Annotated in this window: 48 protein-coding genes (1 of these 48 cut by a window edge); 26 read left to right on the plus strand and 22 right to left on the minus strand. The window is 72.5% G+C overall.

What is annotated here, in order from left to right; genetic code table 11:
* The 5 genes from hemE to ACYSUO_RS23000 form a co-directional block, all read left to right on the plus strand.
* On the plus strand, positions 1 to 445 hold the 3' portion of the coding sequence (gene hemE, locus ACYSUO_RS22980; protein ID WP_461778099.1) for a uroporphyrinogen decarboxylase. It extends 644 nt beyond the left edge of the window; only the last 445 of its 1,089 coding nucleotides appear in the window; its start codon lies beyond the left edge, outside the window; it ends in the stop codon at positions 443 to 445.
* Between the two features lie 134 nt (positions 446 to 579).
* Positions 580 to 1,950, plus strand: a complete 1,371-nt coding sequence (locus ACYSUO_RS22985) for an MFS transporter (protein WP_461778100.1) — start codon at positions 580 to 582, stop codon at positions 1,948 to 1,950.
* A complete protein-coding gene (locus ACYSUO_RS22990; RefSeq protein ID WP_461778101.1) occupies positions 1,947 to 3,161 on the plus strand; it encodes a CaiB/BaiF CoA transferase family protein in 1,215 nt (404 codons plus the stop codon). The genes ACYSUO_RS22985 and ACYSUO_RS22990 overlap by 4 nt, the downstream gene beginning before the upstream one ends.
* A 120-nt stretch (positions 3,162 to 3,281) precedes the next feature.
* Positions 3,282 to 4,499: an acyl-CoA dehydrogenase family protein gene (locus ACYSUO_RS22995; protein WP_461778102.1), complete on the plus strand. Its 1,218-nt coding sequence runs from the start codon at positions 3,282 to 3,284 to the stop codon at positions 4,497 to 4,499.
* 46 nt (positions 4,500 to 4,545) lie between these two features.
* Positions 4,546 to 5,517 (plus strand): LysR family transcriptional regulator, encoded by a 972-nt coding sequence (locus ACYSUO_RS23000; protein ID WP_461778103.1) that lies wholly within the window; start codon positions 4,546 to 4,548, stop codon positions 5,515 to 5,517.
* Between the two features lie 46 nt (positions 5,518 to 5,563).
* Here ACYSUO_RS23000 and ACYSUO_RS23005 read toward each other — a convergent pair whose 3' ends face one another.
* Together ACYSUO_RS23005 and ACYSUO_RS23010 are read right to left on the minus strand one after the other, a co-directional pair.
* A complete protein-coding gene (locus ACYSUO_RS23005; protein WP_461778104.1) occupies positions 5,564 to 6,949 on the minus strand; it encodes an FAD-dependent oxidoreductase in 1,386 nt (461 codons plus the stop codon).
* 55 nt (positions 6,950 to 7,004) lie between these two features.
* Complete coding sequence (locus tag ACYSUO_RS23010; RefSeq protein ID WP_461778105.1) at positions 7,005 to 7,928, minus strand: DUF4349 domain-containing protein; 924 nt, start codon at positions 7,926 to 7,928, stop codon at positions 7,005 to 7,007.
* Between the two features lie 151 nt (positions 7,929 to 8,079).
* Between ACYSUO_RS23010 and hemG the strand changes: the two genes are divergently transcribed.
* Together hemG and hemQ are read left to right on the plus strand one after the other, a co-directional pair.
* Positions 8,080 to 9,573 carry a protoporphyrinogen oxidase gene (hemG, locus tag ACYSUO_RS23015; RefSeq protein WP_461778106.1) on the plus strand — a complete coding sequence of 498 codons (1,494 nt, stop codon included), beginning with the start codon at positions 8,080 to 8,082 and terminating at the stop codon, positions 9,571 to 9,573.
* A 4-nt stretch (positions 9,574 to 9,577) separates the two neighbouring features.
* Positions 9,578 to 10,309, plus strand: a complete 732-nt coding sequence (gene hemQ, locus ACYSUO_RS23020) for a hydrogen peroxide-dependent heme synthase (RefSeq protein ID WP_461778107.1) — start codon at positions 9,578 to 9,580, stop codon at positions 10,307 to 10,309.
* Positions 10,310 to 10,381: 72 nt separating this feature from the next.
* Here hemQ and ACYSUO_RS23025 read toward each other — a convergent pair whose 3' ends face one another.
* From ACYSUO_RS23025 to ACYSUO_RS23040, 4 genes are all read right to left on the minus strand, one after another.
* Positions 10,382 to 11,974: an alpha/beta hydrolase gene (locus tag ACYSUO_RS23025; RefSeq protein WP_461778108.1), complete on the minus strand. Its 1,593-nt coding sequence runs from the start codon at positions 11,972 to 11,974 to the stop codon at positions 10,382 to 10,384.
* Positions 11,975 to 12,158: 184 nt separating this feature from the next.
* A complete protein-coding gene (locus ACYSUO_RS23030; RefSeq protein WP_461778109.1) occupies positions 12,159 to 12,950 on the minus strand; it encodes a TIGR04222 domain-containing membrane protein in 792 nt (263 codons plus the stop codon).
* A 62-nt stretch (positions 12,951 to 13,012) separates the two neighbouring features.
* The gene (locus ACYSUO_RS23035) at positions 13,013 to 13,846 is read right to left on the minus strand and encodes a DUF4142 domain-containing protein (protein WP_461778110.1); all 834 of its coding nucleotides are present in this window, start codon (positions 13,844 to 13,846) and stop codon (positions 13,013 to 13,015) included.
* 167 nt (positions 13,847 to 14,013) lie between these two features.
* Positions 14,014 to 15,321 (minus strand): multinuclear nonheme iron-dependent oxidase, encoded by a 1,308-nt coding sequence (locus ACYSUO_RS23040; RefSeq protein ID WP_461778111.1) that lies wholly within the window; start codon positions 15,319 to 15,321, stop codon positions 14,014 to 14,016.
* 130 nt (positions 15,322 to 15,451) lie between these two features.
* Here ACYSUO_RS23040 and ACYSUO_RS23045 point away from each other — a divergent pair, with 130 nt between their 5' ends.
* Positions 15,452 to 15,991 (plus strand): hypothetical protein, encoded by a 540-nt coding sequence (locus ACYSUO_RS23045; RefSeq protein ID WP_461778112.1) that lies wholly within the window; start codon positions 15,452 to 15,454, stop codon positions 15,989 to 15,991.
* Positions 15,992 to 15,997: 6 nt separating this feature from the next.
* Here ACYSUO_RS23045 and ACYSUO_RS23050 read toward each other — a convergent pair whose 3' ends face one another.
* Positions 15,998 to 16,618 (minus strand): LysE family translocator, encoded by a 621-nt coding sequence (locus ACYSUO_RS23050; protein WP_461778113.1) that lies wholly within the window; start codon positions 16,616 to 16,618, stop codon positions 15,998 to 16,000.
* A 154-nt stretch (positions 16,619 to 16,772) separates the two neighbouring features.
* A complete protein-coding gene (locus ACYSUO_RS23055) occupies positions 16,773 to 17,483 on the minus strand; it encodes a peptidyl-tRNA hydrolase (RefSeq protein WP_461778114.1) in 711 nt (236 codons plus the stop codon).
* Between the two features lie 323 nt (positions 17,484 to 17,806).
* On the opposite strand from ACYSUO_RS23055, the gene ACYSUO_RS23060 reads away from it, so the two are divergent.
* Positions 17,807 to 18,643, plus strand: coding sequence for an ATP-binding cassette domain-containing protein (locus tag ACYSUO_RS23060; RefSeq protein WP_461778115.1), 837 nt, complete (start codon positions 17,807 to 17,809; stop codon positions 18,641 to 18,643).
* A complete protein-coding gene (locus ACYSUO_RS23065) occupies positions 18,640 to 19,308 on the plus strand; it encodes an ABC transporter (RefSeq protein ID WP_461778116.1) in 669 nt (222 codons plus the stop codon). Before ACYSUO_RS23060 ends, ACYSUO_RS23065 begins: the two co-directional genes overlap by 4 nt.
* Before the next feature lie 7 nt (positions 19,309 to 19,315).
* Here the strand turns inward: ACYSUO_RS23065 and ACYSUO_RS23070 are convergent, their stop codons facing one another.
* Together ACYSUO_RS23070 and ACYSUO_RS23075 are read right to left on the minus strand one after the other, a co-directional pair.
* Positions 19,316 to 19,498: a hypothetical protein gene (locus ACYSUO_RS23070; protein ID WP_461778117.1), complete on the minus strand. Its 183-nt coding sequence runs from the start codon at positions 19,496 to 19,498 to the stop codon at positions 19,316 to 19,318.
* A 59-nt stretch (positions 19,499 to 19,557) separates the two neighbouring features.
* Positions 19,558 to 20,454 (minus strand): polysaccharide deacetylase family protein, encoded by an 897-nt coding sequence (locus tag ACYSUO_RS23075; protein WP_461778118.1) that lies wholly within the window; start codon positions 20,452 to 20,454, stop codon positions 19,558 to 19,560.
* An 87-nt stretch (positions 20,455 to 20,541) separates the two neighbouring features.
* Between ACYSUO_RS23075 and ACYSUO_RS23080 the strand changes: the two genes are divergently transcribed.
* Positions 20,542 to 20,907: a DUF6479 family protein gene (locus ACYSUO_RS23080; RefSeq protein WP_461778119.1), complete on the plus strand. Its 366-nt coding sequence runs from the start codon at positions 20,542 to 20,544 to the stop codon at positions 20,905 to 20,907.
* A 102-nt stretch (positions 20,908 to 21,009) separates the two neighbouring features.
* On the opposite strand, the gene ACYSUO_RS23085 is transcribed toward ACYSUO_RS23080, so the two are convergent.
* Positions 21,010 to 21,267, minus strand: a complete 258-nt coding sequence (locus ACYSUO_RS23085) for a WhiB family transcriptional regulator (RefSeq protein ID WP_461778120.1) — start codon at positions 21,265 to 21,267, stop codon at positions 21,010 to 21,012.
* Between the two features lie 226 nt (positions 21,268 to 21,493).
* On the opposite strand from ACYSUO_RS23085, the gene ACYSUO_RS23090 reads away from it, so the two are divergent.
* On the plus strand, positions 21,494 to 21,817 hold the full coding sequence (locus ACYSUO_RS23090) for a plasmid stabilization protein (RefSeq protein WP_461778121.1): 324 nt from the start codon (positions 21,494 to 21,496) through the stop codon (positions 21,815 to 21,817).
* 7 nt (positions 21,818 to 21,824) lie between these two features.
* A complete protein-coding gene (locus ACYSUO_RS23095; RefSeq protein WP_461778122.1) occupies positions 21,825 to 22,097 on the plus strand; it encodes a hypothetical protein in 273 nt (90 codons plus the stop codon).
* A gap of 18 nt (positions 22,098 to 22,115) precedes the next feature.
* Here ACYSUO_RS23095 and ACYSUO_RS23100 read toward each other — a convergent pair whose 3' ends face one another.
* The 3 genes from ACYSUO_RS23100 to zapE form a co-directional block, all read right to left on the minus strand.
* Complete coding sequence (locus ACYSUO_RS23100) at positions 22,116 to 22,994, minus strand: substrate-binding domain-containing protein (RefSeq protein ID WP_461778124.1); 879 nt, start codon at positions 22,992 to 22,994, stop codon at positions 22,116 to 22,118.
* A gap of 118 nt (positions 22,995 to 23,112) precedes the next feature.
* Positions 23,113 to 24,495, minus strand: a complete 1,383-nt coding sequence (locus tag ACYSUO_RS23105; RefSeq protein ID WP_461778126.1) for an alkaline phosphatase PhoX — start codon at positions 24,493 to 24,495, stop codon at positions 23,113 to 23,115.
* 137 nt (positions 24,496 to 24,632) lie between these two features.
* On the minus strand, positions 24,633 to 25,712 hold the full coding sequence (gene zapE, locus ACYSUO_RS23110) for a cell division protein ZapE (RefSeq protein WP_461778151.1): 1,080 nt from the start codon (positions 25,710 to 25,712) through the stop codon (positions 24,633 to 24,635).
* An 82-nt stretch (positions 25,713 to 25,794) separates the two neighbouring features.
* On the opposite strand from zapE, the gene ACYSUO_RS23115 reads away from it, so the two are divergent.
* The 4 genes from ACYSUO_RS23115 to msrB all read left to right on the plus strand — a co-directional run bounded on the left by ACYSUO_RS23115 (position 25,795) and on the right by msrB (position 29,204).
* The gene (locus ACYSUO_RS23115; protein ID WP_461778127.1) at positions 25,795 to 26,607 is read left to right on the plus strand and encodes a pyrimidine reductase family protein; all 813 of its coding nucleotides are present in this window, start codon (positions 25,795 to 25,797) and stop codon (positions 26,605 to 26,607) included.
* Between the two features lie 200 nt (positions 26,608 to 26,807).
* Positions 26,808 to 27,263: an indole-3-glycerol phosphate synthase gene (locus ACYSUO_RS23120; protein ID WP_461778152.1), complete on the plus strand. Its 456-nt coding sequence runs from the start codon at positions 26,808 to 26,810 to the stop codon at positions 27,261 to 27,263.
* A gap of 124 nt (positions 27,264 to 27,387) precedes the next feature.
* Entirely contained in the window at positions 27,388 to 28,791 is a 1,404-nt protein-coding gene (murC, locus tag ACYSUO_RS23125; RefSeq protein ID WP_461778128.1) for a UDP-N-acetylmuramate--L-alanine ligase, read from the plus strand.
* Positions 28,792 to 28,796: 5 nt separating this feature from the next.
* The gene (gene msrB / locus ACYSUO_RS23130) at positions 28,797 to 29,204 is read left to right on the plus strand and encodes a peptide-methionine (R)-S-oxide reductase MsrB (RefSeq protein ID WP_461778129.1); all 408 of its coding nucleotides are present in this window, start codon (positions 28,797 to 28,799) and stop codon (positions 29,202 to 29,204) included.
* A 22-nt stretch (positions 29,205 to 29,226) separates the two neighbouring features.
* Here the strand turns inward: msrB and ACYSUO_RS23135 are convergent, their stop codons facing one another.
* From ACYSUO_RS23135 to ACYSUO_RS23145, 3 genes are read right to left on the minus strand one after another with little or no spacing between them, the layout of a single operon-like run.
* The gene (locus ACYSUO_RS23135; RefSeq protein WP_461778153.1) at positions 29,227 to 29,895 is read right to left on the minus strand and encodes an ADP-ribosyltransferase; all 669 of its coding nucleotides are present in this window, start codon (positions 29,893 to 29,895) and stop codon (positions 29,227 to 29,229) included.
* A gap of 43 nt (positions 29,896 to 29,938) precedes the next feature.
* Positions 29,939 to 31,201, minus strand: a complete 1,263-nt coding sequence (locus tag ACYSUO_RS23140) for a cytochrome P450 (protein ID WP_461778130.1) — start codon at positions 31,199 to 31,201, stop codon at positions 29,939 to 29,941.
* A complete protein-coding gene (locus ACYSUO_RS23145) occupies positions 31,198 to 31,974 on the minus strand; it encodes an alpha/beta fold hydrolase (RefSeq protein WP_461778131.1) in 777 nt (258 codons plus the stop codon). Before ACYSUO_RS23145 ends, ACYSUO_RS23140 begins: the two co-directional genes overlap by 4 nt.
* Positions 31,975 to 32,106: 132 nt before the next feature.
* On the opposite strand from ACYSUO_RS23145, the gene ACYSUO_RS23150 reads away from it, so the two are divergent.
* A complete protein-coding gene (locus ACYSUO_RS23150; RefSeq protein ID WP_461778132.1) occupies positions 32,107 to 32,940 on the plus strand; it encodes a pentapeptide repeat-containing protein in 834 nt (277 codons plus the stop codon).
* A gap of 20 nt (positions 32,941 to 32,960) precedes the next feature.
* Here ACYSUO_RS23150 and ACYSUO_RS23155 read toward each other — a convergent pair whose 3' ends face one another.
* Positions 32,961 to 33,593: a chorismate mutase gene (locus ACYSUO_RS23155; protein ID WP_461778133.1), complete on the minus strand. Its 633-nt coding sequence runs from the start codon at positions 33,591 to 33,593 to the stop codon at positions 32,961 to 32,963.
* Positions 33,594 to 33,789: 196 nt separating this feature from the next.
* Here ACYSUO_RS23155 and cyc2 point away from each other — a divergent pair, with 196 nt between their 5' ends.
* From cyc2 to ACYSUO_RS23180, 5 genes are all read left to right on the plus strand, one after another.
* The gene (gene cyc2 / locus ACYSUO_RS23160) at positions 33,790 to 36,030 is read left to right on the plus strand and encodes a germacradienol/geosmin synthase Cyc2 (protein ID WP_461778134.1); all 2,241 of its coding nucleotides are present in this window, start codon (positions 33,790 to 33,792) and stop codon (positions 36,028 to 36,030) included.
* Between the two features lie 67 nt (positions 36,031 to 36,097).
* The gene (phsA, locus tag ACYSUO_RS23165; RefSeq protein ID WP_461778135.1) at positions 36,098 to 38,038 is read left to right on the plus strand and encodes an O-aminophenol oxidase PhsA; all 1,941 of its coding nucleotides are present in this window, start codon (positions 36,098 to 36,100) and stop codon (positions 38,036 to 38,038) included.
* 158 nt (positions 38,039 to 38,196) lie between these two features.
* Positions 38,197 to 38,850 (plus strand): PDZ domain-containing protein, encoded by a 654-nt coding sequence (locus tag ACYSUO_RS23170; protein WP_461778136.1) that lies wholly within the window; start codon positions 38,197 to 38,199, stop codon positions 38,848 to 38,850.
* A gap of 146 nt (positions 38,851 to 38,996) precedes the next feature.
* A complete protein-coding gene (locus tag ACYSUO_RS23175; protein ID WP_461778137.1) occupies positions 38,997 to 40,133 on the plus strand; it encodes an aminopeptidase P family protein in 1,137 nt (378 codons plus the stop codon).
* A gap of 6 nt (positions 40,134 to 40,139) precedes the next feature.
* Positions 40,140 to 41,045: an aminoglycoside phosphotransferase family protein gene (locus tag ACYSUO_RS23180; protein ID WP_461778138.1), complete on the plus strand. Its 906-nt coding sequence runs from the start codon at positions 40,140 to 40,142 to the stop codon at positions 41,043 to 41,045.
* 57 nt (positions 41,046 to 41,102) lie between these two features.
* On the opposite strand, the gene treZ is transcribed toward ACYSUO_RS23180, so the two are convergent.
* Both treZ and ACYSUO_RS23190 read right to left on the minus strand, forming a co-directional pair.
* Positions 41,103 to 42,869, minus strand: coding sequence for a malto-oligosyltrehalose trehalohydrolase (gene treZ, locus ACYSUO_RS23185; protein WP_461778139.1), 1,767 nt, complete (start codon positions 42,867 to 42,869; stop codon positions 41,103 to 41,105).
* 148 nt (positions 42,870 to 43,017) lie between these two features.
* A complete protein-coding gene (locus ACYSUO_RS23190) occupies positions 43,018 to 43,938 on the minus strand; it encodes a GNAT family N-acetyltransferase (RefSeq protein WP_461778140.1) in 921 nt (306 codons plus the stop codon).
* A 119-nt stretch (positions 43,939 to 44,057) separates the two neighbouring features.
* On the opposite strand from ACYSUO_RS23190, the gene ACYSUO_RS23195 reads away from it, so the two are divergent.
* Complete coding sequence (locus ACYSUO_RS23195; protein WP_461778141.1) at positions 44,058 to 44,609, plus strand: FHA domain-containing protein; 552 nt, start codon at positions 44,058 to 44,060, stop codon at positions 44,607 to 44,609.
* A 63-nt stretch (positions 44,610 to 44,672) separates the two neighbouring features.
* On the opposite strand, the gene ACYSUO_RS23200 is transcribed toward ACYSUO_RS23195, so the two are convergent.
* Entirely contained in the window at positions 44,673 to 45,914 is a 1,242-nt protein-coding gene (locus ACYSUO_RS23200; RefSeq protein WP_461778142.1) for a M14 family zinc carboxypeptidase, read from the minus strand.
* A gap of 188 nt (positions 45,915 to 46,102) precedes the next feature.
* Here ACYSUO_RS23200 and ACYSUO_RS23205 point away from each other — a divergent pair, with 188 nt between their 5' ends.
* Positions 46,103 to 47,353 (plus strand): cytochrome P450, encoded by a 1,251-nt coding sequence (locus ACYSUO_RS23205; RefSeq protein ID WP_461778143.1) that lies wholly within the window; start codon positions 46,103 to 46,105, stop codon positions 47,351 to 47,353.
* On the opposite strand, the gene treY is transcribed toward ACYSUO_RS23205, so the two are convergent.
* The gene (gene treY / locus ACYSUO_RS23210) at positions 47,313 to 49,760 is read right to left on the minus strand and encodes a malto-oligosyltrehalose synthase (protein WP_461778144.1); all 2,448 of its coding nucleotides are present in this window, start codon (positions 49,758 to 49,760) and stop codon (positions 47,313 to 47,315) included. The genes ACYSUO_RS23205 and treY overlap by 41 nt on opposite strands.
* An 81-nt stretch (positions 49,761 to 49,841) precedes the next feature.
* Between treY and ACYSUO_RS23215 the strand changes: the two genes are divergently transcribed.
* A partial coding sequence (locus tag ACYSUO_RS23215) for an MFS transporter (RefSeq protein WP_461778145.1) occupies positions 49,842 to 50,793 on the plus strand: 952 nt, incomplete at its 3' end.

Consider the following 50,793-nt stretch of genomic DNA (forward strand, 5'->3'; position numbering starts at 1 on the left):
CGCCAGCGCCGTCCAGCTGTTCGACTCCTGGGTGGGGGCGCTCGCGCCCGCCGACTACCGACGCTCCGTGATGCCCGCATCGGCGAAGGTCTTCGAGTCCATCGCCGGCTACGGCGTCCCCCGGATCCACTTCGGTGTCGGCACGGGCGAGCTGCTCGGGCTCATGGGCGAGGCCGGCGCGGACGTCGTCGGCGTCGACTGGCGCGTCCCGCTCGACGAGGCCGCGCGCCGCGTCGGCCCCGGCAAGGCGCTCCAGGGCAACTTCGACCCGGCCATCCTCTTCTCCACGCAGGAGGCCGTCGAGACCAGGGCCCGCGAGGTCCTCGACGCCGCCTCCGGCCTGGAGGGCCACGTGTTCAACCTCGGCCACGGCGTCCCGCCCAACACCGACCCGGACTCGCTGACCCGCCTCGTCGAGTACGTGCACACGCAGACCGCCAAGTAGTTCGCGCGGCCGCAGGGGCCCTTCGGAATTACCGAAGGGCCCCTGCGGAAAACGGCCGTTGTTCGCGCCCGCCACCTCCGATTGCCTGTGCGGTGCGCCACCTCACTCGGTGGCGCGGGACCGTGGAGGTGGACGTGACCGCGCATGCAGCGTCGCAGGCGGCGGCCGGGGCCGGGACGGCGAGAACGCCCGGGTTCCGTCGAGGGGTGTCATCGGCGGACTGGTGGATCATCGGCCTGCTGCTGGCCTTCTTCACCCTGAACTTCGCCGACAAGGCGGCCATCGGGCTCGCCGCGCCCGACCTGGAGAAGGACCTCGGGCTCACCGCCGCCCAGTACGGCCTGATGTCGAGCGCCTTCTTCTGGCTGTTCGCGGCGGGCGCGGTCGTCCTCGCGCTGTTCTTCCGGCGGATCGGCTGGCGCTGGTCCGCCGCCGGGCTGATGATCGCGTGGGTGGCGAGCATGGCGCCGCTGACCGTGCCCACCACGGTGGGCGTGGTGATCGCGTCGCGGATGGTGCTCGGTTTCTTCGAAGGCCCCGCCCACGCCCTGTGCCAGTCCGTCGTGGCGGACCGCTTCCCCTCCGAGCGGCGGGCGTTCGCGGGCGCGGTCGTCAATGCCGGTTCATCGGTCGGGCCCTTGGTGGCCACGCCGCTGCTCACGTGGGTCATCGTCACCTGGACCTGGCACGCGGCGTTCATCGTGCTCGTCGCCATCGGGGCGGTGTGGGCGGTCGTATGGCTGGTCGTGACGCGGCGGGAGCCCGGGATGGGGCCGCGTCCCGCGGCGCCCACGGTGGCGGAGGCCGACCCCAACGGTGACATCGACGTACCGCTGACCTCGCTCCTGCGCACCGGCAGCTTCTGGGGACTGGCCCTGCTCTCCTTCGCCGGGTACCTCATCTCCTCGCTCAAGGTGTCCTGGCTGCCCTCGTTCCTGCACGACGGGATGGGCTACTCGCGCGGCACCGTCGGGCTCCTCGCCACGCTCCCGTACGGGCTCGCGATCGTTGTGCTGCTCACCGCAGGGCTGATCTCGGGGCGGATGCTGAAGGCCGGGCGTTCGGCGCGGGCCGCGCGCGGATTCCTGACGATGGGCTATCTGTGCTTCGCGGGCGTCGCCATGATCGCCTTTACGCAGGTGCCGCCGGGCGGGCTCCAACTGGCCCTGGTGGTCGCCGCGTTCTCCATCAACAGCGTGGCGTTCTCGGTCGCCTTCGCGGGCGCCGCCGACTTCCTGCCCCGCAGGCACCGACCCGGCTTCTTCGGCTGCATCATCGCCGCGTACAGCGTCGCGGGGATCGTCGCGCCGTGGCTGCTCGGCGTCATCGTGGACGCCGCGGACACCGTCTCGCAGGGGTACGCCGACGGGTTCCTGGTCGTCGGCATCACCATCTGCGTCTTCGCCGTCGCGGGCGGGCTGCTGCTGAACCCGGCGCGCTCGCGGGAGGCGCTGCTGGCCGAGACCGCGAAGCGCCGCGCCGCGTCCGTGGAGGTGGCCCGATGAACGCTCTCGCAGGGCTGCGCGTCCTCGACTTCGGGCAGTACATCGCCGCGCCCGGAGCCGGGCAGAACCTCGCCGACCTCGGCGCCGACGTCATCAAGGTGGAACCCCTCTCCGGCGACCAGGCGCGCGGCATCGGCCCCTTCGGCACCGCCATGGTCCGCGCCAACAACCGCGGCAAGCGCAGCATCGCCGTCGACCTGCGCGCGCCCGAGGGCGAGGCCGTGGTGCGCGAACTGCTCGCGTCGGCCGACGTACTGCTGCACAACTTCCGGCACGGCGTCAGTGAACGCCTCGGCCTCGGCCCCGAGGTGCTCCTTGCCCGCCACCCGCGGCTCGTCTACGGCTTCGTCACCGGGTTCGGCACGCGGGGCCCCTCGGCGTACCGGGTCGGGCTCGACATCGCGGCGCAGGCCGAGTTCGCCGTCATGGACCTCACCGGGGCGGCCGACGGAGATCCGCAGCGGGTGGGCTTCGCGGTGGCGGACGTGCTGGCGGCGCAGGCGCTGACGTCCGGTGTGCTCGCCGCGCTGCTCCAGCGCGCGGCCACGGGGCGCGGTGATGTCGTCGAGACCTCGCTCATGGAGGCCGTCGTGCACGCCCAGGCGTCCACCTGGGCCGAGCACGAGCTGAGCGGCAGCGTCCCGCGGCGGCGCGGCAACGGGCAGGCGCTGGCGGCGCCCGCCGCGGACCTGGTGCGGACCCGGGACGGCGGGGCGCTGGTCCTCTCCGCGTACACGAAGGAGAAGTTCGCGGCGCTGTGCGAGGTGATCGGGCGGCCCGAGCTGGCCGGTGACCCCCGGTTCGCGTCCAACCCCGCGCGGGTCGAGCACCGGCCGGAACTTCTCGATCTGCTGCACGCCAGCCTCGGCCGGCTCGACCGGGCCGAGGCCCTGGAGCGGTTGCGCGGCGCGGGCATCGTGTGCGGGGCGGTGCGGAGCTTCGACGAACTCGCCGACGACCCTGATGTACGGGCCTCCGGGCTGATCGCGGACTGCGGTGGCGGGCACACCGCCCCCACGACTGCGTTCTCGCTGGGCGGGCGGCGTCCCGTCAGTACGCCGCCGGTGCCGCGGGTCGGTGAGCACACCGTGAGCATCCTGGCGGAGCTCGGCCGGGGCGAGGCGGAGATCCGTGCGTTGGTCGACGGCGGCGCTGTCGCGGCGGCGGATGTCGCCTGCGGCGATGTGCCGTTCCGTGGCCGGACCCCTTAGCCGTCGTTGCGCGGCGCCGTGGGCCGCCTTGCCCACCCTGCCGCCCTTGGCCGCAGATTGCCCAAGGCGGGGGCGGCACCCCGTCGTCCCCCGTCGTCACCACCCCGTAGGAGAAACCGCATGATCGACCCCGACGTCTTCGAGCTCGGCTTCGAGGCGTACTTGGAGCGCGTGGCCCGCCTCACCGACGATGTACTCATCCCAGCGGAACAGGAGATGGTGGAAGCGGGGGAGGTCCCCGAGCGAGTGGTGGAGGCGCTCGCGCGCAACGGGCTGTTCGGTGTGTCGATACCGCGGCGGCTCGGCGGGCTCGACTGGTCCATGAGCCAACAGGTGCGGCTGACCATGGAGTTCACCCGCGCGTCGTGCGTGTACCGGTCGCGGTTCTCCACCGTCATCGGGCTGTGCTCGCAGGCGATCCTCGACCACGGCACCGACGAGCAGCGCGAGGGGCTGTTGCCGAAGATGGCGGCGGGGGAGCACGTCACCGCGTTCGCGCTCACCGAGCCCGGTGCCGGGTCCGACGCCGGTTCGCTCACCACCACCGCGCGCCGGGCCGACGGCGGCTGGGTCATCGACGGGCACAAGCGGTACATCACCAATGCCCACTGGGCTGACGAGCTGGTCGTGTTCGCGCGGACGGGCGAGCCCGGCGAGGGAGCCGCCGGCGTCTCCGCGTTCCTCGTGCCGCGCGACACCGAAGGCGTCACGACCCGGCTGCCCACCCGCATGAACGGGCACGCGGAGGCGCCGGTCGCCGAGATCGACCTCGCCGGGGTGCGGGTCGCCGACTCCGCGCTGCTCGGCGGCGAACTCGGCGCCGGGTTCAAGGCCGCGCTGCGCGGCATCAACCACGCCCGGCTGCACGTCGCCGCCACCTGCGTCGGACAGGCCACCCGGATGCTGGAGGAGACCTCACGACACCTGTCGGGCCGGGAGCAGTTCGGGGCGCCCCTGGCCGACCTCGGCGCCGTCCAGGCCGACCTCGGCCGCTGCTTCGCCGACCTGGAGGCCGCCCGCGCGCTCACCATGGAGGCGGCGCACGCCTTCGACTCCGGCACCGTGCCACGCCACCGCATCGCCGCCGCCAAGCTGTTCGCCTCCGAGATGGCGAGCCGCGTCGCGGACCGCTGCGTCCAGCTCCTCGGCGGCGAGGGCATCGTCGGCGACCACCCCGTACCGCGCATGTGGCGCGACGTACGGGCGCTGCGGATCTACGAGGGCTCGTCGCCGGTGCACGAGCGCAACCTCGGCCGCGCGGTGAGCAGGCAGGTCGGCGTGGACGGGACGCTGCCCGACACTTACCGTGTCACCCGCGGACCGGCCGTGGGCGCGTAAGGCCTGGTCATCACCCGGGTCCGTTCGACGAGGCACGGGAGTCCCGGTGGAGCTGAGACAGCTGGAGCAGTTTCTGGCCGTGGTGGACCACGGCGGTCTCGGGCGCGCCGCCGAGCGCCTGTACCTGTCGCAGCCCACCGTCTCCGGGTCCATCAAGGCCCTGGAGCGCGAGCTGAAGGTCGAGCTGTTCCACCGCACCGCGCGCCGCCTCGTGCCGACCTCCGCGGGGCGCCAGCTGGTGCCGCTGGCGCGGCGGGTGCTCGACGACGTGGTCGCCGTCCAGGACGCGATGCGCAGCGCCCGGGAGGTCGGCGGGGGCGTGCTCACGGTGATGTGCACGCCCGACATGTCCGGGGAGGCGGTGGCGTCCTGGGCCGGCGGGTTCACGCGCGCGTATCCGGCGGTCCGGCTCGACATCAGCGAGGTCGGCTCCCGGCACGAACTCGTGGCGGCGGTCGCCGACGGGCGGGCCGAACTGGGCTTCACGCTTGCCCCGGACGAACTCCGCGGTGACCTCGCCTTCATCGAACTGGGCGTGCAGCGGCTGCTGTTGGTACGCCCACCAGGGCTCGGCGGCCCCGCGGCGGGCGCGCGGCGCGTCCCCCTCGCCGGGATCGGTGACCTGCCGCTCGCCCGCCGCCAGGTCACCCGTAACGAGGAGGACGCCGTGCAGGCGGCGCTGGCCGCGCACGGCGTCGACCCGACGACCGGCGCGACCGTGCCCAGCCGCAGCGCCCAGCTCGCCTTCGTGCTCAGGTCCGGGTTCCAGGCGTTCCTGCCGCTGCGGATGTGCGCGGCGGCGCTCGACGCGGGGGCCGAGGTCGTCGAGACCGACCCGCTGATCGAGTCGCCGTTCGGCGTCGTGCACCGCGCAGGCGAACTCGCCCCTGCCGCGCAGCAGTTCGTGGCCGATGTCCGGTCGGCACTGCGGGCGTGGTTCGACGCCATCGAGGCGGGGAGGGAGTCCGGGCTCGGGTTGGTGGACGCGGTCGCGGCGGCGCGGGAGGGGGCGCTTTGAGGCGGTGCGCCGAGTCGGTCCGTTGAGGTGGCGCGCCGAGGCGGTGTCAGCCCGCCCGTACCGCCGCCACCGCCTTTCGTGCCGCCACCAGTACCGGGTCCCACACCGGTGAGAACGGTGGGGCGTAGCCCAGGTCGAGGGCGGTCATCTGTTCCACCGTCATGCCCGCCGTGAGCGCGACCGCTGCCACGTCGACCCGCTTCGCCGCGCCCTCGCGGCCCACGATCTGCACGCCGAGCAGGCGGCCCGTGCGCCGCTCGGCCAGCATCTTCACCGTCATCAGCGCCGCGCCGGGGTAGTAACCCGCCCTGCTGGTCGACTCGATGGTGACGGTCACGTACTGCAATCCCGCACGCCGTGCGTCCTTCTCGCGCAGGCCCGTACGGGCGATCTCCAGGTCGCACACCTTGCTGACGGCCGTGCCGACGACGCCGGGGAACGTCGCGTAGTCCCCGCCGACGTTGGCGCCGATGACCTGGCCGTGCTTGTTGGCGTGGGTGCCGAGCGCGATGTGCCGCTCGCTTCCCGACACCAGGTCCAGTACCTCGACGCAGTCGCCGCCCGACCAGATGTTCTCGTGGCCCCGCACCCGCATCGACCGGTCCGTGAGCAGCCCGCCGTGCGCCCCGAGCGGCAGCCCGGCCTCCTGCGCGAGGGTCGTCTCCGGGCGCACGCCGATCCCCAGCACCACCACGTCCGCCGGGTACTCGGCGTCGTCCGTGACCACCGCGCGGGCCCGGCCGTCGTCCCCGGTGAGGATCTTCGTCACCTCGGCGTCGTCGACCATGGTGATGCCCATGCCGGTCATCGCCTCGTGCACGAGCCGACCCATGTCCGCGTCGAGCGTCGACATCGGCTCGGCACCGCGGTTCACCACCGTCACCTCGTACCCGCGGTGGATCAGCGCCTCCGCCATCTCCACACCGATGTACCCGGCGCCCACGACCACGGCGTGCCGGCCCTCGGTCGCCCGCAGCGTGTCGAGCAGCGCCTGACCGTCGTCGAGCGTCTGAACGCCGTGCACGCCCGGCGCGTCGATGCCGGGCAGGTCGGGGCGGACGGGCCGGGCACCGGTGGCGATCACGAGCTTGTCGTACGAGGTCCAGGACTCGGCCCCGCCGTCCAACTCGCGGGCGCGTACGCGGCGGCCCGCGACGTCGATCTCCGTGACCTCCGTGCGGGTGCGGAGGTCGATGTCGCGGGCCCTGTGCTCCTCGGGGGTGCGGGCGATCAGGTCGTCGCGATCGGTGACCTGTCCGCCCACCCAGTACGGGATGCCGCATGCGGAGTACGACGTGAAGTGGCCCCGTTCGAAGGCCACGATCTCCAGTTCGTCCGGGCCCTTGAGACGGCGGGCCTGCGACGCGGCGGACATGCCGGTGGCGTCGCCGCCGATGACCACGAGGCGCTCGCGCGCGGTGTCGGTGCTCATTTCTTTACGCTAACCCGGGGTTGCGGCCGCGGGGCGCTGCCCCGGACCCCGCGCCTCAATCGCCGGCGGGGCTTGATTCGGGTTGCGGTTGCGGGGCTCCGCGCCTCAATCGCCGGAGGGGCTTGAAAGCCAGGAACGCCACCAGCGCCAGCAGTGCCGCGAACGGGAGGACCGCCGCCAGGGCGATGCCGATCCATTTCAGGGTCGTGGTGAAGGCGTCCCAGCCGCCCGACAGGGCGTCGAGGAGGTCCGGGTCGTCGTCCGCCGCCTGTGCGGGCGAAGGTGTCTCGGTCAGGCGCAGGGTGATGGTCGCGAGGCTCGTGCGGTCCTTGAGGGAGTCCTGCTGCGCGAGCAGCGCCTCCAGCTCCGACTGGCGCGTGCCCAGCTCGCCCTCCAGGGTCACCACGTCGCTCAACTTCTCCGCCCGGTCCATGAGTTCCCGCACCCGCGCCACGCTCGCCCGCTGCGACTTGATGCGGCTCTCGACGTCCACGACCTGGTCCGTTACGTCCTTCGCCGTCACGTTCCGCTCCAACAGGCGCCCGCTGCCCGCGAGTTGGTCGAGCACGTCCTCGTACGACTCCTGCGGTACGCGCAGGGTCACGCGGGAGCGTTCGTGGCCGTGGCCGTCCCGGTCGGTGGTCTCGTCGCCGACCATGCCGCCCGCGTTCTCGGCGGCGGTGCGGGCCTTGTCGAGTGCGTCCGGGACGTCCTTGACGCGTACGGAGAGGTGCGCGGTGCGGATGATGTGCACGCCGGTCGGTTTCGGTGGCTTCTTGGTCTGTTGGCCGCTGGAGTCGGCCTTGCCGCCGCCCGCGCCGAGGTCGCTCTTGGCGGCCTTGTCGCCGTCGGAGCTGCCGCCCGCGTCGCCGCCCGCACCCGAGCAGCCCGTCAGCGCGAGCAGCACCGCGAACAGTGCCGCGGCGAGCAGAGCCAGCGGTCGTGGCCGGGTGCGTGTCGTCGTACTGAAGCAGTGCATGGGCGTACCCCCGAGGGACGTGACGGTCGTCGGACGTCCCTTCGACGCGCGAGGCCCCCGAACGGTGGTTGCCGACCGGTCCCGAAGCGGTCACGGTCGGGACACGGCCGCGCGCGTCAATCTGGAGCTGACGTTCTGACAAAGTGGGGGCATGCGTGAAGCGGACACTGTGACGAAGACGGGTCGGGGCAGGCGGGGCAGGAAAGTCCTCGTCATCGGCGGCGGAATTGCCGGCCTCGCGGCCGCCCACCGGTTGCTCGACGGGAGCGAGCGGGGCGGGCCGGTGCACGTGACCGTCCTGGAGGCCGGCGAACGGCTCGGCGGCAAGCTGCACACCGGCGAGATCGCCGGCACGCGCGTCGACCTCGGCGCCGAGTCGATGCTGGCCCGCCGCCCCGAAGCGGTCGGTCTCGCCCGCGAAGTGGGCCTCGGCGACCGGTTGCAGCCGCCCAGCACGGCCACCGCCTCCATCTGGACCCGTGGCGCCCTGCGCCCGATGCCCAAGGGCCACGTCATGGGCGTGCCCGGCACCGCGGAGGCGCTCGATGGCGTTCTCTCCGACGAGGGTCTGCGCCGCATCCGCCGCGACGACCACCTGCCGCCCACCCACCTCGGCGAGGACGTCTCCGTCGGCAGGTACGTCTCCGCGCGTCTGGGCCGCGAGGTCGTCGACCGGCTCGTCGAACCGCTGCTCGGCGGCGTCTACGCGGGCGACGCCGACCTGATCTCGATGCGCAGCGCCGTGCCGCAGCTGTTCGAGGAGGCGGCGCGCCACGTCTCGCTCACGGAGGCCGTCCGCGCCATCCAGGAGCGCGCCGCGGCCAACCAGCAGACCGGGCCCGTGTTCATGGGCATCGACGGCGGCATCGGTACGTTGCCGGGGGCGGTCGCCGACGCCGTGCGCGCCAAGGGCGGCGAGATCCTGCTCGGCGAGCGCGCCACCACCCTCACGACCCGCGACGGACTGTGGCAGCTCCGCACCGAGTCCGGCCGCACTTTCGAGGCGGACCAGGTGATCGTCGCGCTCCCGGCCCCCGCCGCCGCGAGCCTGCTGCGCACGGCGTCCCCGATGGCCTCGCAGGAGCTGCGCCGCATCGAGTACGCCTCCATGGCGCTGATCACGATGGCGTTCCGGAAGTCGGAGGCGGACGTCCCGGAGGGCAGCGGCTTCCTCGTCCCGCCGGTCGACGGCCACACCATCAAGGCCGCCACCTTCGCCTCCCGCAAGTGGGGCTGGATCGCCGAGCAGAACCCCGACCTGCTCGTCGTACGCACCTCCGTCGGCCGGTACGGCGACGAGAAGGACCTCGCCCGCGACGACAACGATCTCGTCGACCTCTCCCGCCAGGACCTGCGCGAGGCCACCGGCCTCGACGCCGCCCCGGTCGACGCGCACGTCACGCGCTGGAAGGACGGCCTGCCCCAGTACCCCGTCGGGCACGCCGCCCGCGTCGACCGGATCCGCGAGCACATCGCCGCCGTACCGGGCCTCGCCGTGTGCGGAGCCGCGTACGACGGCGTCGGCATCCCGGCGTGCATCGCCAGCGCGTACGCGGCCGTGGACATCCTCGGCGGCGACACCACGGCCCTCGACGAGCTGAAGGCCGACCCGGTGCAGAGCATGCACGGCGGAGCGGGAGAATGAGGACATGAGTGACGACGCCACCACCCCCGAGGCCGCCCGCGTTCCGAACAAGGGCAAGCTGGCCAAGGACCTCAACGAGGTCATCCGCTACACCCTCTGGTCCGTCTTCAAGCTGAAGGACGTGCTCCCCGAGGACCGTTCCGGGTACGCGGACGAGGTCCAGGAGCTGTTCGACCAGCTCGCCGCGAAGGACGTGACGATCCGCGGCACGTACGACGTGTCGGGCCTGCGCGCCGACGCCGACCTCATGATCTGGTGGCACGCGGAGACGTCCGACCAGCTCCAGGAGGCGTACAACCTCTTCCGCCGCACGAAGCTGGGCCGCGCGCTCGACCCGGTGTGGTCGAACATGGCGCTGCACCGCCCCGCCGAGTTCAACCGCTCGCACATCCCGGCGTTCCTCGCCGACGAGACGCCGCGCGACTACATCTCGGTGTACCCCTTCGTGCGCTCCTACGACTGGTACCTGCTGCCCGACGACGAGCGCCGCAAGATGCTCGCCGACCACGGCAAGATGGCGCGCGGCTACCCGGACGTGCGGGCCAACACGGTCGCGTCCTTCTCGCTGGGCGACTACGAGTGGATCCTCGCGTTCGAGGCGGACGAGCTGTACCGGATCGTGGACCTGATGCGGTTGCTGCGGGCGTCCGAAGCGCGGAGGCACGTCCGTGAAGAGGTGCCGTTCTTTACGGGGCGGCGGAAGTCGGTTTCGGAGTTGGTGGCTGGGCTCGCCTGATTGGTGCGCCCACCCGGGGGCGGGGTCGCGGGGCTCTGCCCCGGACCCCGCGCCTCAAACGCCGGCGGGGCTTTAATTGCCCAGCGGCTTCGGCTCCTTGTGCGGCGCGCACGAAGCCGAACCACTCTCCGGCAACTCTCCGTCCAGGAGATACGCGTTCAGGCGGCCGTTCACGCACGCGTTCGGGCCCGCCCCGATCCCGTGCGTGCCCGCCTTGCGTTCGGTCACCAGGGACGAACCCGCGAGGCGGCGGTTGAGTTCCTGCGCGCCCTTGTACGGCGTCGCCGCATCCCGCTCGGCCGCCAGGATCAGCGTCGGCGGGAGTTCGCCCGGTGAGGTGCGTACGTCGAGCGGCTGCTGCCGGGGAGTGGACCAGTAGGCGCACGGCAGGTTCATCCACGCGTTGTCCCACGTCTCGAACGGGGCGCGCTTCGCGAGGGCCGAGTTGTCGCGGTCCCAGGTGCGGAAGTCCGTCGGCCAGGACGCGTCGTTGCACTGGACGGCCGTGTAGACGGCGTTGCTGTTCTCGTCCTCCTTGGCCGATTCCTTGATCGGCGCGGCCTGGTCGACGAGCGGCTTCGGGTCGCCCTTCACGTAGGCGGAGAGCGCGTAGGCCCGCAGCGGCCAGTAGTCGTCGTAGTACCCGGCCTGCAGGAACGCGGACTGCAACTGGGCCGGCCCGACCTTGCCCCCGGCCGGCTTGCGGGACACCTCCGCGCTCACCTTCTCGTACGCGGCCTGCACCTTCGCGGGCGTGCTGCCCAGCTTGTACGTCTTGTCGTGGCGGGCGACCCACGCCTTGAAGTCGCTCCAGCGGCGCTCGAAGGCGGCCGACTGAGCGAGGTTGTTGGCGTACCAGATCCCGTCGGGGGACGGGTCGACCGCCGAGTCGAAGACCATCCGCCGCACGTGCGAGGGGAACAGCTCCGCGTACACGGCCCCCATGTACGTCCCGTACGAGGCGCCCAGGAACGTCAGCTTCTTCTCGCCGAGCGCGGCCCGCAGCACATCCAGGTCACGGGCGTTGTTGAGCGTATTGAAGTGCTCGATGTCCGGGTTCCGCTCGGCGCACCCGCGCGCGTACGCCTTCGCCTGCGCGACGCGCTTCTTCTTGTACGCGGCCGAGGGGTGGGTCGGCGACTGCGTCGGGCCCTTCCGGTACTTCTTCGGGTCCTCGCAGGACAGCGGCGCCGACCGGCCGACCCCGCGCGGGGCGTAGCCGATCAGGTCGTACGCGGCGGCGATGGGCCGCCACTCCGACTGCGTTCCGGCCAGCGGGAAGTACATGCCGTTGCCGCCGGGGCCGCCGGGGTTGAAGACGAGCGGGCCCTGCCGGGCGACCTTGCGGCCCTTGTTCTCGCCGGTCGTGTTCTTGCCGGTCGCCTTCGCGCGGCTGACGGTCAGCTTGATCTGCTTGCCCATCGGGTGCGCGTAGTCGAGCGGGACGGTGACGGTGCCGCACCGGACCGAATCCGGCAGACCCTCGACCTCGGGGCAGGCGCCCCAGCGGATCCCGGCGTCCGCGGCGCGCAGCGCGGCGATCGTGGTGCCGGCCGTCTCGGCGGCGGGCGGCGGCGTGGGCGCGGCGGCGCCCGCGGGGGCGGTGACCAGGGCCGATAGGATCAAGGATCCCGCGGTGGCGCACAGGGCGGGGGCTGCTCGCATCGCTTGGACGTATCCCTTCGTCGGGGCCCGCGAACCCGGGCGGCGAAGCGGTTCGCGAGGCCGTGCGACTCGCGCACAAAAGGGATCCTTGGGGCGGTAGTTGACGAAGTAAAGGACCAGGTCGTGGGTGTCGGAACCATGACCCTGATGCGTGGTAACTGCCCCTATCGGCGTGCGCGGCGGCTCACTCGGTGGTATGTCGCCCCGTGTCGGTGAGTGCCGCGCGCAGCTGCGGGTCGTCGACCGCCCGCACCCCGCGCACCGCGACGGCGAGCAGGCTGCCGGCGCCCAGGGGCCGGCCCGCGAGCAGCCGCTGCCCGGTCGGCGAGGCCCAGCGCGTGTACGGGTGGATCTCGATACGGGCGAGGGTCAGACAGCTCAGCGTGAGCAGCAGCGGAAGCCCGAACCACAGCGCCACCGGCCCCTCTTGCCGCGCGTTCTCGTCCGGAAGCAGGACCGCGAGCAGGCCGAGCAGCACCACGGCGGCCGTCGCCCGCCGCACCTGCCGCACCGCGCCCGCGAGCGTCGTCCGCTTCTGGTCCGGCACCGCGAGCCCGGCCGCGACCAGCCGCTCGGCGAGCACCCGTACCGCGTCCCCGGCCGCGGCCGCCGCCCGCAGCGGCGCGATCCGCGCCTGCCCCTCGGGCCCGATCGCGCGGAGCACCGAACGCTCCATCGGGTCCTCGCCGACCGGGTCGACGACGGTCGCCCAGCCGGTGTGCGCGAGCAGCAGGCGGCGGCTGCGGGCCATCGACACGAGCGTCACCTCGGCGACCCGGTCGGGGCCGCCCGACAGGAAGGCGGTCTCGTACAGGGACAGCTCACGTCCCTGGTACGCGTCGGCGTGCACGCCGACGTACGTGTCGCGGCCCGTCGCGCGTTCGCCCTCGGCGGCGCGTACGGCCGCGAGACACAGCCGCCCACAGGAGACTCCCGCGGCGGCGCAGGCGACGAGGAGGAACAGGACCCACAACATGCGCAGTTTCTACGACAGTTGCGCGCATGCCGCTACGCCCTGCCCACGATGTGGACGGCCTGTTATGGCGTCGTGACGTTCGGCTTCGATTTCGTCTTCTTCGCCTTCGGCTTCGGTGGCTTCTTGTCGTTGTCCTTCTCGCGTGCGTCGGGGGCCGGCTTCGGCCGGGACACGGCGGGCGGCAGGGAGAACGACGGCGTGGGCGACGGTGAGACCGGGGTCGCGGAGTCCGGTGCGGAGGTCGGTCCCGGTGGGGCGGGGGAGCGGGTGGCGGGCGGCGGGCTCGCGGTGGCCCCGTCGCGGGCGAGCGCATCGAAGTCGACGAGGCCCGTCGCCTCCAGCACCGTGATGTGGTCGAGGACGGTGGTGTTGGCGTCGTCCGCGAGTTGCCGCACGAGCGCGTTGCGCGTCGAGGCGCGTACCTGGGCGACCAGTGAGAAGACCTGGCCGTGGGCGCGGCGCAGAATGTTGGCGAACCGCCGCTCGTAGTCCTCGCCTCTCGCTGCGGTCAACTCCCGCAGCCAACCCTGCTGTTGGGCGTTCGGCTGGCTGGGCAGCTCCAGGTTCATCCGGGCCGCGACCTCGCGCACCCGGGCGTCCAGGAACGTGTGCCCCTCGACGAGGTGCTCGCCCGCCGTCTCGACCGCCTTGCTGGGCGCCCGCTCCTGGGCCTGCTGTCCGGCGGGCAGTTCCCACAGCCCCGCGAGCCGCACCTTGGTGATGAAGAGGCGGTCGGTGGCGGACAGCGGCCCGAATCTGGTGGACACGGTCTGGGCGTTGAGCTCGTCGAGGCCGGTGCCGGAGCGGTCCGCGTACGACCACAGGGGGAAGACGAGCGCGGCCAGCGTCGCTACGAGTCCGGTGACGATGAGGGTGGTGCCATTTAACCGTTGCATGGTGCCTCCTGGTGCGGCACGCACGCTAGCCTCCGGCTTGGGCGGGTGGGGTGGGCATCGGGCGGGTTTACGTCACCTGCGGTAGGTATGCGGTCGCCGCCGGCCGCGCCGGGGTTGCGGACGCGGGGCTCTGCCCCGGACCCCGCTCCTCAATCGCCGGAGGGGCTTCAACGGGCCCGCCTCAGCGTGAAGGCTGCGGTCTTCAGGGCTCGCGCTACCGGGCGGCCGGTCAGGGGCTTGGGGCCGGAGCGGTCGAGCCACCAGTGGGTCAACTCGCGGCGGGTTCCCGCTTCTTGGATCTGTTGCGCAAGCAGCAGTTGCTCCGCGAAGTCGAGTGCGTCGCGGCGGTAGCCGCTCGTCATCGGCTGTCGGCGGGCATAGTCGAGGAAGAGGGGACGGTACGCGGATTCGCCCAGGATCAGGGGGAGTTCGGGGGCCACCTTCGCGACGACGTCGGCCCGCTTGCCCGCGAGCGCCCGGGCCTGCACGGCGAGCCGCGCCCGGTCGAAGCCCTCCGGGGCGGGGGTGCCGGCGACGAGTGCGGACAGCAGGGCGGCCTGGTCGAGTGCGAGCCGTTGCCGCGTGGCGTCGTCGACGGACGGGGCGGCGGGCGAGGTCATCCGGTCGTCAGGGGCCTGCGCGCGAGGGCCGGAGCCGGCCGCGACCGTCTCCCGGATGGTCTCCACCTCGCGGCCCAACTCCCCAAGGTCCTCGGGGAAGTTGTCGTCGCGTTCGAGCAGCACGCCCGGCGGAGTCACGCGCGACGCCAGCTCGGCGAGTACGTCGAGGACGGCCGGCGGCACGGGGTGGGCGTGGCTGTCGTGCCAGACGCCGTCCCGTTCGAAGCCGCCCGCGACATGCACGTACGCGATGGCCTCGACCGGCAGCTCGGCCAGCGCCTTCGCCGGGTCCTCGCCGCGGTTGACGTGGTTGGTGTGCAGATTGGCCACGTCGATGAGCAGCCTTACGCCGGTCCGCTCCACCAGCTCGTACAGGAACTGGCCCTCCGTCAGCTCCTCGCCCGGCCAGCCGAACAGGGCCGCGATGTTCTCCACCGCGAGGGGTACGGGCAGCGCGTCCTGGGCGATCCGGACGTTCTCGCACAGCACGTCGAGCGCGTCGCGGGTGCGCGGAACGGGCAGCAGGTGCCCCGCCTCCAGCGGCTGCGAAGCGGTGCGCGCGCCCCCGGCACGTACGAACGCGATGTGCTCGCTGACCAGCGGCGAACCGAGAGCCTCCGCGCACGCGGCGAGGTCGGCGAGCCGCCCCTCGTCGGGCCGGTCGGCCCCGCCGAGGCCGATCGAGACGCCGTGCGGGACGACGGTGACGCCGCGCTCGCGCAGCCGCAGCAGGGAGTCCGGCAGATGCCCCGGACACAGATTCTCGGCGACGGCCTCGACCCAGTCGATGCCCTGCATGGCCTCGACCGTCTCCGCGATCTCGGGCCGCCAGCCGATCCCGGTACCCAGCTCCATGGAACTCCCCCTCCGCCGCCCTGCTTCCTGGTCTCCTGACCCCGACGGCACGGTCCGAACCCCCGAGGGACGACGTTCAGAGCAACATTTGAGGTTTCATCCACCGGCCCCCGGGTGGCACGCTGCCGCCATGGATCAAGCGGAAGCACTGCTCATCGGGGGACGCGCCGGTGTCGGGAAGACGTCGGTCGCGTGGGAGGTCTCGGCGCTCCTGCGGGCCGCGGAGGTCCCTCATTGCGTCCTGGAGGGCGACTACTTGGGCCAGGTCCACCCGGCGCCGCCGGACGACCCGCACCGCAGTGCCGTCACCGAGCGCAACCTCACCGCGCTCTGGTCCAACTTCGCGGACCTCGGCCACCGCCGCCTGATCTACACCAACACCGTCAGCGTACTGACCGGCAGCGAGGGCATGTTCCGGCGCGCGATGGGCGAGGACGTACGGCTCGTACGGGTGCTGCTCACGGCGTCGGACGCCACCGCGGGGGAGCGGCTCGCGGGCCGCGAACTCGGCTCGGAACTGGAGTCCGAACTCCGCGGCAGCCTCCGCAAGGCCCGCCTCCTGGACGAACAGGCCCCGCGGGACACCGTGCGCGTACCGACGGACGGCCGGGACGTGCCGGCGATCGCGCGGGAGGTGCTGGCGGCCGTGGGGTGGGCTCCGGGGGCGTAGGTGCCTTCAGGGGCGGCGCGCGAGGATCAGGTAGCCGCCGAAGCCCAGGAAGCCGATGCCCGTCGCCCGGTCCAGGTGGCGGCGGGGCAGCCGCAGCCGGCCGTCGGCGTGGCGCAGGGAGCGGCCCGCCGCGATGTAGAGCAGGGCGGCCGCGCCCTCGACGCCGATGTACGCGGCGGCGAGCGGGACGAGCGTCGCGGGTGGGGCGGCGGCGGGGAGGAACTGCGGCAGGAAGGACGCGAACAGCAGGAGCGCCTTCGGGTTGGTGAGGGCGGTGAGGAACTCCTGGCGCGCGACGGTCAGGGGACGTACGGCCGCGGTTCGTTCGGCCGGGTCGCTGTCGCTCCTGCCCGCGTTCCGCAACGTCGTCACGCCCAGCCAGATCAGGTACGCGACGCCGAGCCACCGCAGGATCTCGAACGCGACGGCCGATTCGGCCAGAACCGTACCGAGGCCGAGGACGACCAGCGCCGCCAGCAGCGCGAAGGCGGTGAACCGCCCGGCGACCCCCACCAGCGCGTGCCGGACGCCGATCAGCGCGGCGTTGCGCAGGCCGAGCAGCTGGTTGGCCCCCGGGATCAACGCCATGAGGACGGTCGCCGGGAGGAAGACCTGCCAGTCGATCATGTACTCAATTGTGGCGCATCGGCCGCGCAGAGGCCCGGGGAGCCGACCCGGCCTCCCGCGGAGTGGGGTAGCCTTCCGAGTGGCCCCGGCCGTCCGTCATCCCCCGTGCGGACGGGCGGGGTCTTTTACGTGCCAGGGGCTTCGGGCCCGGGGCTCAGAGGTGGGCGAGACCGGACAGGAAGTCGCCCGTCAGGGGTCCCTCGGACACGACGGTGTCGCTGGGCGGGATCTCCGTGAACCCGGCATCCCGTACGAGGGGCAGCCCGCCCGTGGTCAGCGCGGGCCAGCGCTCCGGGTCGGCGGTCCGCACCGAGAGCGGGAAGCCCGCCTCGCGCCATTCCTTGCGCTCCGCGTCGGACAGCTCCCACCAGGCGAGCTGAGCCCCGTGGCCGGCCTGCGCCATGGTCTTGCCCGCGGTCATGTCGAGGTCGGGGTTGAGCCAGAGGACCGGGGCGGAGGAGTCGGGGGCGGGCGGCGGTTCCGGGTCGTCGAGGTCCGTGCCGGAGACCTGGAGGCGGGCCAGGTCCTTGGGCCAGCCGTCGAGGGGGACCGGCGGGAAGACGCGTACCTCGGCGGAAACGGTGGTGACCGTGATCCCGTCGAGGGCCTCCGCGCGCCGCCACTCCGCGCCCCGCGCCCGCCGCACCACCTTGCGGATCCGGGCGTCCTGCCAGTCGTGCATCGCCTGCGCCCACGGCCCTTCACCGACCGAGCGCTCGTCCGAGAGGATCACCAACACGGCGCGTGCGGCGGCCTCCAGGGCGTCCGTACGTGTGGGGGGTGCGGCCCGCTCGATGCGTACGACGAGTGGCAGCACGAATTCGCGTGCGCTGGGCTGGGGGTGGGAGGGGGCGTCGCTGGTCACGGGTCCAGTCTGCCAGGCGGTCGGCCGCTCCCCACGTCACGGGGCTCCGCCCCGGACCCCGCGGGCTCTCGTCCAAGGAGCGGGCTGGACTGGCTCGGCCGCCGCCCGGGGCTGAAAAGATCGGGGCTCCGCCCCGGACCCCGCGCCTCAATCGCCGGCGGGGCTTGATTGCCGGAGCCGCTTGATTTGCCGGAGCCGCTTGATGGGGCGGGGCCGAAAAGATCGGGGCTCCGCCCCGTGCCCCGCGGGCTCTCGTCCACAGAGCGGGCTTGAATGGCTCAGCCGCCGCAGGGGCCCAAGCACGTGTAGGGGACCATGACCGCATGCACGTCACGCTGCGCGGCGCGGGCCGTCGTTATGGACTTGGTGGGCCCTGGGTGTTGCGTGGGGTCGACATGGACGTGCCCGAGGGGGCCATGTTTCGGGTGCGGGGGCCCAACGGCACCGGGAAGTCCACGCTGTTGCGGCTGGTCGCCGGGGTCGACGCGCCCACCGAGGGCCGGGTCATCGGTCGCCCGCGCACGGCCTACGTCCCCGAACGCTTCCCGCCCGCCCTGCCGTTCACCGCCCGCGCCTACCTCACGCACATGGGCCGCATCCACGGCCTCGGACGCCCGACGGCCGCGCGGCGGGCGGGGGAGTGGCTGGAGCGGTTCGGCGCCGGCGCCTACGCGGGGTCACCCCTCGCCGAGCTGTCCAAGGGCAGCAGCCAGAAGGTGGCGGTGGCCGCGGCCCTGCTCGCGGAGCCGGAGCTGCTCGTCCTCGACGAGGCCTGGACCGGGCTCGACACCGCGGCCCGGGACACCCTCGACGGCGCCGTCGCCGAACGGGCGGAAGCCGGCGCCGCCGTGCTCTTCGTCGACCACGACCCGCGCCGCCTGACCGGCACCGCCGACGCGACGTACGAGGTAGAGGGCTCAACTGTGCTGCGCAGCACGGGAGTCGACGGCGCGGCCGTGGTCGTCGACGCCGCCGGGCCTGCGGGCCACGAGCCCGACCTGTCGCACCCGCACACCCACGTCCGCCTCGACCCCCGCACCGTAAGGATCATCACGGACGCCGCGCACTCCGACGCCGTGCTGCGCACGCTGCTCGCCGCCGACCCGCCGTGGCACATCGTCGCCGTCCGCGCGCCCGATTCCCCGGAGGACAGCCGATGACCGCGGCCCTGCTCGCCTACCAGTCGGCCCTGCTGTTGCGCTCGCAGCGCTGGCTGGCGCCGGTCGTCCTCTACGCCGCGTTCGCCGCCGTCGGCGTGCAGGCGGGGCAGCCGGTGCTCGACTCCCTCGGGTACACCGCCGCGGCCCTGCTCCCCGTGGGGGCCTGGCTTGCGCGGATATGCGTCACCAACGAACCGCCCGCGGCCCGCAGTTGCACCGCGGCGGCGACGGCGCCGTGGCGCGCCCACCTGGCGAGCCTGGCCGCCGCGTTCCTCGCCACGTTGGCCGTCGGTGTCGCGGCGACCGTGGTCGTGGCGCTGATCAGCGACGGGGTCAGCACCGACCGCCTGGTGCGTGTGGCCAAGTGGCCGGCCGCCGGGGCGGGGCTGCTCGCCGTGCTGGTGTGCGCCCTCGTCGGTGTCGCCGTCGGGGCCGTCACCACCTGGCCCGTCGTGCGTGGCACGGGGCTCGGCGTGGCCACCTTGGTGCTGTGCGCGCTCGTCGCGCTGATCGCCCCCGGGTCACCGGCGAAGTCGGTGGTGAGCGCCCTGGTGACCGGGTCGCAGGACGGGGCGGTGCCGGTCCTGCTGCTGCCGCTCGCGGGAGCGGTGGCCGTGGCCGGGGTCTGCGCGGCGGCGGCCTGTGCGCTCGCTTCCCGTCGCTGAACCCCCGTTACCCGGAGCAGGCCGTGCGCTGGGCTTCCTGCCAGTCGCAGACCGGGCACAGCGTGCTGCCCTTCGTCGACTCCGGGTACTCCGTGGGCTTCCGGCACAGCACGCACTCGGCGAACGGCTCGTCCGCCGCCGGGGTGGGTGCCGGGCGCTCCTCGGGGCCGCCGGCGCAGTAGTCGCTCATGCCCCCAGCCTACGTACACGGGCGTACGACCAAGCACGGCCGAGCACCGCCCATCTCGCTCACGCCCCGCGCGCCGCCCCCACCAGATCCGACACCCGCACGAACCGGTACCCCTGCGCCCGCAGCTTCGGCACCACCGCCCGCACCACCCGCTCCGTCGTCGGCGCCGCGCTGCGCGTGCAGTGCATGACGACGACCGAACCGGGCCGCACCCCGTCGAGCACCTGCCGGGTCACGGCGCCCGCGTCCGTGGCGAACGCGTCACCGCTCACCACGTCCCACTGCACCGCCGTCACCCCGGTCGGCGTCAGCGCCCGCAGCGCCGCCCGGTCGTAGCAGCCGCCGGGGAACCGGAAGTACGGCACGACGTGCTCGACCCCCGCCTTCCGGAACGCGCCGAACGCGCGGTCGACATCGGCCCGCATGCCCCGTGCCGGCACCCTCGGCAGGCCGTAGCAGTCCCCGGTGAAGGCGTAGTGGCTGTACGAGTGGTTGGCGACCTCGAACAGCCGGTCCCGGCCGATGTCCTCGGCCTGCGCGGGGTACTCCTCGGCCCAGCGCCCGGTCATGAAGACGGTGGCCGGGACCTTCAACTTACGTAGGGTGCGCACCAGTTGAGGGTTGTCGAAACGCTCCCCGGCCCGCGCCCGCACCCCCTGGTCGGCCGTCATGTCGGCGTCGAAGGTGAGCGCGACGGTCCGGTCCTTCGTCGCCGCGCCGCGCTTGAAGACGGGGGTGGTGCCGCCCGGCCCGGGAGCGAGGGTGGGCTTGGGGGTCTTCTGTGGCTTCGGGGACGCCTTCGGCGGGCTTGAGCTGTCCCGTGGGCTCTCCTGGGAGCCGGCGGGGCGCGTCGCGCCCGGGACTCCCGACGAGGCGGGTTCGCCGCATGCGGCGAGGCCGAGAGCGAGCGCGCCCAGGGCGCAGGCCGCGGTCACGCGGCGTACATGTCTGATCACGCGCCGACAGTATCTTCGGATTTACCTCAAATCGTGCAAATCGGACCGATGGGGGCGTGATCTCGTGCAGTGGGGTACTCGGCCGTCATGACGACACCAATGGCTTTCCCCGACCCCTCGACGTCGGTCGTCCCGTTCGTCGCCGGCCTGGTGATCGCGCTGGCGCTGATCTGGGCGGTCTGGATGGGCATCAGGTTCCGTCGCCGGGAACCGGGTCCTCCCGACCCGGCCGACCAGCCGAAACTCCCCCGTACGGGCCCGGTCCAAGAGGTCCGCGAGATGCGGGAGCCGGACGAGATGCCGCACACGGACGACGGCGGCTCCCGGCTGACCCCGCACGAGCTGAACGGCTTCGGCAACTCGAGCAGCAAGCGCAGCAAGGACCAGCGGCCGCGCCGCTGGGGCCGGGGCAGCAGCGGCGCGTTCGGCAGCGGCGGCCCGGGTCGGACCTGACGTCAGAGGGCGTGAGGCCCTCGGCGCTACGGAGCGTGACGCTTCGGCGTGTGTACTTCGGGGCGAGCCACCCCGTCGTACGCGCGGCGGGGCGTCACGCCCTCAGTGCCTGGCCTCGGCCCGTGCGCGTCGGCGTTCGGCCCGCAGCAGCCTGGCCCGCTCGCCCTCGGAGGTTCCGCCCCAGACCCCCGTCGTCTGCTCCGTGGCGACGGCCCATCGCAGGCACTCCATGATCACCGGGCAGCGGCGGCACACCTCCTTGGCGGCCTCTACGTCGTCCATGGCGGGCCCGGTTGTGCCGACAGGGAAGAAGACGTCCGGGTCCTCATCGGCACACGCCGCGCTGTCCAGCCACTCCATCTCCGTGTTCCTCACTGGCAACGGCATGCGGCGGCGGGTGCCCCTCAACACCCGCACGGAAACGCGGAGTTTGAGCGCTACGGGGCGGGGGACCCGGGTCGCGGCCGAGAGGCCAGGGGAGCGAAGGGAAGCCGGGGCCGGGCGGGGGCAACTCCGCCCGGCCCCGGCGTCGCCCTGCGACATGGAGCGGGAGGGGCTACAACGGAACGGAAGGGAGTGAGTCGCCATGCCCAGCGGATCGAGTGCCAAGCGTGAGCGCCAGTACGAGAAGATCAAGCAGAGCGCCCAGGACCGGGGCGAGAGCACGTCGCGGGCCAAGGAGATCGCTGCCCGCACGGTCAACAAGGAACGAGCGAGGAGCGGCGAGTCGAAACAGGCGAGCCGCACATCGACGCAGGACATCTCCTCGGGCAGGCGCGGCGGCCTCCGCTCCCACCAGGGCGCAGGCGGCCCGACAAAGGACCAGCTCTACGAAGAGGCCAAGGACCGCGGCGTCGACGTCCGCTCGAAGATGAACAAGGCGGAACTCGCCAAGGCACTGGGGCGCTGATCACTTCATGGCAAAGCAACCGGACTCCGTCCCGCGGGACCTCCCCGACCAGCAGGCGGACCCCGAAGAAAACGAAACCGAAACCGCCGAGCCCGGCACGAACCCCGAGCCCGGCGCCGACGCCGAGCCGCGGACCGGGACCGACGACGCCCCGGACGACGAGACCGGACCCGACGTCACCGTCCCCGACTCGGACGTGGCGGGCACCGGCCGCACCGGCGCACCCCACGCCCCGGGCATCCACCCGGACCAGCCGGTCCCGGACGAGCCCGCCGACTGACTCCGACTCCGGTAGCCGCTAGCGCCCCCGCAGCGCCCCCGCCACCTGGTCGAAGAGGGCCGCGTGGGCGCGGGCGCTGGCGGGGGTCTCCGGGTTCCAGGGCAGCACCGACGCCCGTTCGGCGACGGACGCCCAGTGCGGGTCGGTCGCGTACTGGGCGCGCGGCGCCGCGTTGGCGCGCGCGTCCGACAGGATGACGTCCGGGGCGAGTTCGGCGACGTCCCGCCACGTCCCCGTGTACCAGTTGGCGCCGGGCCCCTCGGGCGGCGACACCATGGCGACACCGAGCCCGCCGAGCGCGCTCAGGTCGGGCCACTTGGTGGGCCGGGCCAGGTGCACCGCGTCCGCCCCCGCGGCCGAGAGCGCCAGCACCTTCACGCCCCGCGTCCCACGGGCCGCGACCCCCAACTGCCGCTCGGCACGGGCGAGTTCCTCCCGCGTCTCCGCCGGCTCCGAGGTCCCGAGCGAGCGCCCGAGTTCCGCGAAACGCTGCCGCACCCCGCCCAGCGTGCGGCCCTGCCCCACGTCGAGCACGGCGACGGGGACGTGCTCCTCCAGATGCTTCGCCGTATCGGGCTCGATGCCGTACACCTGTCCGCCGCCGTACGTGAGCGCAACGACGAGGTCGGGGCGCGCCGCGAGCACGTCGTCCAGGCCGAGCGCCGCTCCCGCGCCCAGATACGCGAGATCGTCCAGCGGCAGCGCGCCGGACTTGGCGTGATCGGGCTCATCGCCGTCGTGGAACGAGCCGAAGATCCCCACCGGGCGTATGCCCAGATCCCACAGGCTCGCCCCGGCCTGTATATAGGCGACGACGCGCTGTGGCGTCTCGCTCGCGGACGTGAGGTGTCCGCGGTCGTCGGTGAACTCCCAGGCTGTGGTTGACCGTTCTTCCATAAGGGGGACCTTGCCCAGGGCACTCGCCCGGCACGCGGTGTGCCACCCGCGAAAACCGGCCATGCGAACGGCCGTCCCCTCGAACGAGGGAACGGCCGACCGGTCACGCGTCAACGGCTCAGTGCCAGGGCCCCGTCACGGCGAACGTGGTCCCCGGCGTATAGCAGTTCACGAACATCGTCTCGCCGTCCGGCGAGAAGGTGACCCCGGCGAACTCGCCCCACTCGGGCTTGTCGGCCGTCCCGATGTTCTGCCGACCGCGCGCCATGGCGTACACCTCGCCCTTGCGCGTCACGCCGAACACGTGCTGGGCGCCCTCGCCGTCCTCGCACACCATCAGGCCCCCGCTGGGCGCGAGGCAGATGTTGTCGGGCTCCTCGCCCGGCAGCTGGACGTCCGTGTCGGGGCCGAACACGATGACCAGCGTCAGGCGGCGCGACGACGGGTCGTAGCGCCAGATCTGCCCGAAGTGGTCGGCGGCCGAGCCCTCGCGGCTGCGGGCGTACGACGAGACGAAGTAGACGCTCGACCCGCCCCAGTAACAGCCCTCCAGCTTCTGCGCGTGGGTGATGCCCTTCGGGCCGAAGTCCTGGTTCCGGATGGGGGTTTGGGCGGCCAGCGGGTCCGGCACGTCGACCCATTCGATGCCGCTGAACGTCGCCCCCGTCTCCTGGACCGCCGACAGGTCCGGCACGCCGGGCACCCGCATCGCCTGAAGCTTTCCGCCCGCGCGCAGCGAACCGAGGCCGCCCTTCGCGTTCTTGGGCAGGAAGCGGTAGAAGAGGCCGAAGGGCTTGTCGAAGGCGTCCTCCGTCTCGTAGACGACGCCGCGCTTCGGGTCGACGGCGATCGCCTCGTGCTGGAAGCGGCCCATCGCGGTCAGCGGGACGGCGCCCGAGCGGTGCGGGTCGACCGGGTCGACCTCGAAGATGAAGCCGTGGTCCTTGGTGTAGCCGTTCGTACCGGCCTTGTCCTCGGTCTCCTCGCAGGTCAGCCAGGTGCCCCAAGGCGTGGGCCCGCCCGCGCAGTTGACCGCGGTACCGGCGATGCCGACCCGCTCGGACACCACGTTGTTCTTGGCGTCCACGGTGAGCGTGGTACAGCCGCCCTTGCCCATCGGGTCGTACGTCAGGCCCTCGACGGTCGGCACCGCGATCTTCCCGGTGACCCGGTTCTCGTGGTTGCGCACGAGGTGCACGCGGCCCTGTCTGCCGGCGAACGCCGCCATTCCGTCGTGGTTGGAGGGCACCTTGCCCTCGCCGGAGCGCAGTGGCTCCCCCTCCCGCGACAGGACCTTGTAGCGGAATCCCTTCGGGAGGTCGAGCAGCCCGGCCGGGTCGGGCACCAACGGGCCGTATCCGGCGCGTCCTTGGGCGGCGGCCGAGCCGGCGAACAGCTCGGAGAGGTTCCCCGCGAAGGCGATTCCCACCCCCAGGGCGCCGGTGCGGGCGAGTACTTGACGGCGGGTCGCGGACTGTCGTGCGTCGGCGGTGCGTGACATGGGTGCAACCTCCTGCTGGCGGACAGGACTGTGACCCGGCTGTGTTTATCACGTGCCCTTCGCCGCGGGAACCACGCGCGTAGCGCAGGCGATTCGTGCACCGACCACCTATCGGCTCACCTGCGAAGCGCCCGCGCTTACTCGTGTACGAGACCCTTCGCGTCGCGCGCGAGCGCGGTCAGCCGGGAGATCGCCCGGAAGTACTTCTTCTTGTAGCCGCCGTTCAGCATCTCCTCGCTGAACAGCTTGTCGAACGGGAGCCCCGACGTGAGCACGGGTATCTCCCGGTCGTAGAGCCGGTCCGCCAGGACGACGAGCCGCAGCGCGGTCGACTGGTCGGGGACGGCCGCCACATCGGTGAGGCAGACGGCCTTCAGATCGTCCGTCAGCGCCCCGTACCGGCTGGGGTGCACGCGCGCGAGGTGCTCCAGAAGGTGCGGGAAGTCGTCGAGCGAGGCGCCCTCGGTGGCGTACGCCGCCTTGGTGACCTGCTCGTCGGTGAACGGCGCGGGGGCCTCGGGCAGGCCGCGGTGCCGGTAGTCCTCGCCGTCGATGCGCAACGGCCTGAAGTGGGCCGACAGGCCCTGGATCTCGCGCAGGAAGTCGGCGGCGGCGAACCGGCCCTCGCCGAGCTTGCCCGGCAGCGTGTTCGACGTCGCGGCGAGCGCGACACCGGACTCGACGAGCCGCGCGAGCAGACTCGACACGAGCACCGTGTCACCCGGGTCGTCCAGCTCGAACTCGTCGATGCACAGCAGCCGGTGGCCGCCGAGCGTCTTGACGGTCTGCTGGAAGCCGAGCGCGCCGACCAGGTTCGTCAGCTCCACGAAGGTGCCGAACGCCTTGTACTCGGGCTCGGCGGGGGTCGCGTGCCACAGGGAGGCGAGGAGGTGCGTCTTGCCGACGCCGTAGCCGCCGTCGAGGTAGACACCACGCGGTCCCGTCGGGGCGGCGGGCTTCTTGCCGAAGCCGAGGAAGCCGCGCTTCTTGCCCGCCCCGGACGCGTGCGCTCCGCCGAGACCGGCCGCGAAGGAACTCAGGACCTGGACGGCCTCGGTCTGGCTGGGCTGCTTCGGGTCCGGGATGTACGTCTCGAAGCGCACGGAGTCGAAACGGGGCGGCGGCACCATCTCGGCGACCAGGCGCTCCGCGGGGACGTGCGGCTCGCGCGCGCACAGGGACAGCGGCGACGGGTCGGCTATGGGGCTGATGCCCATCTGGCTGGACTCCCGGGAGTCGGCGGCTTCGAGGGATGACGACACGGTTACCCACCTTAGTCGCCGTGCCACACTGCACGTCATGCGACGCCTGTTCCCTGTGACGTACGAAACAGCAGATGGCAAGGGGTACGAGAAGAGGGAGGCGAGCCCAGAGGGGCGTGAGTGGAGCCTCGACGAGCTCGCCGACGCCTACGCGTACCCGCCCGAAGCGGCGCACGCGCCGTGGCTGCGGGCCAACATGGTCTCCACGCTCGACGGCGCGGCCCAGCACGACGGCCGCTCCCAGCCCATCTCCAGCGCCACCGACATGCGGGTCTTCGGCACGCTGCGCGGGCTCGCCGACGTCGTCGTGGTCGGCGCGGAGACGGTCCGCCTGGAGGGTTACCGCCCCGCCCGCGCGCGTGAAGCGTTCGCGGCGCGCCGGGAGGCGGCCGGGCAGGGCCCCGCCCCGCAGATCGCCGTGATCAGTGCCAGCCTCGACCTCGACTTCGACCTGCCCCTGTTCACCGACCCGCTGGTGCCGACGCTGTTGCTCACCGGCGCGGGCGCCTCTGCCGACCGGGTCGCGGCCGCGCGCAAGGCGGGCGTGGAGGTGCTGATCGCGGGCGACGGCGCGGCGGTCGAACCCGACCGCGCGGTGGCGGCGCTCGGCGAGCGGGGCCTGCGGCGTCTGCTCACCGAGGGCGGGCCGAGGATGCTCGGTCAATTCGTGGCGGGCCGGGTACTCGACGAGCTGTGCCTGACCGTGTCCCCGATGCTGACCGCGGGGGACGCCCAGCGGATCGCCGGTGGCTCGACCTTGGCCGTGCCGGAGCGGTTCGAACTGACGTCCCTACTTGAGGAGGACGGATTCCTGTACAGCCGTTACACCCGGCCGCGGGGCGGACAGTAGCCGCTGCCGTCGACAGCACGGCGACATTCGGCGGAATGACTCGTTCCGTTTAGCTTTGGCTGGGCACACTAAATCTCGCAGTCCCCGTGCGAATGCGGGGCAGGATGGTTTCCGCAGGTCCGCTGGTCCACCCGGAGGGTCGTCGTCAGTCGGCCCACGGTAGGAGAAGAAGGGCGCCCGTCGTGTTCACGAGCGTATTGATGATCGAGAAGGCTCTGACCTCCGCCGACGTGGAGTTCGTCACCACGTTGCACGGCGAGGAGGAGGTCTCCTTCCACGTGCTGCTCCAGCCCCGCGGAGACCAGGCGGACCGCCTGCTGCGGGCCATCGACGACGTCGCGATGGGGGAGTTCGACGAGGCGGGCAAGGAGGGCGAGGTGCCCGAGGGCGACGAGGCCAAGGGCCCGGCGGAGAAGGCCCTCGCCGTCTCCCTCGCCGCGCTGCACCAGGCGGGCAGCGAGGCGGTGGGCCGGCTCATCGAGGACCACCCGCTGGACGCCCTCAAGGCGCTCGTCGCGGAGGTGAAGGCGGACGAGGTCATCGTGCTGACCGACCCGCACTACGTCGAGGAGTTCTTCCACCGGGACTGGGCCTCGCGCGCCCGCCACCAGGTCGGCGTACCGGTCCTGAAGCTGTTCTCGCACAGCAAGGCGTGACGGACACCAGGGGGTGACGGGGAGAGGTTCGGGACGGCACGGGGCGAGGCAATAGGCTGGGGCCCGTGCCGTGGTCGTCGTGACCACGGATCAGGACATCCGAGAACCCCAGGGGAGACCACGCATGGCACCCGGCCTGCCGCATTCCGTCGCCGACATGGACCGACCGCACTTCATCGGCATCGGCGGCGCCGGCATGTCGGGCATCGCCAAGATCCTCGCCCAGCGCGGCGCGCAGGTGGCGGGCAGCGACGCCCGTGAGTCCGCGACGGCGCAGGCGCTGCGCGAGCTCGGCGTGACGGTGCACATCGGCCACGACGCCGCGCACCTCGCCCCCGACGCCACCTGCGTCGTCGTCTCCTCGGCCATCCGCGAGGACAACCCGGAGCTGGCCCGCGCCAAGGAGCTCGGCGTCCCGGTCGTGCACCGCTCGGACGCGCTGGCCTCCCTGATGGACGGCCTGCGCCCGATCGCGGTGGCCGGCACGCACGGCAAGACGACCACGACGTCGATGCTCGCGGTGTCCCTGAAGTCCCTCGGCCTTCAGCCCTCCTACGCCATCGGCGGCGACCTGGACGTCCCCGGCTCCAACGCCGACCACGGCGAGGGCGAGATCTTCGTCGCCGAGGCCGACGAATCGGACCGCAGCTTCCACAAGTACAAGCCGGAAGTCGCGATCATCCTCAACGTCGAACTCGACCACCACGCGAACTACGCGTCCATGGACGAGATCTACGAGTCCTTCGAGACGTTCACGGGGAAGATCACCCCCGGCGGCACCCTCGTCATCGCCGCGGACCAGGCGGGCGCCGCCGAGCTGACCCGCCGGGTCCGTGACACGACGTCCCTCAAGGTCGTCACGTACGGCGAGTCCGAGGGCGCGGACATCCGCATCCACAAGATCACCCCGCGCGGCCTGGCCAGCGAGGTGACCGTCCTCATGGACGGCAAGCTGCTGACCTTCACGGTCTCCGTCCCCGGCCGCCACTACGCGCAGAACGCGGTGGCGGCGCTCGCCGCGGGCGTCGCGATGGGCATCCCGGCCCGGAACCTGGCCTCGGCGCTCAAGTCGTACACGGGCGTCAAGCGCCGCCTCCAGCTCAAGGGCGAGGTGAACGGCGTGCAGGTCATCGACTCGTACGCCCACCACCCCACGGAGATGACGGCCGACCTGGAGGCGATGCGCGCGGCGGCCGCCGACTCGCGCCTCCTGGTCCTCTTCCAGCCCCACCTCTTCTCCCGCACCCAGGAGCTGGGCAAGGAGATGGGGCAGGCCCTCGGCCTCGCGGACTCCTCGGTCGTCCTCGACATCTACCCGGCCCGCGAGGACCCGATCCCCGGCATCACCAGCGCCCTGATCATCGACGCCGCGCGCGAGGCGGGCGCCGACGTGCAGGCCGCCGCCGACAAGGACGCCGCGGTCGCGGCGGTCGCGGGAATGGCCAAGCCCGGCGATCTCGTTCTCACCATGGGAGCGGGCGACGTCACGGAGCTCGGCCCGCGGATCCTTGAACAGCTGAAGGGATGAGGCACATGTCGTACGACGTCGAGAAGCCGGACGAGCAGTGGCGCACGGAGCTGAGCCCGGCGGAGTACGCGGTGCTGCGCCAGGCCGGCACGGAGCCCGCGTTCGTCGGTGAGTACACCGACACGAAGACGAAGGGCGTCTACGCCTGCCGGGCCTGCGGCGCCGAGCTCTTCACGTCGACCGAGAAGTTCGAGTCGCACTGCGGCTGGCCGTCCTTCTACGACCCGAAGAACACCGACGCCGTGGAGCTCATCGAGGACAGCTCCCACGGAATGGTCCGCACCGAGGTGCGCTGCGCGCGCTGCGGCTCGCACCTCGGCCACGTATTCGAGGGCGAGGGGTACCCGACGCCCACGGATCAGCGGTACTGCATCAACTCGATCTCACTCACGCTGAGCCCCGAGGGGGAGTGAGGACCGGCGGCCGCGGCGGCGCTCACTGCGCCGCCGTCTCCGCCGTCACCGGCCGGAAGCCCGGGTTGCTCACGCAGTCCGACATGCTCTCGGTGTTGGTCTCCTTGTTGATCGGGCACGCGCCGATGACGAAGCGCGACGCGACCCCGCCGGGGAAGGCGACCTCGACCTGGTCGGCGTACTTGTGGTCGTCGCCGATCGTCTCGTTGACGTCGATGCCGTTCGGGGCGTCGATGTAGTAGTTGTAGGCGCCGCCCTTCATCCACTTGGTCCACTTCTTGAAGAGGTCGTGGTCACGCGTCGTGGAGACGAACGGCGAGGGCTGGTTCTTCAGTACGTACTTCTCCAGGTCGTACTGCCCGGTCGTGACGTCCTTCGCCTCGAAGCCCTCCTTGAAGATGACCGCCGGGGCGCGCCCGTCCGCCCGGTACAGCGTCTGGCAGTCGTTGCGGAACTCCGGCTCCGGCGAGATCCGCTCGAGCGGGACGCGGTCGATGGCCGCGTAGAGCCGGTCCGGGACGACGGGGCAGGAGGAGGACGCGGCCTTCGCCACGGAGGTCGCGGACTTCGCGGTGTCGGCGTCCGGGGCGCTGGCCGTGGCCGACGGCGCGGACGCGAGGGCCAGTACGGACACCGCGGCGGCGGGCAGGGCGGCGAGACGGCGGGCGGTACGGGGGATCTTGTTGATCATCATGAGCAGAACTTTCGGGGGCCGCGACCAAGATCCCCGCCAATCACCGGATCGTGGGCGTGTGCGGGTGCACCCGTGGTTCGATCCGTAGTTCCTTGATCCCGTTGATGAAGTTCGACACGAGGCGCTTCGGTGAGGCCGCGAGTGTCAGGGCCGGGAGGGACCGGCCCACTTCCTCGTACAGCGCCTGTAGTTGAAGGCGGGCGAAGTGGGCGCCCAGGCAGACGTGCGGGCCGTCTCCGAAGGAGACGTGGGGGTTCGGGGTGCGGGCCAGGTCCAGGGTGAACGGGTCGGGGAAGACGCGTTCGTCGTGGTTGGCGGAGGCGTGCAGGACGACCACCTTGTCGCCGCGCTTGATCGGGGTGCCCGCCAGCGTCGTGTCCTCGGTCGCCGTGCGGCGGAAGGTCAGGACCGGTGGGTGGCGGCGCAGCAGCTCGTCGAGCGCGGGCGCCAAGTCGGCTTTCCCTGTACGGAGTTGTTCATACGCGGACGGGGACTCGGCCAGCAGGGCGAGGCCGCCGGGAGCGGCGCTGCGGACCGTGTCGTTGCCCGCGATCGTCAGCAGGAAGAAGAACATCTGGCGTTCGGGCGGGGTGAGATCGGGGTCCGCGGCGAGCGTCGTCATGATGTCGTCGGCCGGGTGGGCACGCTTGTGGGCCGTCAGCTCCTCGGCGTACGCGAACATGTCGGCCAGCGCGGAGGGGGAGCGGGGGTTGACCGGTGGGCCGCTCGTCTCCGTTGCCTCGTCAGGGTCCTGGTAGCCGATCACGCGGCGGGTCCAGTGCAGGAGCAGCGCGCGGTCGGACTCCGGGACGCCCAGGAGGTCGGCGAGGTTCAGGAGGGCGTAGTCGTCGGTGACCGTGGCGACCAGGTCCACCGTGGCCTGATCGTCCGCGTCCTGAAGTGCCTTGTGCAGCAGGGATCTTGCCCGTTGCCGTACCGATTCCTCGAAGGCCGCCACTCGGCGCGGTGTGAACGCCCGGCTCACCAGGCGGCGCAGCCTGCCGTGCGCCGGTGGGTCCTGGTTGAGCATCATGCCGCGGATGAACGGGAGGTCCGCCGGGTCCGGATCGCGGATCTGGGTCGCGCCCAGGTACGAGGAGTACGTCGACGCGTCCTTGAGGACCCGGACCACGTCCGCGTGCCGGGTGACCGCCCAGAAGCCCGGACCCTCCGGCCAGCCGAGGAGCGCGGGCTCCGGCTGCCAGGCCACCGGGTGGTGGTCGCGCAGCGTCCGGTATCGGACGTGCGGGACACCACGCGCGTACAGGCGCGGGTCGAAGACGTCGGGGACGGCAGGCGTCACGAGCCGTCCGCCCGCAGGAAGTCCTCCATGACGCGGATCAGCGCGAGCGGCGCCTCGTCCATCGCGTAATGGCCGCATACGGGGAGGTCGACGAGCTCGCCGCGGGTGAACCAGGCCAGCCACGTCGAGCGCATCAGTTTCGCGGACAGGGCCGGGTCGAGCTGTCCGGTGATCACGAGCGCGGGGACCGTACAGGGCTCCAGGTCCGCGTGGAAGTCGTCGCCGGTCCACGAGTCGAGCCAGGCCCGGAACGCCTTGCCGTCGCTGCACGCGAACGAGCGCTCCACCATGCGGTCGAGCCACGCGCCGGGGCGTACGCCGCCGGTGGTGATGTCGATGATCGTGCGGCGGTTCGCGGGGGAGGTGTCGGCCGTCACGAACAGTTCCCGCTGCTCGGGCGTCATGGGCAGGCCGGACGCCGGGACCGGGGACACGCCCACGATGCGGCGCACCCTGCGCTGTGCGGTCGCCACCACGCGCTGCGCCACCGTGCCGCCCATGGAGTGCCCGATCAGCGAGAACCGCTCCCAGCCGAGCCGGTCCGCGAGGTCGAGCACGTCCGCGGCGCCCTCGGCCGTCGTGTACGCGCCCGGTGTCTGCTTCGCCTCCCCGTAGCCGCGCAGGTCCACGAGCGCGTACTGGAAGGAGGCGCGGTCGAGGTCGGCCACGATCGGCGCGTAGGCGGCGCGGTCGGCGAACCAGCCGTGCACCGCGATCACCTTGTGCGGGCCGTCACCGTGCAACTCGTACGGCAGGACGAAGGAGGAGGCCACGTCGACTCCCAAGGGTGTGGGACTTCGGGCGGTGCGGGACGCCTCCAAGGTGGCGCGGGGCCGGGCCCGGCCACAAGGGGGCGCACGCGCGCGTGGCGGCGTGCGCCGTGGCCGATCGGCGACAATGTGGGGGTGACCTCCCCCGACGCCCCGTCCGACCGCCCCGACCTGCGCGCCGATTGCGCCGACTGCTTCGGCCTGTGCTGCGTCGCCCTCCCCTTCGCCAAGTCGCACGACTTCGCGCACGACAAGAACGCGGGCACGCCCTGCCGCAACCTTCAGGACGACTTCAGCTGCGGCATCCACGCGAAGCTGCGCGACGAGGGCTACCCCGGCTGCACCGTCTTCGACTGCTTCGGTGCAGGCCAGAAGGTCTCCCAGGTCACCTTCGAGGGTGCCAGCTGGCGGGAGCGGCCCGAGAGTGCCAGGGCCATGTACGAGGTCTTCCCGGTCATGCGTCAACTGCACGAGCTGCTCTGGTACTTGAGCGACGTACTGGAGCTGCGCGCGGCCGGCGCCGTGCACGACGACGCCCGGCGGGCCCGCGAGGACATCGAGCGGCTGACCCGCGCGCGCAGCGACGAACTCGTCGCCGCCGACGTGCCGGGCATCCGGGGCGACGTGAACGCCCTTCTCCTGAAGGCCAGCGAACTGGTGCGCGCCGACGTGCCCGGCGCGCTCGGCCGCAAGAAGAACCACCGGGGAGCCGACCTGGTGGGCGCGCGTTTCAAAAAGGCCGACCTACGGGGCGCCAATTTCCGCGGCGCCCTCCTTGTGGCCGCGGATCTGACGGGCGCCGACCTCCGCTCGGCCGACCTGATCGGCGCGGACCTGCGCGACGCCCGGCTGGCGGGCGCCGATCTGACCGGGGCGCTGTTCCTCACCCAGGCGCAGGTGAACGCGGCCCGCGGCGACGCCGCGACCCGCATCCCGGCGGGCCTGCGGCGCCCCGCGCACTGGGCGTAGGCCCCGGCCCCGGGCGGGGCTCAGGAGGCGCACACCGAAGGCAGCGCCCGCGCAAGGCCCTTGAGGTGGAGTGCGTCGAACCCGCGCGCGTGGGCGTCGTGCAGCGCCGCCGCCGTGAGCAGCGGCCCGCAGGCCGGAGAGGTGCGCGTGGGGGCCACCTCCCGCAGCGCGTCCAGGAGCCGCGTCGTGATCCGGTCGAGCTGCGGCCGCACCTCCGTGGCGAGGTCGGGACGCTCGGTCGGGCGCTGTTCGGGGTGGGCGTCCCAGCGGGCGTAAAGGCCGCGCTGCACCACCTTGTTGGCCTCGATCTGGTCCCGGAAGACGGACTGCGCGAACGTCGGGTCGATGCCGAGGTCCGTCGAGCGCTTCGCCACGCCGTCGAGGATCTGCTGCTCCCGCGCCGGGTCGTCGATCGGCGCGTCCGTGCCGTACTTGGCCGCCGCGACCTTGTCCGCGAGTGCGAGCCGCTCCGTGGCCAGCGAGGTGATCGCGGCGAGGGCGCGCGGGTCCGCGTGGGCGGCGGTGGCGGCGGTGGTGGCGGGCGTCGCCGGTGCCGCGGACGCCGGGAGGGCCGCCCCGCCGAGGGCGAGCGCGGTGGCGGCGCCCAGGGTGACCAGGCAGCGGGCGGCGGTCGACGTGGTCCGGATGCGCAACGTGGGTCCTTCGCTTCGTACGGGCAACGGGTGCATGCAGTGCATGCGGTGCAAGCACTGCAAGAGGTGCCCCTGTTGTGTATCAGGCGGCACGCTTTTCCCTGAACGGGTGCCGTTCAGTCCCCGGTTCACGCGATAGTGCGATCATGTTCCGCCCCATGGATGCCGGTTGACGGCCACGGGTAGGGCGGCGCTCATGACACACGAGTCCACACAGCCCTTCCACCTGCCGCGCTTCTACATGCCGTACCAGGCCAGGATCAATCCGCACCTGGACGAGGCGCGGGCCCATTCCACGGTGTGGGCCCGCGAGATGGGGATGCTGGAGGGCAGCGGTGTCTGGGACCAGAGCGACCTCGACGCCCACGACTACGGCCTGTTGTGCGCGTACACGCACCCCGACTGCGACGGCCCGGCGCTCTCCCTGATCACCGACTGGTACGTGTGGGTCTTCTTCTTCGACGACCACTTCCTGGACATGTTCAAGCGCACGAACGACCGGGCGGCCGGCAAGGCGCACCTGGACCGGCTGCCGCTGTTCATGCCGATGGAGCTCGACACCCCCGTGCCCGAGCCGGAGAACCCGGTCGAGGCGGGCCTCATCGACCTGTGGCGGCGCACCGTGCCCGCCATGTCGATGGACTGGCGGCGCCGCTTCGCGGAGTCGACCGAGCACCTCCTGAACGAGTCGATGTGGGAGCTGTCCAACATCAACGAGGGGCGGATCTCCAACCCCGTCGAGTACATCGAGATGCGCCGCAAGGTGGGCGGCGCCCCCTGGTCGGCCGGCCTGGTGGAGTACGCGACCGCCGAGATCCCGGCATCCGTGGCCACGTCGCGGCCGCTGCGCGTCCTCATGGAGACGTTCTCCGACGGCGTGCACCTGCGCAACGACCTGTTCTCCTACGAGCGGGAGGTCATGGACGAGGGCGAACTCTCCAACGGCGTCCTGGTGTTGGAGACCTTCTTCGGCTGTACGACACAGGAGGCGGCGGAAGCCGTCAATGACGTGCTGACCTCGCGGCTGCACCAGTTCGAGCACACCGCGCTGACGGAGGTGCCCGCACTCTCCGCGGAGAAGGGGCTCACACCGGACCAGGTCGCCGCGATCGCCGCGTACACGCGCGGCCTTCAGGACTGGCAGTCCGGCGGCCACGAGTGGCACATGCGCTCGAGCCGCTACATGAACAAGGAGGCCGCCGCGCAGGCCGCCCCCTCCCTGGGCGCGCCGAGCGGGATCGGGTCCGGCACCGTGGACGTACGGGCGCTGCTGGCCGACGTGGGCGCCCAGCGCCTGCGCGCGTACACGCACGTGCCGTTCCAGAAGGTCGGCCCCTCCCTGATCCCCGACATCCACATGCCGTTCGCGCTGACCCTCAACCCGGAGCTCGACGGCGCCCGCGCGCGGCTGCTCCCCTGGACGCACCAAGTGGGCATCCTTGGGGAGGGCGTCTGGGACGAGGACAAACTCCGCGCCTACGACCTGCCGTTGTGCGCGGCGGGCCTCGACCCGGACGGTTCGGCGGAGGCGCTCGATCTCAGCTCCCAGTGGCTCGCCTGGGGCACCTACGGGGACGACTACTACCCGCTGATCTTCGGGCACCGCCGCGATCTGGCCGCCGCCAAACTGTGCACCGCGCGGCTCTCCGACTGCATGCCCGTGGACGGCGAGGAGATCACGCCGCCGACCAACGCCATGGAGCGCGGCCTCGCCGACCTGTGGCGGCGCACCACGGCCGCCATGACATCGGAGCAGCGACGCACCCTGAAGGACGCCGTCGAGGTCATGACGGAGAGCTGGGTGTGGGAGGTCGCCAACCAGCTCCAGAACCGCATCCCCGACCCGGTCGACTACCTGGAGATGCGCCGCGCCACCTTCGGCTCCGACCTCACCATGAGCCTGTGCCGCATGGGCCACGGGCCCGCCGTACCGCCGGAGGTCTACCGCGCGGGCCCGGTGCGCGCCCTGGAGAACTCGGCGATCGACTACGCGATGCTGATCAACGACGTGTTCTCGTACCAGAAGGAGATCGAGTTCGAGGGCGAGATCCACAACGCGATCCTGGTGGTGCAGAACTTCTTCGGCGCCGACTACCCGACGGCGCTCGGCATCGTCAACGACCTCATCACGCAGCGCATGCAGCAGTTCGAGCACATCGTGGAACATGAACTGCCCGTCCTCTACGAGGACTTCGGGCTCGGCCGCGAGGCGCGCACGGTCCTCGACGGCTATGTCGACGACCTGCGGAACTGGATGGCGGGCATTCTCAACTGGCACCGGGAAGTGGACCGCTACCGCGACGCGTGGCTCTCGAGCCGCGCCCACGGCTTCGTACCAGGACGCGTTCCGGCACCTCCGGTTCCGATTGGTTTCAACAACCACACGTCCGGATGGGGCGGTTCAGGCAACTTCGCTGGGACACCGGCCGTCTTGTGAGGTGAGACGGCCGCGACAAGCGGTCGTGCAACGGGGACTGCGAGAACACACGGGGGTGTTCTTTACTGTGACCGAAATCTTCGAGCGCATCACGGACAAACTGACCGGAGTCGAGGAGGCCGCGAGCGAGATCGCCGCGGCCGCCGTCGGTGAACTGGCGCCGTACGTGGCGCCGTTGACGGTGCCGCCGGTGCTGCGGCCCGACTCCGGTGACGTCCTGCAAGAGACGGAGATCGCGCTGCGGCCCACGTGGCAGCGGCTGCACCCGCAGCTCCCACCGACACTGATGTGGGGCTACGAGGGGACCGTGCCCGGCCCGACCATCGAGGTGCGGCGCGGGCAGCGCGTCCGCATCGCCTGGACGAACCGCATTCCCAAGGGCGGCGAGTACCCGGTGAGCGCGGTGGAGGTGCCCAATCCGCCGACCGAGCCGGGCCAGGACCCGCCGCCCCCGCCGACCACGCTGCCGGGCCGCGCGGGCGTCGCGGCGAACGCGGACGTGGCGGCGCTGCCCGCCTGGACCGTCACGCACCTGCACGGCGCGCAGACGGGCGGCGGCAACGACGGCTGGGCGGACAACGCGGTGGGCTTCGGCGACGCCCAGCTCTCCGAGTACCCGAACGACCACCAGGCAGTGCAGTGGTGGTACCACGACCACGCCATGAATATCACCAGGTGGAACGTCTACGCGGGCCTCTACGGCACGTACCTGGTCCGGGACGACGAGGAGGACGCCCTCGGGCTCCCCTCCGGGGAGCGGGAGATCCCGCTGCTGCTGGCCGACCGGAACCTGGACACGGACGAGGACGGCCGGCTCAACGGCAGGCTGCTGCACAAGACCGTGATCGTCGACCCGGCGAACGAGGAGACGGGCAAGCCCGTCACCATCCCGTTCAGCGGCCCGTACACGACGGTCAACGGGCGGATCTGGCCCTACGCGCGGGTGGACGCGGGCTGGTACCGCTTCCGCCTGGTGAACGCGTCGAACGCGCGGATCTACAACCTGGTGCTCCTCGACGAGGACGGCGACCCGCTGCCCGGCGTCATGCACCAGATCGGCAGCGACGGCGGACTGCTGCCGCGGCCCGTACCGATCGACTTCGACGACGCGCTGCCGACGCTGCCCGTCGCGCCCGCCGAGCGGATGGACCTGCTCATCGACTTCGCGTCCCTCGCGGGCAAGCGGGTGCGCCTGGTCGACAAGGGACGCAACGAGGCGCCGGGAGTGCCGGACGTGCCGGGCGATGTGCGCTACCCGCACGTCATGGAGTTCCGCGTCGGCGAGTGCGGCGAGCCAGACTCGTTCGTGCTGCCCGAGGTGCTGTCCGGTTCCTTCCGGAAGCTGACGCACGACATCGAGCACGGGCACCGGCTGATCGTCCTGACACCGCCCGCGACCAAGGGCGGCGGCGGACACCCGGAGATCTGGGAGATGGCGGAGGTCGCCGACGACGCCGAGGACTCGGCGGGCGCCGAGGACGTCCAGGTCCCCACCGACGGCGTGATCCAACTCGTCAATGACAAGGGCGAGTTGAAGACCTACCGGCGCATCGCCCGGACGTTCAACGATGGGCTCGGCTTCACCATCGGCGAGGGCACCCACGAGCAGTGGAGCTTCCTCAACCTCGCGGTGAACCCGCCGGTCGTGCACCCGATGCACATCCACCTCGCCGACTTCCAGATCCTCGGCCGCGACGTGTACGACGCCTCCGGGTTCGACACCGAGGTGGGAGGCACGGTCAAGCCGGTCGCGTTCGACCCGAACTCGGTGGTCCCGCTGCCGCCCAACGAGCAGGGGCACAAGGACGTGTTCCGCGCCCTGCCCGGCCAGATGCTGCGCGTCATGGGCAAGTTCGACGGGGCGTACGGCCGGTTCATGTACCACTGCCACCTCCTGGAGCACGAGGACATGGGCATGATGCGGCCCTTCGTGGTGCTTCCGCCGGAGGCCCTGAAGTTCGACCACGGGGCCGGGCACGGCGGTGGCCACGGGGGCCACACTGGCTGACCGGCCGGTCGGCTGATTCGGGAGGTGCACGGGGTGCCGGGCGCCGGCGTTCGAGCCGGCCCCGGCACTCTCACTCGTTCGTGGATCGTCGTGGGTGTGCGCGGAGGGTAGGGCTCTGGCCGTGGCCGAGTGAGCCAGGGACCGGAGGCGGGCGACCCATGGAACAGACTGCGTTGCGTCCCAAGGCGATGCCGGGATCCGGGGGCAGGGCATCGACCACGACGTCGAAGCAGGAGCCGTCGTCCGGCCCGCTGACGGGGCCAGGACCGGCGCGGAAGCCCGGCAGGCCGCACGCGGTCCGGCGGCGCGGCAGGCGCCTGTGCAGCGTGCTGTGCGGGCTGCTGTGCGCGGTCGCGCTCGTCCTCGCGGGCATCGGCCTCGGCACCGTGGGAGCCACCGTCATCGGCATGAGCAAGCTCGCCGAACTGAAGCGGCAGACCCCGCCCGCGGAACGGCCCGCGACCCCGCCGCCGAGCAGCCCCGCCCCCACGCCGGGCCCCACCACGGCGTCCGCACCGCCCACCCCGCCCCTGCTGAGGGGCGGGCTCGGCGTGGAGGTCGTCGACGCCCCCAAGGCGCCGGGCGCGCTTGTCGTGGCCGTGCACATCCCGGGCCCCGGCTACACGGGCGGCCTGGTCCGCGGCGACGTCCTGGTGGGCCTCGGCGACCGGCGTGTCGGCTCCGCGCTTGACCTGGCGGCGCACGTGGCCGACGTGGCGGACACCCGACCGGGACGCCAGGTCGTGGTCACGGTCCGGCACGCGAACGGGGAGCTGCAGAAGCTGGCGGTCACACCCGGGGTGGTCACGTGACGGCCGTATTCGGCGCGCGCCCCGCCCACGGCGCCTGAAATCATGGGCAGAGGTCGGTCTCGCGCCGCCCCGCGCCGCCGGGCAGGATGGCTGCCCGTACGACGCCCGCACTTCCACAGGCGCCCACCCGTACGAAAGGCCAGGACATGACGACCGGTACCCCCGCGCCCTTCACCGCCGCCGACTACAAGGCCCGCATGGACCGTGCCGCGCAGTCCGCCGCCGACGCGGGGCTCGCGGGGGTACTGGTCGCGCCGGGCCCCGACCTCGTATGGCTCACCGGCTACCACGTACCGGCCGACACCGAGCGGCTCACCCTCCTTGTGCTCGCGGCCGGCCAGGAGCCCACGCTCGTCGTGCCGACCCTGGAGGCGCCCGACGCCGCCAAGGCCGCGGGCGCCGACGCGATGACGCTGCGCGACTGGACCGACGGCAAGGACCCGTACGACGTCACGGCCCCGCTGCTCAGGTCGGTCGGGGGTCCGGGCCGCTTCGGGGTGAGCGACAACGCCTGGGCGATGCATCTGCTCGGCCTGCAGAAGACCCTGCCCGATACCTCGTACGTCTCGCTCACGGAGGCCCTGCCGATGCTGCGCGGCGTGAAGGACGCCGCCGAACTGGAGCGTCTCGCCGCCGCGGGCGCCGCGGCGGACGCCACGTACGAGGAGATCAAGAAGGTCGCCTTCGCGGGCCGCCGCGAGAACGACATCGCCGGTGAACTGTCCGACCTGTTGAAGCGGTTCGGGCACTCGCAGGTCGACTTCACCGTCGTCGGCTCGGGCCCGAACGGCGCCAACCCGCACCACGAGGCGAGCGACCGCGTCATCCAGGACGGCGACATGGTGGTGCTCGACTTCGGCGGCCTCAAGCACGGCTACGGCTCCGACACCACCCGTACCGTGCACGTCGGCGAGCCGACGGACGAGGAGCGCAAGGTCCACGACATCGTCCGGGAGGCGCAGACCGCGGCCTGTGACGCGGTACGCCCCGGGATCGCCTGCCAGGACGTCGACCGGGTCGCCCGCAAGGTCATCACGGACGCCGGGTACGGCGAGTACTTCATCCACCGCACCGGGCACGGCATCGGCGTCACCACCCACGAACCGCCCTACATGATCGAGGGCGAGGAGCAGGAGCTGGTGCCGGGCATGTGCTTCTCCGTAGAACCCGGCATCTACCTGCCGGGCCGGTTCGGCGTCCGCGTCGAGGACATCGTGACCGTCACCGAGGACGGCGGCAGGCGCCTCAACGCGACGGCGCGCGAGATGGCGATCGTGGGCTGAGCGGCCATGCCGTCGACGCCGCGGCAGCCCACTGCCGACGCCGTGCGCCGCGTCCTGGAGGCGATGCTTCCGGACGGCGGCGCCCCAGAGGTGCGTCCCGTCGCCGAGGGCGGCGAGCACTCCGCGTGGTGGGTGGGGAAGGCGCACGTGCTGCGCCTCGCCACCGACGGGGAGATGTCCGCGCGGCTGCGGCGCGAGGTGCGCCTCCGTGACCTCGTACGCCCCCACGTCCCGGTCGCCGTGCCCGCCTCCGTCGCGACGGGGGAGTGGGCGCCCGGCCTCGCCTGCACGCTCGACAAGCGGCTGCCCGGGGAGTCCGCCGAGGTCAGGGACGTCACCGCGGCCGGCGAGGAGGATCTCGCCGGGCTGCTCGCGGGGCTGCGCGAGGTGCCGGTCGCGCGGACCGTCCCCGTCGGGGTGCCGAAGGTGCCGCCGCGCTCGCTGGAGAGCCTGCGCCGCGAGGCCGGCGCCGCGGCCCTGAAGCTCGACGCGGACGGCGAGTTCGAGGCCGAGCGGCTCGATCAGCTCTCCGCGCGGGCCGTCGCGCAGCTCGTCCCGCAGCCCGACACCGTGCTCGTCCACCACGACCTCAAGGGCGAGCATCTGACCGTGTCGACGGACGGCCGGGTGCGCGGCGTCCTCGACTGGGCCGACGCGGTCGTCGGCGACGCCGCGGAGGACATCGCCGGGCTCACGATCGCGGTGGGCGCGCGTGCCGCGGTCCGCTCCGCGACGCTGGCGGGGTACGGACCGCGGTCGTGCCTGCGGGGGCTGTGGCTGGCCCGGTGCGATGTCCTGGTGCGGCTCGTGGACCGGCTGTACGGCGCCGACGACAGCCCCGAGAGCCTGCTGCGGGTGCAGCTGGAGCGGGCGTGGGAGGCGATCCTGCTGGAGCTGGTGTCGGAGGGCTGAACCGGAGGGCGGCGGGACAAAGGGCCGGGCCCGCCCTCCGTCCCGCTCTGTGCGCCTCTACGGCGCCACAGCGACCACGCTGGACTCCGCCGGGACCGTCAGCACGCCGTCCCTGCCCGGCAGTTCGACCGGCTCCCACGCGGCGAGCAGCCGCGCCACGGGACGCCCCAGCGGAATCGACACCGGCACGTCCGACAGGTTCACCGCCACCCGCAGATCGCCGCGCCGGTAGGCGATCCACCGCCCCCGCTCGTCGTACGCGACCTTGACCGCGGCCAGATCCGGGTTCTGGAGGTCGGGGCGGGCGCGGCGCAGGGCGATGAGTTCGCGGTACCAGGTGAGCACGCGCGCGTGGTGGCCCGTTTCCCGCTCCTCCCAGTTCAGACAGGAGCGCTCACGGGTGGCCGGGTCCTGCGGGTCCGGGATGTCCTCCTCGGCCCAGCCGTGCGCCGCGAACTCCCGCCGCCTGCCCTTGCGTACGGCTTCGGCGAGAGCGGCGTCGGTGTGGTCGGTGAAGTACTGCCAGGGCGTGCTCGCGGCCCACTCCTCGCCCATGAACAGCATCGGCGTGAAGGGCCCGGTGAGCACGAGCGTCGCCGCGCACGCGAGCAGCCCGGGGCTCACGAGCGAGGCGAGGCGGTCGCCCTGCGCCCGGTTGCCGATCTGGTCGTGGGTCTGCGTGTAGGCGAGCAGCCGGTGCGCGGGGACGGTGGTGCGGTCCAGGGGGCGACCGTGGCGGCGGCCGCGGAACGTCGAATACGTGCCGTCGTGGAAGAAGCCGTGGGTGAGCGTCTTGGCGAGCGCGGCCATCGGCTGTCGCGCGAAGTCCCCGTAGTAGCCCCGACGTTCACCGGTGACGGCCGCGTGCACGGCGTGGTGCACGTCGTCGTTCCACTGCGCGTGCAGTCCGAGCCCGCCCTGGGAGCGCGGCGTGATGACGTGCGGGTCGCCGAGGTCGGACTCGCCGATCAGGAACAGCGGCCGGCCGAGGTCCTCGGCGAGCGCGTCCACGGCCGCCGAGAGTTCCTCCAGGAACGGCAGGGCGCGCCGGTCGTGGAGTTCGTGGATCGCGTCGAGCCGCAGCCCGTCGATCCGGTAGTCGCGCAGCCAGGCGAGCGCGCTGCCGATCAGGTACGCGCGCACCTCGTCGGAGCCTGGCGCGTCCAGGTTCACCGCGCTGCCCCACGGCGTGTGGTGCGTGTCGGTGAAGTACGGGCCGAACGCGGGCAGATGGTTACCGGAAGGGCCCAGGTGGTTGTGCACGACGTCGAGCACGACGCCGAGGCCCTGTTCGTGCGCGCTGTCGACAAAACGCTTCAGAGCCTCGGGCCCTCCGTACGGCTCGTGCACGGCCCACAGGTCGACCCCGTCGTAGCCCCAGCCGTGCCGCCCCGGCATGGGGCACAGCGGCATCAGCTCCACGTGCGTGACGCCCAGGTCGGCGAGGTGGCCGAGCCGCGCCGCGGCGGCGTCGAGCGTGCCCTCCTTCGTGTACGTGCCCACATGGAGCTCGTACAGGACCGCTCCCGTCAGTCCGCGCCCGGGCCAGTCGCCGCGCCACGCGTACCGCCTGTGGTCGACGACGGCGCTCAGCCCGTCCGGGCCGTCGGGCTGCCGCCGCGAGCGCGGATCGGGCAGCACGGGTCCTTCGTCGACCGCGAAGCCGTACCGCGTGCCGTCCACGGCCTCCGCCCGGCCCGACCACCATCCGTCTGCGCGGTACGGGTCACGCGCCAACGCGTGCGTGGTGCCCTGTTCGTCCTCGGCGCCCCTCATGTGGAGCGTTACCTGCTCGGCCTGTGGTGCCCACACCTCGAACTGCACGGACCGTTCCCCCTCGTGACCGGATGCCTGCCGACAGTGACGGCTGAGTCCCATGGTGCGTCAGTTGTGATCGACGCGGGGCCGTTTTGGCTCGCTGGGGCATGTGTCACACGAAGTCGAGGCTCTGCCCCACGAAGCCGAGGCACTGTCACACGAAGTTGATGCGCTTCTGTGCCACCGGGTACCCGGCCTTCGCGAAATTCGCCGCCATGGGGAAGTTGCCCTCGTCCGTGGCCGCCGCAATGAACTCGGCGCCCCGCTCGGCCAGGAAGTGCGTCGTCTCCACCAGGAGGTCGTACGCGTAGCCGTGCCCGCGCTGTTCGGGCACCACGCCGATGAACCCGACACAGGGGCCCGAGGGGTTGTGCGCGGGCACATGGAGGCCGACGAGCTCGCCCTCCTTCGTGTACGCCAACTGCAACCACTCGCGCCCCGCCGGGAACCAGTGGAAGAAGTCCAGCTCCTGGCGCGCGGCCCGCTCGGAGCCGCCCTCCTCTATGGCCGCCCGCGCATGGGCGTCCAGCGTCCCCGAGTGCACGCGCCGCAGCACGTCCAGGACGGCCTCGTCGTCGGGCTCGGGGCGGAACTCCAGGCGGCCGGGCCGCTCGGGCAGGCCGTCCTCGGGAGTCCACCGATAGCGGAAGCGCTCCACCAGGACGCGCATGCCCGCCTCCTCGACCGCCGCCCTGCGCGCCTCGACCGCGGCCACGACCTCCGGCCGCTCGCGCCAGTCGGGCGGCAGCAGCAGGTCGTACTCGGTGCGCAGCGGCGCCCGCCGCAACAACTCGGCGCCCGCCGCGGCCTCGCCCTCGGCGATGTCGAACCAGTCCAGGGCCACGGGCCGCTCGTCGTCGGGCCCGCCCCACCACGCCGCACGGGCCACCACGCGGTCGCCGCGCAGTGCCACCCAGGTCCACTCGGGCCGGTACTCGCCGCCCTCGCCGACGGTGCGGTACACGGATCCGACGAGGGCGCGGCCGACCAGGCCGCGATCGTCGAGGGAATGGAAGAGACGGGCGTCGGCCTCGGTGAGGGCACGCACGACAAGGGGCTGTACTGCTGAGGTCAAGAAGTCTCCTTGGGGAGCGGCCCGTTGGCGGCCGCGGCGCGCTGAACGTAACAGCGCGGGGCGGCTTACGCTCCCGGTTTTCTGGACACTTCGGCCTCCGCTGCCCGACAATTCCCTTTGTGACGTCCTCTTTTGAACACCACACGTACCCGGCTCGGCTCTCCGACGCCGAGCGGGACCGTGCGCTGAAGGTGCTCAGGGACGGCGTCGCCCTCGGCCGGCTCTCGCACGACACGTTCGTGCGCCGCATGGAGCTGGTGTTCACCGCCCGGCGCACCGAGGACCTCGACCGGCTCACCGCGGATCTGCAACAGGAGAGCCGCTTGTCGCGGGCGCTGTTCGGCACCGTGGGGGCGGTCTCCGGGTTCACCGTGCGGCTGCGCAGGGCGTGGACCGTGGAGCGGCTGCCGAAGCTGCTCCTGCCGCCGGCCGCGTCCCCGTACCCGCTGCGCATCGGCCGCGACCCGGCCAACGGGCTGCGGCTGAGCCACGACACGGTCTCGCGGGTGCACGCCGAGCTGAGCCGGCAGGGCGGCGTGTGGGTGCTGCGCGACCTCGGCTCGACCAACGGCACGTCGGTGAACGGGCGCAGGGTGATCGGCGCGGCGGTCGTGCGGGACGGCGATCAGGTCGCCTTCGGACGCATGGCGTTCCGGCTGTCCGCCGACTGACCCGGGGAGCCTGTCTCACCCGCGCGCGTGGCCGCACCCGCGGGTGCTCACCTGCGTATCTGCTCACCCGCGCGCGTGCCGCACCGCCGCCACCGTCGTCCGCGCCTGATGCTCCACCTGGTGGGCCACCGGCACCCACCGCGCGCCGAACCGCTCGGCGTACGCCTCGCACCACCGGGTGACGAGGGCGTCGAGACGGGGCGCCGCCAGGTCGTCGGCCTCCTCCAGGACCCGCAGGAGCATCGCCGCGGCCCGCAGCGGCAGCCGGCGGGCGAACGCGTCGATGCTGCCGACGTACGCCATCGTGGCGCCCGGCGGCGGCGGTTGCACCCAGTCGTCCGCGAGCCCCGGCACCAGGCCCAGGGCCCAGCAGGCCGCGCCGAGGAGCGGACCGCCGGTGTCCGGGAGCCGCGGCATGGCCTCCGTGAGGATCTCCTCCACGAGCCGGGTGTCGCGGCTGAGCCGGGCCGACAGGCGCCGCAGCGCCCGCTCCGGCGCGGGATGCGGAGCCGGGTCGTCCACCAGGTCGCTGGCCCACATCGGGACCTCCACGATCGCCGTGGAGCCGCCGTAGCGGTGCGCGTGGTGCCACGTCGACAGACGGGCGTCGTCGGGCAGGCTCGGGAACGCGGCCTGCGCGTCCAGGTCCGGCATCACATGGACGCCGCGCCCCGACGTCGGCCAGCCCGCCGCGTCCGACGCCCCGGTCTCCACCGGTATGTGCAGCTCGGCGGCCGACTTGGCGAAGGGCTCGGCGAGCCCCGGTATGTCCCGGGTCAACTGCACCCAGCTGCCGCCCAGTTCGGTGCCGTGCAGCGACACCTGGAGGTAGGGCCGCACCTCGTCGATCACGCCGACCAGGGTCTTCGTCTCCGGAGGGAGCCGGTCCGGGGGCAGCACCGACGGCGACCACTCCGGCTGCTCCGCGCCCGTGGGCCTGAAGAAGCCCCGGTGATAGTCGAGCAGCGAGCGCGGCGCCGGAGCGTTGTGCAGGGCCGCGCCGTCCGGGTCCGCGCACAGCAGGAAGTGCCACGACCGGTCGGTTCGCAACTCCCGGTCGAAGAGCGCCTTTTCGGCCAGGTGCAGCGCCGTGGAGCCCCCCGTGGGCTCATTGGCGTGCGCCCCCGCCACGATGAGGACGGCGCGCCTGTCGTGTCCTATGGACAGCAGGTTCAGGGGGCGCCCCCCACGCGACGTCCCGACCTGGCGTAGGCGACACAGGTCAGGTCGGTGAGACGTCAGCTCCCGCGCTGACTGGACCAACTCGGCCGAGGTGGGGTACCGCTGCTCCGACAGGTGACTCACCCCCGTTGGTGCTCCCGGCGTCAGCAATCCGCAGTACCCCATGCTCCGCTCCATGTGTCAAGAAGGCCTATACAGCGGCCCCGGGCCGCTCGGCAGGGGAGAGTTCACGCCACCTCGGCCCCGCGCAGGTCAGACCCGCACATCACCCTGAGTCACCGCTGTCACTCGGACAGTGGAACGGAGGCTGCGTGACGAAGGCCTCGGTGGTGCGCTGGGAGGAGCGGTGCGCAGCGACCGGTGCGCGCCCCGGTACAGAGTGGAGTCCCGCGGTGCTGTGCCCTTCCGGACCGGTCTCCTGCCCCGACGCATCGGGGTCCTACCCGCGCGCGGGCTCCGCGACGCAGCCCCCGAGCCTCGCCGCGCCGCGGACCGCCCACGATCCGTGGCCGCTGTACCGCACCCTGCGGACCACGCACCCGCTGCACCTCGACGAGCCCTTCGGCGCGTGGCTCCTCAGCCGCTACGTGGACGTGCGCACGGCGCTCGCCGACCCCCGGCTGGTCGCGCCGCCGCCCGGCCGCACCTTCACCCACCTGGAAGCGGACACGCACGCCGACCAGCGAGCGCTCCTCGCCCCGGCCCTCCAGGGGCGCGCGCTGGCCACCCTGAAAGCGAGCGTCGAACGCACCGCCTACGTACTCGCGCGCCGCCTCGCCCGACGCCACGAGGCCGACCTGGTCGAGGAGTTCTGCCACTGGCTGCCCGCCGTGGCCGTCGTCCGTGCGCTGGGCCTGCCCTACGAGGGCACCGCCCACGTCGCCGCTCTCTGCCGTGCGGGGCTCACGCACCTGGGCGGCGCCCCGGACGCCCTGGACGCCTTCCTGCGCCCTCAGATCGCCCGCCGCCGCGCCCACCCCACGAACGACCTCCTGGGCGCTCTGTGCGCCGCGAGGGCCGACGGACGGCCGCTGTCCGACGACACGGTCTGCGGGCTCGCCGCGACGCTCCTCGGCGCGGGCGGGGACGCCACCGACCGGGCCCTGGCCGCGCTCCTCGCCAACCTCCTCGACCATCCCGAGCAGCTGGCGCTGGTGCGGGCCCGCCCCGAACTCGCCGACGCCGCCTGGGCCGAGTCGCTGCGCCGCGACCCCGCCGCGCACGTCGTCCTGCGCCGGGCCCTCGCGCCGGTCCCGGTGAGCGGCGGCACGATACCGGCGGGCGCCACGGTCGCGTGCCTCGTGGGAGCGGCGGGCAGGGACGCGGCCCGGTTCGCCGACCCCGACCGCTACGACCTGTTCCGCGCGGCTCCCGGGCAGCTGGCCCACGGCACCGGGCGGCATCGCTGCCCGGGCGTCCAACTCGCCCGCCTCACCGCCGACGCGGGCCTGCGCGCCCTGCTGGCGGCGCTGCCGTCGATGACGTGGGCGCCGGGCTTCAGGCCCGCCTACGAAGGGCTGCTCACCCGCTCTCCCGCGGCTCTCCACGTACGTCTTCGATGAGGGCTCGCAGGCCCTCGTCGCTGATCTCGTCGACGCGGACGAGGAGTGCCACAGGGAGATGCTCGAAGAGTTCCGCTACGCGCGCGTGGCCGTTGAATCGCCTTTCTGGTCCGAGGAGTTCGATCCATTCGCCTTCGGGGAGCGGGAGTTGTGTGGTGCGCCAGCCGCCGGTGTCGGTGAGCCGCAGGGAGAGGCGGGTCGTCGCGACGATCACGCGACCCGCGCGCGCGTAGGCGATGCAGTGGGCCTGGCCGGGGCCTTCGGCGTGCAGTGGTTCGTAGGTGGCCGCGCCGCCGAACCATTCGGGGTGTGCGCGGCGCAGGCGCAGGGCGCGCCGGGTGAGGTCGGCCTTGGTGCTGTGCTTCTTGGGGGTGAGGTGGGCGGGGGCGCGGTTGTCGGGGTCGACCAGGGCGCGGTAGTCGTGCTCGGTGTCCTGGTAGAGATCGGGGACGCCGGGCATGGTGAGGTGGATGAGGGCGGCGCCCAGGATGTTGGCGCGCACATGGGGCTCGAGGTCGTCCATGAGGCGCAGGACGTCGTTGCCGGGTGGGCCGCAGGGGCCTGAGGTCACGAAGGCTTCCACGGCGTGTTCGTAGGCGATGTTCTGTTCGGTCCAGGTGGTGAACAGGCCTGCCTCGCGTGCGTGCTTGAGCATCGCGGTGCGCAGCCGTGCCGGTTCGGCGGGGCCGAGTCCGGCCAGGGTCTGCCAGGCGGCCCAGGCCAGCTGCGGGTCGGGGGCGCTGGCGCCGCCGCCTTGCGCGGTCTGCCCGGTGACCTGCGCGAGCAGTTCCTCCCACCGGTCGGGGCACTGGGTGAGGACGGAGATGGCGGCTCGTACGTCGGCGCTGCGTTTCGTGTCGTGCGTGGACAGGACCGTCGAGGTGTAGGGCCAGTCGCGCTGCAGGCGCGCGCAGTACGCGTGGAACGCCTCCACCGACACGGCGGGGTCCCCCGGTGAGCCGCCGACCTCCAGGGCCGACAGGAGCGGTGTGAAGCGGTAGAACGCGGTGTCCTCCACCGCCTTGGCGTGCAGCGCCGACGCAGTCTGCGCGAACCGGGCGACAAACGCCGCGTGCGCGGGGCTCGTGCCGCGCCGCCCCAGCGCCAGCTCCCGTACGGAATCGACCGCGTGAGCCTCTTCGGGCACCGTGAACGCGGCCCTCGCCTCCCGGGCCGCGGATGCCGTCAGAACCGTCTCAGGGGGCACGCCACCGGCCGTGTAGGGCCGGTAGACCGGAACCCGTACCAGCAGCTCGCACAGCGCCGTACGCAGCGCCCAGGGGGCGTGATCGCGCAGCCCCGGCTCCTGGTCGCACAGCGCGGCGGCCTCGCGGGTCAGCCGGTCCACCTCGGTGGCCAGCTCGTGCGTGACGACGCGGTGCGCGGCCCGCCGCACGGTCGCCGCCCACTCGCCGCCCCGGTCCGGCGGGGCGCCGGTGAATCGGCGGAATTGGCCCAGGAGTTGATCGGATCCCGCCGGGTCGGTGAACAGCCCGTCGATGTGCCGCAGCGCGTCGTAGCCGGTGGTGCCGGCCACCGGCCACGCCGCCGGCAGCTGCTCCTCATCCTGAAGGATCTTCTCTACGACCGTCCACCGGCCACCGGTCGCCTCGCTCAGCCGTTGCAGGTAGGCGCCCGGGTCCGCGAGCCCGTCCGGGTGGTCGATGCGCAGCCCGTCGACGACGCCCTCGCGCAGCAACTGCAGCATCTTTGCGTGGGTGGCCTCGAAGACCTTCGGGTCCTCCACCCGCACGGCGATCAGATCCGAAATGGTGAAGAAACGCCGGTAGTTGAGCTCGGTACGGGCCAGCCGCCACCACGCCAGGCGATACCACTGCGCGTCGAGCAACTGGGGGAGCGGCAGCGTCGCCGTGCCCTCGCGCAGCGGAAACGCGTGCTCGTAGTAGCGCAGTACGTCGCCGTCCACCTTCAGGTGCTCTAGTTCCTCGCCCAGGCGGTGGCCCAGGACCGGCAGCAGGACCCGGCCACCGTGCGCCTCCCAGTCGATGTCGAACCAGCCCGCATACGCAGAAGACGGTCCGTTGCGCAGCACGTCGTAAAGCGGCCTGTTGTGGGAGACGGCCGCCGCCATGTGGTTGGGCACCAGGTCCACGACCAGGCCCAGACCGTGCCCGCGCGCCGTCCGTGCGAGGTCCCGCAGGCCGTTCTCGCCGCCTAGCTCGGCGCGCACGCGCGCGTGGTCCACCACGTCGTAGCCGTGCGTCGAACCCGGGACCGCCTCCAGGACCGGCGAGAGATGCAGATGGGTGATTCCCAGGGAGGCCAGATACGGGACCGCAGCCGCCGCGGCGGCGAATCCGAAGTCCGGTTGCAGCTGGAGCCGATACGTCGCCGTGGGCGGCGTCGCAGCGGGCGGCGCGGGCGGCATCGGTTGCTGAGGCGTCATGCGAAGGTACGTACCCGCACCGCCGTCTTTCGTGTCATCACCGCATGCGTTTACGCACGCGTGCCTCGTTAACGTCGGACGATGCCTGGTACATCCAACAAGGCCGGTGGAACGCTCGACGCGTACCGCAGGGTGCTCGCGGCGACGGGGCGCCCGCTGCCCGTCGTGTCGTTCCTCGGCCGGCTGCCGGTCGCGGTGATCCAGTTCGGCAGCGTCCTCCTGGTGACCCGCACCAGTGGCTCCCTCGCCACCGGAGGCGTGGTCGCATGTGCCCTCGCGCTCGGCCAGGTGGCCATGGGGCCCTTCGTGGGGAGGCTCGCGGACCGGCGCGGCCAGCGCCCCGTCGTCCTCGTCCTCGCGCTGCTCAACGGGCTCGCGATCGCCGTCTACACGCTCGCCGCGCTCGCGGGCCTGCCGACGTCTGCCCTGATCGTGCTCGGCGTCCTCGCGGGCGCCACCGTCCCCGGCATCGGGCCGCTCGCGCGCGCCCGCGGGGTCGCGCTCGTGCGCCGGGAGGGCGGCGACGAGCGGGTGGTGAACGCCGTGCTGTCCCTGGAGTCCACCATGGACGAGCTCAGCTTCGTCCTCGGCCCCGCCCTCATCGGGATCGCCTCCGTAGTGGCGCACCCCGCCTACGCGTTCGGCGCGGCGGCGCTCCTCGTCGCGGTCTGCGGCACCGCGTTCGCGCTGCACCCGACCGCCACGGCGGTACCGCCCGCCCCGGCGGGGAAGCGGCCACGCGCGCGTGCGGAGCGGCCACGGCTGCCGCGCCAGGTCCAGGTGGTGCGCGTCGGACTCGTCCTTCTCGGTATCCTGCTCGGCGGCTGCGGCGCCGGAATCACCGCGCTCACCGAGGAGTTGGGGCACGGCGACCAGGCGGGGCTCGTCTACGCCGCCATGGGCGTCATGAGCGCCGTCGTCGGCCTGTCCATGGCGGCGGTGCCCGCCCGGTTCACGCTGCGGGCCCGCTGGCGCGTCGCCACCGCGGCCGCCGCCGTCCTGTCGCTCCCGCTCCTCGTCACGCACTCCATGT

It is taken from the genome of Streptomyces sp. UC4497, assembly GCF_054871485.1.

Excerpts from the sequence above, each read along its gene's own strand:
- ACYSUO_RS23005 (WP_461778104.1), bottom strand. The coding sequence starts at position 6,949 with ATGAGCACCGACACCGCGCGCGAGCGCCTCGTGGTCATCGGCGGCGAC.
- ACYSUO_RS23180 (WP_461778138.1), top strand. The coding sequence starts at position 40,140 with ATGCCGTCGACGCCGCGGCAGCCCACTGCCGACGCCGTGCGCCGCGTC.
- ACYSUO_RS23065 (WP_461778116.1), top strand. The coding sequence starts at position 18,640 with ATGACCGCGGCCCTGCTCGCCTACCAGTCGGCCCTGCTGTTGCGCTCG.
- cyc2 (WP_461778134.1), top strand. The coding sequence starts at position 33,790 with ATGACACACGAGTCCACACAGCCCTTCCACCTGCCGCGCTTCTACATG.
- ACYSUO_RS23045 (WP_461778112.1), top strand. The coding sequence starts at position 15,452 with ATGGATCAAGCGGAAGCACTGCTCATCGGGGGACGCGCCGGTGTCGGG.
- ACYSUO_RS23035 (WP_461778110.1), bottom strand. The coding sequence starts at position 13,846 with ATGCAACGGTTAAATGGCACCACCCTCATCGTCACCGGACTCGTAGCG.
- ACYSUO_RS23060 (WP_461778115.1), top strand. The coding sequence starts at position 17,807 with ATGCACGTCACGCTGCGCGGCGCGGGCCGTCGTTATGGACTTGGTGGG.
- ACYSUO_RS23010 (WP_461778105.1), bottom strand. The coding sequence starts at position 7,928 with ATGCACTGCTTCAGTACGACGACACGCACCCGGCCACGACCGCTGGCT.
- ACYSUO_RS23115 (WP_461778127.1), top strand. The coding sequence starts at position 25,795 with ATGCGACGCCTGTTCCCTGTGACGTACGAAACAGCAGATGGCAAGGGG.
- ACYSUO_RS23170 (WP_461778136.1), top strand. The coding sequence starts at position 38,197 with ATGGAACAGACTGCGTTGCGTCCCAAGGCGATGCCGGGATCCGGGGGC.
- murC (WP_461778128.1), top strand. The coding sequence starts at position 27,388 with ATGGCACCCGGCCTGCCGCATTCCGTCGCCGACATGGACCGACCGCAC.
- ACYSUO_RS23175 (WP_461778137.1), top strand. The coding sequence starts at position 38,997 with ATGACGACCGGTACCCCCGCGCCCTTCACCGCCGCCGACTACAAGGCC.
- ACYSUO_RS23080 (WP_461778119.1), top strand. The coding sequence starts at position 20,542 with ATGACGACACCAATGGCTTTCCCCGACCCCTCGACGTCGGTCGTCCCG.
- msrB (WP_461778129.1), top strand. The coding sequence starts at position 28,797 with ATGTCGTACGACGTCGAGAAGCCGGACGAGCAGTGGCGCACGGAGCTG.
- ACYSUO_RS23025 (WP_461778108.1), bottom strand. The coding sequence starts at position 11,974 with ATGCGAGCAGCCCCCGCCCTGTGCGCCACCGCGGGATCCTTGATCCTA.
- hemG (WP_461778106.1), top strand. The coding sequence starts at position 8,080 with ATGCGTGAAGCGGACACTGTGACGAAGACGGGTCGGGGCAGGCGGGGC.
- ACYSUO_RS23120 (WP_461778152.1), top strand. The coding sequence starts at position 26,808 with ATGATCGAGAAGGCTCTGACCTCCGCCGACGTGGAGTTCGTCACCACG.
- ACYSUO_RS23105 (WP_461778126.1), bottom strand. The coding sequence starts at position 24,495 with ATGTCACGCACCGCCGACGCACGACAGTCCGCGACCCGCCGTCAAGTA.
- treY (WP_461778144.1), bottom strand. The coding sequence starts at position 49,760 with ATGACGCCTCAGCAACCGATGCCGCCCGCGCCGCCCGCTGCGACGCCG.
- zapE (WP_461778151.1), bottom strand. The coding sequence starts at position 25,712 with ATGGGCATCAGCCCCATAGCCGACCCGTCGCCGCTGTCCCTGTGCGCG.
- ACYSUO_RS23100 (WP_461778124.1), bottom strand. The coding sequence starts at position 22,994 with ATGGAAGAACGGTCAACCACAGCCTGGGAGTTCACCGACGACCGCGGA.
- ACYSUO_RS22990 (WP_461778101.1), top strand. The coding sequence starts at position 1,947 with ATGAACGCTCTCGCAGGGCTGCGCGTCCTCGACTTCGGGCAGTACATC.
- ACYSUO_RS23085 (WP_461778120.1), bottom strand. The coding sequence starts at position 21,267 with ATGGAGTGGCTGGACAGCGCGGCGTGTGCCGATGAGGACCCGGACGTC.
- ACYSUO_RS23050 (WP_461778113.1), bottom strand. The coding sequence starts at position 16,618 with ATGATCGACTGGCAGGTCTTCCTCCCGGCGACCGTCCTCATGGCGTTG.
- ACYSUO_RS22995 (WP_461778102.1), top strand. The coding sequence starts at position 3,282 with ATGATCGACCCCGACGTCTTCGAGCTCGGCTTCGAGGCGTACTTGGAG.
- ACYSUO_RS23070 (WP_461778117.1), bottom strand. The coding sequence starts at position 19,498 with ATGAGCGACTACTGCGCCGGCGGCCCCGAGGAGCGCCCGGCACCCACC.
- ACYSUO_RS23090 (WP_461778121.1), top strand. The coding sequence starts at position 21,494 with ATGCCCAGCGGATCGAGTGCCAAGCGTGAGCGCCAGTACGAGAAGATC.
- ACYSUO_RS23030 (WP_461778109.1), bottom strand. The coding sequence starts at position 12,950 with ATGTTGTGGGTCCTGTTCCTCCTCGTCGCCTGCGCCGCCGCGGGAGTC.
- ACYSUO_RS23040 (WP_461778111.1), bottom strand. The coding sequence starts at position 15,321 with ATGGAGCTGGGTACCGGGATCGGCTGGCGGCCCGAGATCGCGGAGACG.
- hemQ (WP_461778107.1), top strand. The coding sequence starts at position 9,578 with ATGAGTGACGACGCCACCACCCCCGAGGCCGCCCGCGTTCCGAACAAG.
- ACYSUO_RS23095 (WP_461778122.1), top strand. The coding sequence starts at position 21,825 with ATGGCAAAGCAACCGGACTCCGTCCCGCGGGACCTCCCCGACCAGCAG.
- ACYSUO_RS23135 (WP_461778153.1), bottom strand. The coding sequence starts at position 29,895 with ATGATCAACAAGATCCCCCGTACCGCCCGCCGTCTCGCCGCCCTGCCC.